The 57671-nt window shown below is 35.8% G+C and carries 60 protein-coding genes, 1 pseudogene and 1 riboswitch (2 of these 62 cut by a window edge); of the genes and pseudogenes, 20 read left to right on the top strand and 41 right to left on the bottom strand.

The genetic code is table 11. From position 1 onward, the window contains the following. The 3 genes from ABH960_RS15055 to ABH960_RS15045 all read right to left on the bottom strand — a co-directional run. Positions 1-659, bottom strand: the 5' portion of a protein-coding gene (locus ABH960_RS15055; RefSeq protein WP_002010840.1) for an amino acid ABC transporter substrate-binding protein. It extends 139 nt beyond the left edge of the window; the window shows 659 of its 798 coding nt (coding positions 1-659); it begins with the start codon at positions 657-659; the stop codon falls past the left edge of the window. 303 nt (positions 660-962) lie between these two features. Beyond that, the gene (locus ABH960_RS15050; RefSeq protein ID WP_002140515.1) at positions 963-2963 is read right to left on the bottom strand and encodes an ABC transporter ATP-binding protein; all 2001 of its coding nucleotides are present in this window, start codon (positions 2961-2963) and stop codon (positions 963-965) included. Then, positions 2960-4714, bottom strand: a complete 1755-nt coding sequence (locus ABH960_RS15045) for an ABC transporter ATP-binding protein (RefSeq protein WP_404446197.1) — start codon at positions 4712-4714, stop codon at positions 2960-2962. Before ABH960_RS15045 ends, ABH960_RS15050 begins: the two co-directional genes overlap by 4 nt. Before the next feature lie 629 nt (positions 4715-5343). On the opposite strand from ABH960_RS15045, the gene gapN reads away from it, so the two are divergent. From gapN to ABH960_RS15020, 5 genes are all read left to right on the top strand, one after another. Next, positions 5344-6783, top strand: a complete 1440-nt coding sequence (gapN, locus tag ABH960_RS15040; protein ID WP_002010835.1) for an NADP-dependent glyceraldehyde-3-phosphate dehydrogenase — start codon at positions 5344-5346, stop codon at positions 6781-6783. A 177-nt stretch (positions 6784-6960) separates the two neighbouring features. Further along, positions 6961-7142, top strand: a riboswitch (Lysine riboswitch). Between the two features lie 146 nt (positions 7143-7288). Beyond that, a complete protein-coding gene (locus tag ABH960_RS15035; RefSeq protein WP_002125494.1) occupies positions 7289-8713 on the top strand; it encodes an amino acid permease in 1425 nt (474 codons plus the stop codon). Positions 8714-8773: 60 nt separating this feature from the next. Next, complete coding sequence (locus ABH960_RS15030) at positions 8774-9973, top strand: ABC transporter permease (RefSeq protein ID WP_404446193.1); 1200 nt, start codon at positions 8774-8776, stop codon at positions 9971-9973. A gap of 282 nt (positions 9974-10255) precedes the next feature. Next, positions 10256-10771, top strand: coding sequence for a type 1 glutamine amidotransferase domain-containing protein (locus ABH960_RS15025; protein ID WP_002029999.1), 516 nt, complete (start codon positions 10256-10258; stop codon positions 10769-10771). 252 nt (positions 10772-11023) lie between these two features. Next, positions 11024-11227, top strand: coding sequence for a hypothetical protein (locus ABH960_RS15020; RefSeq protein WP_002010828.1), 204 nt, complete (start codon positions 11024-11026; stop codon positions 11225-11227). Positions 11228-11278: 51 nt separating this feature from the next. Here the strand turns inward: ABH960_RS15020 and ABH960_RS15015 are convergent, their stop codons facing one another. Next, on the bottom strand, positions 11279-12541 hold the full coding sequence (locus tag ABH960_RS15015) for an MDR family MFS transporter (RefSeq protein WP_404446188.1): 1263 nt from the start codon (positions 12539-12541) through the stop codon (positions 11279-11281). Between the two features lie 106 nt (positions 12542-12647). On the opposite strand from ABH960_RS15015, the gene ABH960_RS15010 reads away from it, so the two are divergent. After that, positions 12648-14387 (top strand): SgrR family transcriptional regulator, encoded by a 1740-nt coding sequence (locus ABH960_RS15010; RefSeq protein WP_404446185.1) that lies wholly within the window; start codon positions 12648-12650, stop codon positions 14385-14387. A 30-nt stretch (positions 14388-14417) separates the two neighbouring features. Further along, on the top strand, positions 14418-14936 hold the full coding sequence (locus ABH960_RS15005) for a general stress protein (protein ID WP_404446182.1): 519 nt from the start codon (positions 14418-14420) through the stop codon (positions 14934-14936). A 54-nt stretch (positions 14937-14990) separates the two neighbouring features. Here the strand turns inward: ABH960_RS15005 and ABH960_RS15000 are convergent, their stop codons facing one another. Then, positions 14991-15539, bottom strand: a complete 549-nt coding sequence (locus ABH960_RS15000; RefSeq protein WP_404446179.1) for an NAD(P)H-dependent oxidoreductase — start codon at positions 15537-15539, stop codon at positions 14991-14993. A 19-nt stretch (positions 15540-15558) separates the two neighbouring features. Next, positions 15559-16098, bottom strand: a complete 540-nt coding sequence (locus ABH960_RS14995; protein WP_404446176.1) for an ester cyclase — start codon at positions 16096-16098, stop codon at positions 15559-15561. Positions 16099-16267: 169 nt separating this feature from the next. On the opposite strand from ABH960_RS14995, the gene ABH960_RS14990 reads away from it, so the two are divergent. Continuing rightward, on the top strand, positions 16268-16606 hold the full coding sequence (locus ABH960_RS14990; RefSeq protein WP_002188429.1) for a winged helix-turn-helix transcriptional regulator: 339 nt from the start codon (positions 16268-16270) through the stop codon (positions 16604-16606). 53 nt (positions 16607-16659) lie between these two features. Here ABH960_RS14990 and ABH960_RS14985 read toward each other — a convergent pair whose 3' ends face one another. The 5 genes from ABH960_RS14985 to ABH960_RS14965 all read right to left on the bottom strand — a co-directional run bounded on the left by ABH960_RS14985 (position 16660) and on the right by ABH960_RS14965 (position 20316). Continuing rightward, positions 16660-17862 (bottom strand): MFS transporter, encoded by a 1203-nt coding sequence (locus ABH960_RS14985; RefSeq protein WP_002125479.1) that lies wholly within the window; start codon positions 17860-17862, stop codon positions 16660-16662. Positions 17863-18072: 210 nt separating this feature from the next. Continuing rightward, positions 18073-18651: a TetR/AcrR family transcriptional regulator gene (locus tag ABH960_RS14980; RefSeq protein ID WP_002134597.1), complete on the bottom strand. Its 579-nt coding sequence runs from the start codon at positions 18649-18651 to the stop codon at positions 18073-18075. A 138-nt stretch (positions 18652-18789) separates the two neighbouring features. Next, the gene (locus tag ABH960_RS14975) at positions 18790-19104 is read right to left on the bottom strand and encodes a DMT family transporter (RefSeq protein ID WP_000539672.1); all 315 of its coding nucleotides are present in this window, start codon (positions 19102-19104) and stop codon (positions 18790-18792) included. Between the two features lie 2 nt (positions 19105-19106). Further along, a complete protein-coding gene (locus ABH960_RS14970; RefSeq protein ID WP_002134594.1) occupies positions 19107-19463 on the bottom strand; it encodes a DMT family transporter in 357 nt (118 codons plus the stop codon). Between the two features lie 493 nt (positions 19464-19956). Beyond that, positions 19957-20316, bottom strand: a complete 360-nt coding sequence (locus ABH960_RS14965) for a MerR family transcriptional regulator (protein WP_002188427.1) — start codon at positions 20314-20316, stop codon at positions 19957-19959. 140 nt (positions 20317-20456) lie between these two features. On the opposite strand from ABH960_RS14965, the gene ABH960_RS14960 reads away from it, so the two are divergent. Continuing rightward, a complete protein-coding gene (locus tag ABH960_RS14960; RefSeq protein ID WP_404446170.1) occupies positions 20457-21227 on the top strand; it encodes an SDR family NAD(P)-dependent oxidoreductase in 771 nt (256 codons plus the stop codon). Positions 21228-21305: 78 nt separating this feature from the next. Here the strand turns inward: ABH960_RS14960 and ABH960_RS14955 are convergent, their stop codons facing one another. Both ABH960_RS14955 and ABH960_RS14950 read right to left on the bottom strand, forming a co-directional pair. Further along, on the bottom strand, positions 21306-21761 hold the full coding sequence (locus tag ABH960_RS14955; protein ID WP_242311151.1) for an N-acetyltransferase: 456 nt from the start codon (positions 21759-21761) through the stop codon (positions 21306-21308). 291 nt (positions 21762-22052) lie between these two features. After that, complete coding sequence (locus tag ABH960_RS14950) at positions 22053-22547, bottom strand: Lrp/AsnC family transcriptional regulator (RefSeq protein ID WP_404446166.1); 495 nt, start codon at positions 22545-22547, stop codon at positions 22053-22055. Between the two features lie 205 nt (positions 22548-22752). On the opposite strand from ABH960_RS14950, the gene ABH960_RS14945 reads away from it, so the two are divergent. Beyond that, positions 22753-23664 carry a DMT family transporter gene (locus tag ABH960_RS14945; RefSeq protein WP_404446163.1) on the top strand — a complete coding sequence of 304 codons (912 nt, stop codon included), beginning with the start codon at positions 22753-22755 and terminating at the stop codon, positions 23662-23664. Positions 23665-23696: 32 nt separating this feature from the next. Here ABH960_RS14945 and ABH960_RS14940 read toward each other — a convergent pair whose 3' ends face one another. From ABH960_RS14940 to ABH960_RS14895, 10 genes and pseudogenes are all read right to left on the bottom strand, one after another. Then, on the bottom strand, positions 23697-24179 hold the full coding sequence (locus tag ABH960_RS14940) for a PRK06770 family protein (RefSeq protein ID WP_404446160.1): 483 nt from the start codon (positions 24177-24179) through the stop codon (positions 23697-23699). Positions 24180-24267: 88 nt separating this feature from the next. Then, complete coding sequence (locus ABH960_RS14935) at positions 24268-24672, bottom strand: nuclear transport factor 2 family protein (protein ID WP_219374932.1); 405 nt, start codon at positions 24670-24672, stop codon at positions 24268-24270. Further along, the gene (locus tag ABH960_RS14930; RefSeq protein ID WP_044444647.1) at positions 24672-25472 is read right to left on the bottom strand and encodes an MBL fold metallo-hydrolase; all 801 of its coding nucleotides are present in this window, start codon (positions 25470-25472) and stop codon (positions 24672-24674) included. The genes ABH960_RS14935 and ABH960_RS14930 overlap by 1 nt, the downstream gene beginning before the upstream one ends. A gap of 182 nt (positions 25473-25654) precedes the next feature. Continuing rightward, the gene (locus ABH960_RS14925; RefSeq protein WP_001077751.1) at positions 25655-26059 is read right to left on the bottom strand and encodes a DoxX family protein; all 405 of its coding nucleotides are present in this window, start codon (positions 26057-26059) and stop codon (positions 25655-25657) included. 153 nt (positions 26060-26212) lie between these two features. Next, positions 26213-27286: a DUF871 domain-containing protein gene (locus ABH960_RS14920; RefSeq protein WP_404446153.1), complete on the bottom strand. Its 1074-nt coding sequence runs from the start codon at positions 27284-27286 to the stop codon at positions 26213-26215. Between the two features lie 50 nt (positions 27287-27336). Continuing rightward, entirely contained in the window at positions 27337-28701 is a 1365-nt protein-coding gene (locus tag ABH960_RS14915) for a PTS transporter subunit EIIC (protein WP_404446150.1), read from the bottom strand. Positions 28702-28724: 23 nt separating this feature from the next. Then, entirely contained in the window at positions 28725-29609 is an 885-nt protein-coding gene (gene murQ / locus ABH960_RS14910; RefSeq protein WP_002166328.1) for an N-acetylmuramic acid 6-phosphate etherase, read from the bottom strand. 155 nt (positions 29610-29764) lie between these two features. Continuing rightward, a complete protein-coding gene (locus ABH960_RS14905; protein ID WP_002010793.1) occupies positions 29765-30628 on the bottom strand; it encodes a MurR/RpiR family transcriptional regulator in 864 nt (287 codons plus the stop codon). 17 nt (positions 30629-30645) lie between these two features. After that, the gene (locus ABH960_RS14900) at positions 30646-30975 is read right to left on the bottom strand and encodes an outer surface protein (protein WP_404446147.1); all 330 of its coding nucleotides are present in this window, start codon (positions 30973-30975) and stop codon (positions 30646-30648) included. Positions 30976-31099: 124 nt separating this feature from the next. Continuing rightward, a pseudogene (locus ABH960_RS14895) lies at positions 31100-32282 on the bottom strand (cation:proton antiporter). Positions 32283-32516: 234 nt separating this feature from the next. Here ABH960_RS14895 and bcaP point away from each other — a divergent pair. Beyond that, complete coding sequence (bcaP, locus tag ABH960_RS14890) at positions 32517-33920, top strand: branched-chain amino acid transporter BcaP (RefSeq protein ID WP_404446144.1); 1404 nt, start codon at positions 32517-32519, stop codon at positions 33918-33920. A gap of 144 nt (positions 33921-34064) precedes the next feature. Here the strand turns inward: bcaP and ABH960_RS14885 are convergent, their stop codons facing one another. After that, positions 34065-34268 carry a hypothetical protein gene (locus ABH960_RS14885; protein WP_404446142.1) on the bottom strand — a complete coding sequence of 68 codons (204 nt, stop codon included), beginning with the start codon at positions 34266-34268 and terminating at the stop codon, positions 34065-34067. An 80-nt stretch (positions 34269-34348) separates the two neighbouring features. Next, positions 34349-36811, bottom strand: a complete 2463-nt coding sequence (locus ABH960_RS14880) for a LamG-like jellyroll fold domain-containing protein (RefSeq protein WP_404446139.1) — start codon at positions 36809-36811, stop codon at positions 34349-34351. Between the two features lie 471 nt (positions 36812-37282). On the opposite strand from ABH960_RS14880, the gene ABH960_RS14875 reads away from it, so the two are divergent. Further along, entirely contained in the window at positions 37283-37702 is a 420-nt protein-coding gene (locus tag ABH960_RS14875; RefSeq protein WP_404446136.1) for an S-Ena type endospore appendage, read from the top strand. 63 nt (positions 37703-37765) lie between these two features. Here ABH960_RS14875 and ABH960_RS14870 read toward each other — a convergent pair whose 3' ends face one another. The 5 genes from ABH960_RS14870 to ABH960_RS14850 form a co-directional block, all read right to left on the bottom strand. Continuing rightward, complete coding sequence (locus ABH960_RS14870) at positions 37766-38104, bottom strand: DUF3992 domain-containing protein (RefSeq protein WP_016093263.1); 339 nt, start codon at positions 38102-38104, stop codon at positions 37766-37768. Between the two features lie 20 nt (positions 38105-38124). Next, entirely contained in the window at positions 38125-38493 is a 369-nt protein-coding gene (locus ABH960_RS14865) for a DUF3992 domain-containing protein (protein WP_404446133.1), read from the bottom strand. Positions 38494-38603: 110 nt separating this feature from the next. Next, positions 38604-39209, bottom strand: coding sequence for a DedA family protein (locus ABH960_RS14860; RefSeq protein ID WP_404446130.1), 606 nt, complete (start codon positions 39207-39209; stop codon positions 38604-38606). A gap of 11 nt (positions 39210-39220) precedes the next feature. Continuing rightward, a complete protein-coding gene (locus ABH960_RS14855; protein ID WP_000733844.1) occupies positions 39221-39502 on the bottom strand; it encodes a YkvA family protein in 282 nt (93 codons plus the stop codon). A 241-nt stretch (positions 39503-39743) separates the two neighbouring features. Next, a complete protein-coding gene (locus ABH960_RS14850; protein WP_002010778.1) occupies positions 39744-40154 on the bottom strand; it encodes a VOC family protein in 411 nt (136 codons plus the stop codon). A 108-nt stretch (positions 40155-40262) separates the two neighbouring features. On the opposite strand from ABH960_RS14850, the gene ABH960_RS14845 reads away from it, so the two are divergent. The 4 genes from ABH960_RS14845 (at position 40263) to brnQ2 (ending at position 42918) form a co-directional block, all read left to right on the top strand. Beyond that, positions 40263-40478, top strand: coding sequence for a spore coat associated protein CotJA (locus tag ABH960_RS14845; protein ID WP_404446125.1), 216 nt, complete (start codon positions 40263-40265; stop codon positions 40476-40478). Positions 40479-40486: 8 nt separating this feature from the next. Beyond that, a complete protein-coding gene (locus ABH960_RS14840; protein WP_404446122.1) occupies positions 40487-40750 on the top strand; it encodes a spore coat protein CotJB in 264 nt (87 codons plus the stop codon). Positions 40751-40811: 61 nt separating this feature from the next. Next, positions 40812-41381 (top strand): spore coat protein CotJC, encoded by a 570-nt coding sequence (gene cotJC, locus ABH960_RS14835; protein ID WP_002010774.1) that lies wholly within the window; start codon positions 40812-40814, stop codon positions 41379-41381. A 220-nt stretch (positions 41382-41601) separates the two neighbouring features. After that, the gene (gene brnQ2 / locus ABH960_RS14830; RefSeq protein ID WP_404446119.1) at positions 41602-42918 is read left to right on the top strand and encodes a branched-chain amino acid transport system II carrier protein BrnQ2; all 1317 of its coding nucleotides are present in this window, start codon (positions 41602-41604) and stop codon (positions 42916-42918) included. 43 nt (positions 42919-42961) lie between these two features. Here the strand turns inward: brnQ2 and ABH960_RS14825 are convergent, their stop codons facing one another. The 3 genes from ABH960_RS14825 to ABH960_RS14815 form a co-directional block, all read right to left on the bottom strand. Continuing rightward, complete coding sequence (locus ABH960_RS14825; RefSeq protein ID WP_404446116.1) at positions 42962-43966, bottom strand: ABC transporter permease; 1005 nt, start codon at positions 43964-43966, stop codon at positions 42962-42964. Between the two features lies 1 nt (position 43967). Then, positions 43968-44834 carry an ABC transporter permease subunit gene (locus tag ABH960_RS14820; protein WP_404446113.1) on the bottom strand — a complete coding sequence of 289 codons (867 nt, stop codon included), beginning with the start codon at positions 44832-44834 and terminating at the stop codon, positions 43968-43970. Positions 44835-44924: 90 nt separating this feature from the next. Beyond that, positions 44925-45659 (bottom strand): YwaF family protein, encoded by a 735-nt coding sequence (locus ABH960_RS14815; RefSeq protein ID WP_404446110.1) that lies wholly within the window; start codon positions 45657-45659, stop codon positions 44925-44927. 212 nt (positions 45660-45871) lie between these two features. Here ABH960_RS14815 and ABH960_RS14810 point away from each other — a divergent pair, with 212 nt between their 5' ends. From ABH960_RS14810 to entC, 4 genes are all read left to right on the top strand, one after another. After that, positions 45872-46975, top strand: a complete 1104-nt coding sequence (locus tag ABH960_RS14810; protein ID WP_088038535.1) for an efflux RND transporter periplasmic adaptor subunit — start codon at positions 45872-45874, stop codon at positions 46973-46975. Further along, positions 46972-47646 carry an ABC transporter ATP-binding protein gene (locus ABH960_RS14805; protein ID WP_002087431.1) on the top strand — a complete coding sequence of 225 codons (675 nt, stop codon included), beginning with the start codon at positions 46972-46974 and terminating at the stop codon, positions 47644-47646. Before ABH960_RS14810 ends, ABH960_RS14805 begins: the two co-directional genes overlap by 4 nt. Before the next feature lie 26 nt (positions 47647-47672). Beyond that, positions 47673-48824 carry an ABC transporter permease gene (locus ABH960_RS14800; protein ID WP_002029935.1) on the top strand — a complete coding sequence of 384 codons (1152 nt, stop codon included), beginning with the start codon at positions 47673-47675 and terminating at the stop codon, positions 48822-48824. A 563-nt stretch (positions 48825-49387) separates the two neighbouring features. Beyond that, complete coding sequence (entC, locus tag ABH960_RS14795; protein ID WP_404446106.1) at positions 49388-50812, top strand: cell wall-binding protein EntC; 1425 nt, start codon at positions 49388-49390, stop codon at positions 50810-50812. Between the two features lie 53 nt (positions 50813-50865). Here entC and ABH960_RS14790 read toward each other — a convergent pair whose 3' ends face one another. The 8 genes from ABH960_RS14790 to ABH960_RS14755 all read right to left on the bottom strand — a co-directional run. Further along, positions 50866-51789, bottom strand: a complete 924-nt coding sequence (locus tag ABH960_RS14790) for a HEAT repeat domain-containing protein (protein ID WP_404446103.1) — start codon at positions 51787-51789, stop codon at positions 50866-50868. 107 nt (positions 51790-51896) lie between these two features. Then, complete coding sequence (locus ABH960_RS14785) at positions 51897-52982, bottom strand: DUF871 domain-containing protein (RefSeq protein WP_404446101.1); 1086 nt, start codon at positions 52980-52982, stop codon at positions 51897-51899. Next, on the bottom strand, positions 52972-53250 hold the full coding sequence (locus ABH960_RS14780) for a hypothetical protein (RefSeq protein WP_002087437.1): 279 nt from the start codon (positions 53248-53250) through the stop codon (positions 52972-52974). The genes ABH960_RS14785 and ABH960_RS14780 overlap by 11 nt, the downstream gene beginning before the upstream one ends. Then, a complete protein-coding gene (locus ABH960_RS14775) occupies positions 53226-54536 on the bottom strand; it encodes a PTS sugar transporter subunit IIC (RefSeq protein WP_001013048.1) in 1311 nt (436 codons plus the stop codon). Before ABH960_RS14775 ends, ABH960_RS14780 begins: the two co-directional genes overlap by 25 nt. Positions 54537-54613: 77 nt before the next feature. Continuing rightward, complete coding sequence (locus ABH960_RS14770; protein ID WP_002087440.1) at positions 54614-54919, bottom strand: PTS sugar transporter subunit IIB; 306 nt, start codon at positions 54917-54919, stop codon at positions 54614-54616. A gap of 1 nt (position 54920) precedes the next feature. Further along, a complete protein-coding gene (locus ABH960_RS14765) occupies positions 54921-55241 on the bottom strand; it encodes a PTS lactose/cellobiose transporter subunit IIA (RefSeq protein ID WP_002087442.1) in 321 nt (106 codons plus the stop codon). A 110-nt stretch (positions 55242-55351) separates the two neighbouring features. Beyond that, the gene (locus tag ABH960_RS14760; RefSeq protein WP_404446095.1) at positions 55352-57292 is read right to left on the bottom strand and encodes a BglG family transcription antiterminator; all 1941 of its coding nucleotides are present in this window, start codon (positions 57290-57292) and stop codon (positions 55352-55354) included. Positions 57293-57370: 78 nt separating this feature from the next. Next, on the bottom strand, positions 57371-57671 hold the 3' portion of the coding sequence (locus ABH960_RS14755; protein ID WP_113768969.1) for a DUF871 domain-containing protein. Its footprint extends 788 nt past the window's final position; 301 of the gene's 1089 nt are visible here — the last part of the coding sequence; the start codon falls outside the window, past its right edge; the stop codon is at positions 57371-57373.

Raw genomic sequence — 57671 nt, 5'->3', positions numbered from 1 at the left:
GCTTCTTTTTCTGTATCTACAATTTTAATTTTTGCATCTTTTTTCGTTTCTAAATAGTTTAACACTGATAATTTATCATTGATTGTGAAATCAACGCGGCCAGAACTTAATAATTCTGCTGCTTGGCTAAATCCTTCTACACCTGTGATTTCCGCACCATTTTTCTTAGCAATATCTGCGTAGTTACTTGTTAAAGATTGTGCTGCTTTTAATCCTTTTACGTCAGCAAATGTAGCAGGTTTATCTTTATCTTTCGCAACAACTAATGCTGCTGAAGAAGAAATGTATGGACTAGAGAAGTCATATTTCTTTTGGCGATCTTCACGAATACCAACTTCGTTCGCAACCATGTCGAAACGTTTTGCATCTATTCCTGCAAGTAAGCTATCCCATTGTGTTTCTTTAAATACAGGCTTTACACCTAAACGTTTTGCAACTTCTTCTGCTAATTCAACGTCAAACCCAGTTAATTTATCGTTTGTATCGTGGAACGTAAATGGTGGATATGTACCTTCTGTACCAATTACAAGCTCACCGCTTTGTTTTATCTTCTGTAATGCATCTTGATTAGCTGTATCTTTTTTCTCTTCTTTACCGCAGCCCGCTACAATCCCAATCGCTAATGTAGTTACTGCAAGCACTGAAAATAATTTTTTCATGATAGTAGTCCTCCAAGTATTCTGATAGGAATTTAAAAACTATATTGATTGTATGCAATTTCGAACAATTTTTCAATGAAAATGTTCTTATTTAGTTTAACCTTTTTCTTCATAATCAAACAAAATGGAAAAATAGCGCTACATACAAAAAATAAGTAACATTTTTTAATATAGCATTTATAAAGAAAAAGGTAAAACAATACCTACTTATTTATAAGTTTTTCCGCCGGTGAAATATATTAACTTCTAAGCGGACAATCCTCTCAAAAAAGAACTTGCGAAAATCGCAAGTTCTTCTAAAAATTAAGCACTCTGGTTTCCTTCCATTTGCGTTTTATACATATCGTAATAACGCCCGCGCTTTTTCATTAATTCATCATGGGAACCTTTTTCCAAAATCGTTCCTCTATCAAGCACAATAATTTGATCAGCGCTCTTAATTGTTGAAAGACGATGAGCGATAATAAACGTCGTTCGTCCTTTTTTCACAACTTCTAGCGCTTGTTGAATCATCGCTTCTGTTTCTGTATCAATACTGGAAGTCGCTTCATCTAAAATTAAAATAGCAGGATCAAAAGCAAGTGCCCTAGCAAACGATATAAGCTGACGTTCTCCGGTTGAAAGTGTACTTCCTTTCTCCGTAATTTTTTCATCTATATTGTTAGCAAACCTTTCCGCACCAACATCTCGTAACGCCTTTACGATGCGATCTTTTGAAATTTTTTCATTTTCTAAGCTTACATTGGATGCCACTGTCCCGCTAAATAAAAACGGATCTTGCAATACAATTCCCATATGTTCACGTGTTGCTTGTTTCGGCATCTCTGTTACATCGTGACCATCAATCGTAAGCTTCCCTTTTTGAAATTCATAAAACTGAAAGAGCACATTCATAATGGAACTTTTTCCTGATCCAGTATGACCGACAAGTGCCACTGTCTCCCCTTGTTTCGCTTCAAAAGAAATATTTTTTAACACTTCATCTTTTCCATTGTAAGAAAACGAAACATTATCAAATTTCACATTTCCGGTTAAGCGAGGCATACGTTCTTCTTCTACTGCCTCTCCCTTTTCCTCTAGCAATTCAAACACACGCTCTGATGCAACACGCGATTGCTCTAAGTTAGCAAGTTGATTCACCATGTTCGTAATTGGCGAGAATAACCTCGTTAAATAATCGACGAAAGCATACAGTATCCCTAGAGAAAGGAGGCCAGAAGCACTTAATGAAGCACCACCGAAATACCAAATTACACCTGTAAAAGCGATATTTCTTAATACAGACACTAAATTATGCGAAGTTGCTGCATTTAAATTTAAAATTTTATTTTGATATTTAAAATAATCACCGTTTAACTCTTCAAATTCCTTCTTCGTTTCATGTTCTTGACGAAATGCTTGAATAATTGGCATCCCTTGAATTGATTCATTCACTGTTCCGTTAATATCCGATAAACGCGAACGCATTTTATGATTGTATACAGACGCATACTTTCTATACATAATCGCCCAAACAATTAAAATTGGGATGATAAGTAAGCATAGCGCCGCCAGTTTTACATCAAGTAAAAATAGCGCAGCGAAAATCCCGATAATATAGATGATACTAGAGACGAATGTCGCAAGCACTGTTACATATAAATCACGAATCGCTTCTGTATCATTCGTTACACGCGATACAATTTTCCCTGCTGGTAAATGGTCAAAATAACGAATTGGCAACGTTTGAATATGGGAAAAGACGTCTTCCCTCATAATTTGAATAATTTTGTTTGCCGCCTTCTGTAAGAAGAACTGCTTTCCGTATGCAAATAATGATACGACTACTAATAAAGCGAAATATCCACCGCCAAGTAGTAATAACCTATTTATTTCTGGTTTATAAAACGCAAATACTTCTTCTTTCGTTAAGGCTTTCGATTTATAAACCTGCACTGCCTTACCACTTTGTACTGTAAGCACATCACCCTTAACAGAACGAGTTCCTTCAAGCGTTATTTTATTCGGTACAAAATAGTACTGAAAGCCAACTTGAATCACTCGGACTTCTTTCCCTTTTTGCTCACCTTGTTCAAAGCGATCACTTCGCTTATAAAAGGCGCCATTATATGAAACAGCATCCTCACTCTTTTCTGTTTCATACCAGGGTCTCTCTATTCCAACGATATGCTCATCGATCATCGTTTTTGCGACGAAAGGACCCGCGAGTTCTGCAATAACGAAAACAAATAGCATCGCCATCGCTGCAAAAATCGGCCCTTTTACTTTCATCGCGTATTGAAACAATCGTTTTGAAACACTCATATTTTCACCCCACTATCCGTACTTTCACCTTGTTGTCTTTCGAACTGCTCTGCATACCAGCCCCCATTTCGAACGAGCGCTTCATGCGAACCTTCTTCAATAACCTCACCGTTATCCATAACGAGAATCCAATCAGCATGCTGCACTGCTGACAAACGATGCGTTGTTATAATCGTCGTCTTCCCGCTTCTTTCTGTTCGTATGTTTTCAATAATTGCCGCTTCAGTACGAGCATCAACAGCTGATAAAGAATCGTCCAAAATTAAAATTTCCGGATTTTGAATAACAGCCCTCGCAATCGAAATCCTTTGCTTTTGCCCACCTGATAAAGAAACTCCTTTCTCTCCAACGAGCGTTTCTAAACCTTCCGGTAAAAACTCTAAATCCTTTTTAAACGCAGCTATTTCAATCGCTTTTTCAAGTTCTTCTTCAGTCGCTTCTCTATTTCCGAATAAAATATTTTCCTTCGCTGTTTTTGAGAACAAAATGTGTTCCTGAGGTACATACCCAATCCAGCCAAGTACGTTATCATTCGTAATTTTATCTAGCTTCACATCAGAAACCGCAATATCCCCTTCCCCAAGTGGATATTGACGAAGAAGCTGACGAACGAGCGTCGTTTTCCCGCTTCCTGTTTTCCCAACAACTCCAAGTGTCTCTCCTTGTTTTAATGAGAACGAAACATTTTTTAAATTTGTTTCAATTGATGAAGGATATGAAAAAGTAACGTTATCAAATTGAATGTAATCTGGCTCTTGTACAACCTTTGGATCTTTCGGATTCTTTACATCCGGTTCATAAGCTAACGTTTCATTTACACGGTCGAGCGACGCATTTCCTCTTTGCATAACATTAATCAATTCACCAATTGCAAACATCGGCCAAATCATCATCCCTAAATAGACGTTAAAAGAAACGAGCTCGCCAAGTGTCACCTTTGATTGGAATACGAGATATGCACCGTACACTAAACCAATTAAATAACTAAGACCGACGAGCATTTTCACAGTCGGCTGGAATAATGCATCGATTCTTGCTACTCTCATATTTTTCTCGTATACGTCATCTCCTAACTGATGAAACCTTTCTTGATCAGCTTTCTCCTGTACATACGCACGAATAACGCGTACACCCGCAATTGATTCAAGTACTTTATCGTTCATATCCCCGAATGCATCTTGCGCGACTGTAAATCTTTCATGCAACTTCTTTCCGTATCTATTCATCGCATACGCCATAATCGGAAGTGGTATAAGCGCAGCAAATGTTAACTGCCAACTAATTGAAAAGCCCATCATACAAACGATTGTAAGCATATATAGACTAGAATCAACGAGCGTTAATATACCAAAACCAGCTGTCATGGAGATTGCTTTTAAATCATTTGTCGCTCTCGCCATTAAATCGCCAGTACGATTTTTTTGATAAAACGTCGGTGTCATCTTAAGTAAATGCCCCATAAATTTTGAACGCATCGTTTTCTCAAGTACGAACGCACCGCCAAATAGTTGGTGCTGCCAAATGAAAGTAAGCACATACCCACCAATCGTTACCCCAAGTAAAATAAAAATATATTGCATAATTGCCTCATTCGTTAAGGCCCCTGTTTTAATGTTATCAATGGTAATTCCTAACACTTTCGGAGGAATTACCTCTATCACGTTTACAATTAAAAGTACCCCAATTGCGATACTATACCTTTTCCAATGCTCCCTAAAAAACCAGCTTAACTTTAGTAATACTGAAAACAATATAACCTCCCCTTTCTCGTTCCCGTTTGATTCACATTTCTTTACCCGCTATCCAAACCCATCACATTTACATTTCGTAAGCCATACAATTTCATCACATTTTTCCACCTTCCAAATTCTGATTTTTTATAGTAACAAGGAAAATAAACAAAAAAAAGCATACCGCCGCTTTGACGATATGCAATAGAATGCATAAAAGCGTACGTTACGATATACGCAACGTACGCTTCTCATAAGACAAAAAGGTCCTATATATCCGCACGGGTTGCGTAATGATATGAATGTTTTCCGCCATTTAACAGAGCTAAGCCCATTACATTTACGATTACAATCATTACGCACACCCCCTTCATTTATTTTCCATTTATAATCTTACAACTTTATTGAGTATTCTGTCAATTATTTTTTTCGCTTTAGAATAAAATAATCTTTTATCACAAAAAATAAAAGTGATGCATTCTGCTTATAATTCAGCTTGAAATAAGAGAATCTTCTGTAAGAAAGGGCATACAAAATAAAAAAATAGTAAGAAATCGTTTTCACAAACATTTCATTTGAAAAATATTATCAAACCACCTACAATCACCTTATACTCACTCTTACAAGTTGCTATTTTAGGAGGACTAATCATGACAACTAGCAATACGTACAAATTTTATTTAAACGGAGAATGGAGAGAAAGCTCTTCAGGTCAAACAATCGACATTCCATCTCCATACTTACACGAAGTAATTGGGCAAGTACAAGCAATTACTCAAGGAGAAGTAGATGAAGCAATTGCATCTGCAAAAGAAGCTCAAAAATCATGGGCTGAAGCTTCTCTACAAGATCGCGCAAAATATTTATATAAATGGGCTGATGAGCTCGTAAATATGCAAGATGAAATTGCCGATATCATTATGAAAGAAGTCGGTAAAGGCTATAAAGATGCGCAAAAAGAAGTCGTTCGTACAGCTGACTTAATTCGTTACACAGTTGACGAAGCACTTCACATGCACGGTGAAAGCATGATGGGTGATAGCTTCCCTGGTGGATCTAAATCTAAACTTGCGATTATTCAGCGCGCACCACTTGGTGTTGTATTAGCAATTGCACCATTTAACTACCCAGTAAACTTATCTGCTGCAAAACTTGCACCAGCACTTATTATGGGTAACGCCGTTATCTTCAAACCAGCAACTCAAGGTGCAATTAGCGGTGTTAAAATGGTTGAAGCACTTCATAAAGCTGGCCTTCCAAAAGGTCTTGTAAACGTAGCTACAGGACGCGGTTCTGTAATTGGTGACTACTTAGTAGAACATCCTGGCGTAAATATGGTATCGTTCACAGGTGGTACAAATACAGGTAAACATTTAGCGAAAAAAGCTGCGATGATTCCACTTGTATTAGAACTTGGTGGTAAAGATCCTGGTATCGTTTGTGAAGATGCAGACTTACAAGAAGCTGCAAAGCATATCGTAAGCGGTGCATTCTCTTACTCAGGTCAACGTTGTACAGCTATTAAGCGTGTACTTGTACATGAAAATGTAGCAGACGAACTAGCTGGCTTATTAAAAGAGCAAGTAGCTGAACTATCAGTTGGATCTCCAGAACAAAACAGCACAATCGTTCCATTAATCGACGACAAATCTGCTGACTTCGTTCAAGGTTTAATTGACGATGCTGCTGAAAAAGGTGCAACAATCGTTATCGGTAACAAACGTGAGCGCAACCTAATTTATCCAACATTAATCGACAACGTAACAGAAGAAATGAAAGTTGCTTGGGAAGAGCCATTTGGCCCAATCCTTCCAATCATCCGTGTTTCTTCTGACGAACAAGCGATTGAAATTGCTAACAAATCAGAGTTCGGTCTGCAAGCAAGTGTCTTCACAAAAGACATTAACAAAGCATTTGCAATTGCTAACAAAATCGACACTGGTTCTGTTCAAATTAACGGACGCACAGAGCGCGGCCCTGACCACTTCCCATTCATCGGTGTAAAAGGTTCAGGTATGGGCGCACAAGGTATTCGTAAGAGCCTTGAGTCTATGACTCGTCAAAAAGTAACTGTATTAAACTTAGTTTAATCTTATATGTAGCAGCTGATCTAATATTTAGGTCAGCTGCTTTTTAGTTAAAACCCTCCAGGACCTAATAACGAATTCTTCTCTATAATCTGATTATTACTATATCCATTGACGTATAAAAATACATTTGTTACTCTTAAACATGTTAATTTAATACATAAATCCTCATTCGTATCTCGGTGAGGTAGAGGTTGCAGTCATTAAGAGTATCATTTCAGGAGATGTAGTGGCATTGATGAAGAAATGAGAAAGGAATGATTGCCGAAGTAAGTCGTGTCCACCATACACGCTTGCTGGGTCTGCATTTAATAAGTGCAGAACTGTCACAAACGTTTCGTTTGTGGAGAGCTATCGAGAGGTATGTCGTGGGTTTCTTATAAGATAGAAAGCATGTAGCGGCAGATTACGTGCTTTTTTTGTTTTGTTTGGACCTTCTCTTCCTTATCAGGAAGACATACATATCTCCTCGCTTGACTTGGTTATACTAACTTTGGAGGTATTTTCTATGCAACAAAAAAAATGGGGCTTTTGGGTACTAACAGCTTTCGTTGTCGGTAACATGGTTGGCGCTGGTATTTTCATGGTGCCAAGTACGTTAGCACAAACAGCAAGCCCACTCGGTGTCACTTTAGCTTGGTTAACAACAGGGTTTGGTGTTTTAATGCTAGCTCTTGTTTTCGGTAATTTAGCAATTCGTCGTCCTGATTTAACGACAGGACCACAAAGTCATGCATATGCTTTATTCTCAACACCAAAAAGAAAGAAAATGGCTGGTTTCAGCATGGTATGGGGATATTGGGTTGCAAACTGGGCAAGTAACGTTGCCATTATTACATCTTTCGCAGGATATTTATCGCTCTTCTTCCCAATTATGAAAGATACACGACTACTATTTTCAATTGGCTCTTTCAATATAGAAGTTGGAAAACTAATTACATTTACTATTTGTTCTGTCTTACTTTGGGGAACACATTTAATTTTAACAAACGGTGTAAGCGGAGCTGGGAAGCTAAACTTCTTAGCAACAACAACGAAAGTGACTGGATTCCTTCTATTCATCGTCGTTACGTTATTTGCGTTCGAAGCTTCAAAGTTTGGACAATGGTACACACCAATGATCGATAAAGAAGGCGTATCACACGGTCTACTTTCACAAGTAAACTTAGCTGCTCTTACAACACTTTGGGCATTTATCGGGATTGAATCAGCCGTTCTTTTATCAAACCGAGCTACCTCTCCAAAAACGGTAAAACGCGCAACTGTTGCAGGATTACTTATCACAGTTGCAATTTACTTAGGAATTACAATTTTAACAATGGGTGTACTTCACGTTGATAAATTACAAGCTTCTGAACGTCCATTAGCAGATGCATTAAACGCTGCAATGGGTCATGGCGGCGGGAAACTTATGGCATTACTTGCTCTTACTTCCCTATTCGGTTCAATATTAGGCTGGATTTTATTAAGCTCAGAAGTACCTTATCAAGCAGCAAAAGAAGGTTTCTTCCCTTCCTTCTTCGCAAAAACGAATAAAAAAGGAAGTCCAATTCATTCACTACGATTAACAAACATTATGTCGCAAGTGTTCTTATTCTCAACATTATCAGGAACAATTGCGGAAGCTTATACATTCGTTATTACCGTATCAACACTGGCCTACCTCATTCCATATCTCGTTTCACCAATCTTCCAGTTAAAACTAGTCGCAACTGGTGAAACATATAAGAATGAAATGGGTTCAAGAATTATGGATGGTGTAGTTGCAGTTATCGCACTTTGCTATGCACTATGGGTTATTAAAACCGGCGCATCCGATATAAAAACATTTCTTCTCGGAATTGGTTTATTCGGAATTGGCTTTGCCTTCTATCCATTAATGAATCGTGATCAGAAAAAAAATAAAGAAAAGAAAAACGAGCAAGTTGCGTAACGCAATTTGCTCGTTTTTTACTTTATAAAACATATATAATAGAAAAAAGAGGTGAAAAACATGTCAATCGAATCACTATGGAGCTCTCGCTTTCAACAACATATTCAAAATGCCATCACATACTTTGCACGTATGATTAACGGTTTACTATATAGCTTCATCTTCGTCTCATGTGTAGGTGCATATTATTACGCTAAGTTTCTTAAAACGGATCCTTCTAAAGGAATATCTTTATTACTCATCACGATCGTACTTACACTCATTATAACGAGATGCCAAGTTCGCACATTTATTCAAAAACCGGACGCTGTCTATTTACTTGCATTAGAAGAGAAATTAACATCTTATTTTAAAAAATCTCTTCTATATAATTACATCATTCAGCTTTTCCCGCTTATATTTACGTTCCTTGTTATCGTACCGCTTGCCATGCAATCATTACAACTAACCGTACCTTTCTTATGTACAATCTTTATAATTTTAATGATTCTAAAGGGCTGGAACATATACATACATTGGATGTGGCGTGATAGTTATGAAAAAAGCATATGGTTTATCATTCGCATTGCTTGTAACGCCCTGATCATTTACATGCTATTTTATACTGCAAATGTAATTGTATTAGGTGGATTACTCTTACTTCTCGCTTTCTTACTTCTATATACGAAGAAACAGCCCACAAAGCGAATACCGTGGGAATACATAATTGAGCAAGAAGAAAAAATGGACATACGCTTTTATCAATTCGCTAGCATCTTTACCGATGTTCCGCAGCTAAAAAAACAAGTAAACGGCAGAAAATGGCTTACAAATTGGATCGAACCTTTACTACATAAAAAACGAGCTACTTTCTTCTATTTATACACACTTGCATTTTTACGTGGTAATGATTATTTCGGTATATATATTCGCTTGGGGGTAATCGGTGCTTTCATCCTATATTTTGTTCCGAATATATACGTAAAAGGTGCTACTGCTTACATCGTCCTATACATGATCTCTATGCAACTTCGTTCTCTGTGGAAATATTTTTCAGGAAATATTATTGTAGCATTATATCCGATTGCTACTGAAAAAAGAATGAATCAATTTCTCAGCTTAATTTTCACATTACTAAGTATTCAACTCATTGTATTTTCAAGTGTTATACTCATTGCTACAGGGCAATTTTCACATAGTCTTATCATTATGATTATCGGGTTAATCTGGATCAAATTTATTATTGTACCAAAAACGAAGCAACGCGTTTCTTCGCTTTAACGAAAAGAATTATCTTAAAAGCCAAGGAGAAAATAAATTACCTCCTTGGCTTTTTTATTTTTCTTCCTCAAACAAGAATCACTGAAACAACCGATATTTTATGATTTTTACATACAAAAACGATAATACATGTTTACGTCCTAATAAAAAGGGTATTTATTAAATTAACAGGGCAAAGGAACTGGAGGGAATGAAAAAATATGAATTAAGGTTTCACTTTATAAAAGGCGTTGCTCAAGGACGATTCTGGAACCGATTATATAATATAAGGAGCTGATTGCAATGAGTAAAAAAATTGCTATTTTAATAACGGATTATTTCGAGGACACAGAATACACAGAGCCAGTAGAAGCTTTTAATCAAAAGGGATACGAATTAACAACTATTGAAATGGAAAAAGGTAAAACGGTACACGGTAAACAAGGAAAAAGTGAAGTCGTAATTGATAAAAGTATTGATGATGTTTCTCCAGAGAACTTTGATGCCCTCTTTATACCAGGCGGATTTTCCCCAGATATACTTCGTGCAGATGAACGTTTTGTTCGCTTTAGCAAAGCATTTATGGATGCGAAAAAACCTGTTTTTGCTATTTGTCACGGCCCCCAATTACTCATCACTGCACAAACACTTGAAGGACGCGATGTGACTGGATATAAATCCATTGCGGTCGATTTGAAAAATGCCGGTGGAAATTTTCATGATAAAGAAGTGGTTGTATGCCAAAATCAGCTAGTAACAAGTAGACAACCAGAGGACATCCCAGTGTTTATTGAAGAATCATTGCGTATATTAGGATAGTTATTATAGGTTAACCAAAGTAGTTAAATAACTACTTTGGTTAACCTTTTTATTTGTAAAAACCAAAATTAACACCATATGAAACATTTCTTCATCTTTAATGATTTTTTGAGACAGCCTCTTTTTTTCGTCCCAAAATTTCTAATCACTTTTCATAGGCAGTTCTCATATAGTGAAAATGACTATATAATTCCTATCCATAAGTTAAATAATGATTTTACACATATAAATAAAAAAGATAGGAGCTCTATTATGAACAACAATCCACCTGCAACGCCCCAAAACAACTCAGAAGAAAATAGCCGTGACATTAAATTGCAAACATTACGTGTCATCGGACTCATCGTCCTTATTAGTGGTTATATCCTCGTCGCTCTCTCAGAAGTAGGTGAGCTGAAAACCTTATTAACAAACCCTAACGCCAATCCTGATTTAGCTGAAGTTGATCCGTTTTAAAAATTATATAAAAAGCGAGTCCCAGTATAACTGGTTCGCTTTTATATAGTTTCATCCAATCTGAGAAACATTTCCTTCATTCTGATACTTCTCTTTCCCTATCGCCTTCATAAATAATAAAATACTGCTCATACCAACGATGAAATATAGAGTGCTCATGCCCCAAGATGCAATAAATGAACCTAACATAACTCCTAATGCACCGTTCATTTTCGCCACTTGAAAGACCATTCCGTTAATCGCCATATATGAACCTCTTGCCTCATCCGGCACTATGTCCGCCATTATAGATTGACGAACTGGCACATACATCATCTCTCCTACAGTTTGGAAAAGCCCTGCGATTAATAAGATCCATAAACTATTGCTCGTTCCGAGTATTGTAAATCCAATTGTATAAATGAACAAACCTACATATAAGATTTTCAAATCATTGAATCTTTTCAGCATTTTAATAAGAAGCGCTGAACATAACACAACTAAAATTGTATTCTCTGCCGATATCCAGCTGAGCATTCGAATACCTGTTAAATCGAATGTAAAACCATTCCCAAAGAAAAAGTGCACCGTTTCAAATTCCTTCTGTAAACGTATCCCTAAATAATTATTAATTTGAAACTCTAACGATAGTGTACATATACTTGCTGCACAAAAAATTAAAAACGCTCTATCTTTCATCACGACTTTATAACTATCTGCCATATCTTTTAATACATTTTTCTTCTCCACCGTTTTTCGTGCCACATACACTTCTTCCATATATACAGCCATCACATATAAAGTAATAACTGCAACAACCGTTAATACGATAAACAATTGTAATCTATAGTTTTCAAATAGTAACCCGCCAAATATTGCTCCAATCGCAATTGACAAGTTAATAGCCCAGTAGTTAATGCTGTACATGATCTTTCGATTTTCAGGTGTACTCACATCGATTAACATCGCTTCGGTCGCTGGGTTCATAAGTCCAGATCCTAAGCTGTTCACTAGCATAAATAAAAATGTTAACCACGGTGAGTCTACATAATCTGAGTTCGCAATTCCCATACAAGCAATGGAAACGACTTGTATACTTTGGCCGATAATCATCACTTTTTTACGACCGAGTCGATCTCCAATATATCCACCGTATAAACCAATTACTAATGAAGCTATTACATTAATTAGTAGTAAAGCACCAGCCATCGCACTACCTAACTTTATTGAAAAATAAATTGCCATAAACGGAAAAATCATCGTTGATACCGCTCGTGTTAAAAATGATGTTATAATTCTAATTTTTATATTTCGATGCATACTCCAGAATCCCATCGGTTCCCCCTCCTTATGCTTATTCATTTTACTTTGAAAAAGAGGAAGAAAAAGGTTAGAATATTCTAAAGAGTTTCCCCTTTTAAATAGAAGGAAGTGCATACATATGAAGATTATGGACTATTATGTTCGTTTAAGGTTACATTCACAAGATCAGCAACTTATACGAAATAGCTTACAAGAATTAGCGGATATTTTATATTGCAGTACGAAAAACGTGAAGATTTTATTAAAGAAAATGAGCGAGGAACAATTCATTAAGTGGACACCAGGGCGTGGTCGCGGAAATAAAACAGAAATTATATTTGTACATAGTTTCGTAGAAGCAATTGAATCCTATACAGATGAACTGTTAGCCCAAGAAAAATTAAAAGATGTCTTTCTTCTTTTAAAAGAGCCCCTTCCTCTTGCACTTCAAAAAAAAATAGAAAATAAACTACATCATCATTTTGGATACGAACCTTCAAATGATATGTACGACATATTAAAGATTCCTATATCAAGAAAGATATTCCCATTAGATCCGGCTTTTGTGGCTGTAACTACGGAGAGCCATCTTACTAGTCAAATTTTTGATACATTAGTCTTTTATAACGATGTGACAGAACAAATGGAACCGCACATTGCTCATACGTGGGAATTAAGTCAGGATCAACTTACGTGGACGTTTTATTTACGAAAAGATATACATTTTCATAATGAAACTCTTTTAACTTCTAAAGATGTTCAATTTTCATTTGAAAGATTGCAGCAAGCTCAATCTCCTTACGCATGGTTAACACAGGAAATTGTCCAAATTGAAACACCATCACCACTGCAAATTCGATTCCATTTAGCAAAACCAAATTTATTTTTCTTACGTTATGTGAGTTCCATGCAACTCGCAATTTTACCGCATGATGCAGTTATTCAAAATCATCACTACATAGGTACTGGACCTTTTAAACTTACTCATTACTCTGAAGACAATATCGTACTCGAAGCGTTCACCCATTATTTTAAAGAGCGTGCGTTATTAGACCGTATTGAATTTTGGGGTATTCCTGATCATTTGCAAATAAATGCTGATTATGAACTACCAAATGAAGAGGAAAATGAAAGGCATGATATACAAATAGAAGAAATAGGTTGTATTTATGCTAGCTTCAACTTTACAAAACCTGGTCCTCATCACGACATTCACTTTCGAAAAGCTTGGAGAGAACTATATGACGTTGAAACGATACTTCATAGCATAGAAGGCAGACGAACAATTGCTGCTTCAAGCTTTTTCCCTGAAAGAAGCCGCCAAGTTCCTAAAAGGTCCTACTCTCTTGAAAAAGCGAAAGAGTATTTAAAAAAGAGCACCTATAATGGAGAGACGATTCATATTTACTTCTTCGCATTTAAAGATAGTGCAAATGATGCACATTTCCTAAAAGAACGCTGCGAACAATTAGGAGTACACGTAGAACTTCACCCATTTCTCGTTTCAGATTATATGGATCGTTCTATTGATAAACATGCGGATATTATTTTCATGGGGGAAGTATTTGCTACCGATCATGAAATTGCATTTTTAAATGTATTTAAAAATAAAAGTTGCTTCGTAAATCGATTCATGGACCCACACTATGCAAAACAAATTAATTGTTTACTTGATACCTTTTTATTAGAAGACAATAAAGAAAAACGGTATAAGCTCATGTATGAGATCGAAGAGTTTTTACAAACAGAACACATCATTTTATTTAACTATCACGTTTTAAAAAGAAAAACATACCCTTCTTCTTTAAAAAACGTAACAATTGATTCATTCGGTTGGGCGAATTTTGCGAAGTTATGGATACAGCCATCCACGTATTAAAATATGAGTTTTTATAAAAGGAGAAGAACCATGAAACGCAACCTAGAAAAAAGACTTTCCTATCTATACACAGGTGAGTTATTTTCAGTCATTACTTTTATTTTCACAAGTTACTTACTTAATTATGCTTATCCTACGTTACATTTATATTCCCTATTTTCTTTTTGGATCTCATTTCTTCTTTTAGAGTTTATCTTATTACAAGGAGCAATTTACTGGTACGTAAAGCGGAAACGACTAAAAAAAGAGAAAACATCTATTACACCTATTAGGATGATTCAATATTTAAAAGTACTTAAAAAGATAAATGTAGCATTGATTGTCACGGGATTTATTACGTTTACTATTGATTTTGTAATTTGGTATCCCCACTTACCTTTAGGCGGGGTATCATTCACTCTATTTATTTATATTTTTGCATTACTTGAGTACATTAACTATTATCATACTCAACTTTCATACGATAACATCTCTGATATTAAACATTTAATCAAATCAAAAAAACTAAAACCGTCCTGTATGAGTAAAGATTTTCAACGTATTTCATGAAAGAGAAGGTACTACATCCTTAGTAGTACCTTCTTCACATACAGATACAAACTATTATTTAATTACTCTATCTAAGTGATCTCTCAAGTTCAATAAATATTGCTCAATATAAGGATTTTTCACCACATCATAACAAGCAAAACTCTTTAACGGACTCATGCCAAGAAACTTCTGCACACGATGTAAATGACTAAGTGCTGATTCTAAACTTTCTCCTTCAAAGAACTTCGTCTTATCTCCGAATGCTTTTTCAGGTGCGTTCCAAGTTGTAGAAAACATATACTGCTTCTCTTTTAATAAACCACCTGTTCCGTATTCATCTGCACCTTTAAAGAACAAACCGTATTCATACACTTCATCCATATATGTTTTAAATAATCCCGGTACACTAAACCAGTAAATAGGTGTTTGATAAATTACAACATCAGCCCATAAAAACTTTTCTTGCTCTTCCTTAATACTGTATCCATCTTGAATCGTTGTTGTTTTCACATGATGATTTTCACTTAGTAAACTTATCATGCAATCAGCTAGCGTTTTATTTAATCGACCTTCCTTTGAACCGTATTTTTCATGCCCATTTATAATGAATATATTTTTCATAACTTTTCTCTCCCTTATTTTACTCTTCAGCTATTAACCCAAGTTGTTGTTTCAGCGTAAGATTATCTTCTAAATGCCAATCTTCCGTTACCTTTCCGTCTTTCACATGCAAAATATCAATTGCAAAAAAATTGATTTTCTTATCATTATGAGTTCCTGTAAAAGAAAGACGAGCTGTTACTTTATCACCAACCACTAATAAATCTTCAATCTCGCAATGTATATCTGGAACTACTTTACGAAAGTTTTGCGCCGCAAGCTTTAATCCTTCAGTGCCTTGTGGTCGACCTTTCGGCAGTGTGTTATCGAAAAAATTTTCAGTAACCGTCTGCGGAATAAGCTCCTCTTTACCTGTATCCCAAAATGCATAAAAACGCTGAGCTGCATGCACGATTTCTGTCGCTTCCTTTTTACTTAATGAAGAATCAATTGTCATTGCTTTTGGCTTCGGCATTTCCTTTAATAACTGAATTTCAGTTTTTTGCTCACCACTACATGCTACAAGCACAATACAAATGACAAAAAAACTAAGAAACATAAACAACTTTTTCATACCCATGGAAATCACCTCCTCCTCATACAAACCCTTTGTATTTCGTATTGCTATTGTATATGCACTAACTTCCTTTATGGAAGTAGTGATATTTTTTTCATATAGTTACCAAAAAGATAGTTTTGTGATACGATAAGGCAAATTCATTCAAAAAAATTTTATGGAGGCTATTTCCATGAGCAATATAGATCCAGTTGTATTAACGAAAGGTTTACCTGGTATACCTTGTCCTATCGCTAAAACGCTTGACGTAATTAGTACAAAATGGACGTTTTTAATCATTCGTGACCTTCTTATCGAAGGAACTTTACGATTTAGTGATTTACAAAAATCAATGGACGGGATTAGTCCGAAAACTTTATCGCTTCGCCTAAAAGAATTGGAAACACAAGGGATTATAACGCGAAAAGTATACCCAGAAGTTCCGCCTCGCGTAGAGTACACGTTAACGGATAAAGGAAAGCAATTAGAGGGGATATTTATTGAATTAAAGCGGTTTGGATTAAGTTTATAAACGAAAAGCCCCTTACCATAAAAATAGTAAGAGGCTTTTCGTTATTCACTACATTACTTCGCAAAACTTTGAGCTAGCTGTTTCTCTCTCCACATAAATGTAATGCCGAGACCAACGATTAAAACAACACCTGAAAATGCATATGGATAATTAATGTTTATATCAAATAATATTCCGCCCATCGCTGGTCCTGCGATATTTCCTAAACTCGTATACGTTGAGTTCATACCAGCAACGAATCCTTGCTCTTTTCCAGCTGCTTTTGATAAAAACGTCGTTAAAGCTGGACGAAGTAAATCAAATGCTAAGAAAATAAAACAAGTAACGAGAAGTACAATCCAATAATTAAAGACTACAGTTGAGACGAATGCTAATACTGCACCTACAATTAAACATATTTGAATTAATACTTTCTCACCGAACATGTCAACCAATTTGCCAAACATAAATACTTGCACAACTACCCCAAAGATGGAGCTAATCGTAATAATTGCAGCAATATCTTTCGGTGTAAAACCAAATTTATGATCAGAAAACAAACTAAAAACAGTTTCATATGCTGATAAACCGAATGCGAGTACAAATACAATAATAAATGCGATTGCATACATTGGATTTAATGATTTTTTTAAATCCCCGATAAAGCTTGATTCTTTCGTATTAGCAGAAATCTCTGCAAGCTCTTCTTTCGTTAACGGCTCTTTCAAAATAAAGATGGAAATTACACATGCGACAAAAGCAATCACTGCTGCCACAAAGAACGGCACACGTATACCGTATTCTGCAATAAACCCGCCGATTCCAGGCCCTATAATAAATCCGGTACTAATAGCCGCTGAAAGATATCCCATCGCCTTTGGACGTTCTTGAATAGAAGTAATATCAGCAACATATGCCGTAACACCCGGCATAATAAACGCGGCACTAATTCCGCCTAACACCCTCGCTGCATAAAGCATCCAAACATCTGTACCTAATCCAAAAAGAAGCTCTGAAACACCAAAAATAAATAATCCAATGATTATCATTTTCTTCCTACCGTAAATGTCGACCCAACGACCCGTAATAGGTGAAGTAATAAGCTGCGCCATTGCAAACACTGCAACGAGATAACCCATCGTCTTTCCTGTTAAATTCATATCATTCATAAAGGACGGCATAACCGGAATGATTAATCCAATCCCTAAAAAAGCGATAAATATATTACTCAAAAGAATGATCAATACCATCTTTTGTTCTTTTATCGGTTTCTTCAATTTTTAACACCTCTTCCCGTAGTTCCTCTCAAAAATAATGCCCAAGAAGCTTTTTCTTTATCCTGCTATTTGTGGGCTCATACTGAGTAAAGATGTCCCCACTCATTAGAATTTCACTCTATCCTTCCACACATACATAAACACAGGGTGAATGACTATCATTCAGTTTCCCGCAGAAATGAACCTACCTTTTCAGACAGGTTCATCTTACTACTTCTTTATATGTAGTGCATGTGTTAAAAAATCTAGTACTTCTGCCTTTTGTAGCTCGACTTGCTCATCATCTTTATGATCATATAAATAAACTTGTTCCGCTGCTGATTCAACAAGAGCGATAAATAACTTCGCTGTTCGCTCTGCGTGAACCGAATCACGAATTTCACCTGATTCTTTTGCCTCACTTAAAAAGTCACTTAGCCATATATAAAGAGGCTCATACACAGCTTCCCATTCTTTTATATGTTCAGTAGATGCAAGACCCGCATACATTAAAGCTTGTATTTCACGATATTCAGCTATAAAGTTAAACACTGCATCTATTACTTGCTCAACCTTACTTGAAAAAGGTGAATCGTTCTGTACTTTTTCTTTCACTGCAAGTATCATCTTCTCAACCATCACTTCTGCTATTGCAGGCATAACAGATAACTTAGAAGGAAAATATAAATAGAAAGTTCCTTGTGCAATGCCAGCCAATTTCACGATATCAGAAATCTTCGTTTTTTCAACGCCCTTTTCCTGAAACACTTCAATAGCTGCATAGACAATTTTTTCTTTTTTATTCATCATCTAAACCCTTTCACACGCGTATTGAATGACTGTCACTCATTTTATAAAATAACTAGCTGTACTGTCAATTATAGTGCACTTTTCATAATAAAAATCTCCCAACAAATCGTTAGGAGATTTAGCTTTAATATCCTTTTCTTATGAAAGAGCTTTTAACCCCGTAACTCCACATACGATAAGAGCTACACTAATCAAACGTGCCTTACTTTTCGATTCACCAAACAGAAACATATTTAATAAAACAGCTCCTGCTGTTCCAATGCCAATCCAAACCGCATAAGCTACACTTACTTGTAAGAACAAGAAAGATGTGTATAAGAATGCAAAGGAAGTTGCAAATCCACCTATATAAATCGCTCCATTTGCTAACGTCTTATCTTTACTATACATTTTAAGGCCTATCACACCGACTATTTCACTAATTGCAGCACAAAATACGAAAAACCAGCCCATTTTTAAGCAGCTCCTTTCACAATTTCTTCCGCGGTTTCTTCTTTATTATCAGCCAGTTTTAAACCGATAACGCCCGCTACAACCATCACGATAAAGAATAGTTTTCCTACACTGAAACTGCCGCCGAAAAGGAATACATCCATTAGGAAAGTACCTACCGTACCAGCTCCGGCAAACACAGCATATACAGTCCCTGTTGCAAGATGTTCGCACGCTTTCGATAGGAAGTAAAAATCAACAGCGATAACTCCTACAATAATGACCCAATGCCACCAAGTATGAGCTGTATTAAAACCAAACACCCAAAAAATTTCAAAGATACATGTTAATATGACATATAACCAAGCTTTATTTTTCATATCTCTCACTTTCTATTATTTACTGACTGACCGTCAGTCATTTTTGATTTAAAAAATATAATCTCACTCTAACTACTATTTAAAAAACCAATATCATCCTCATTTATCCTTATATTTGTTCCGTTATTAAGCTAACTACATATAAAAGTTGCTTATCTACACCCTTCCACAGAAAAAAATGACTGAATGTCATTCATAAACATTCTACATGACCAATTGATAAAGTGTCAACACCCGGATTCTATTAACCCAAAAATATTTTAAATTTCTTAAATCCACATGTATATTTCTTAATAATCTGTCAATAATGGTAGTAACATAATATTTTCTCCATTCCCCCCTTGGAGATCCCTTTGAATCGAGCAGTTGCTTTTAACTAACTGCTCTTTTTTAATTTATCGGCACATTATAATTAAATACTCATAGATAAATTCCAAAACAAAGACCTGTACTCCCTTTTCAACATGCAACAAAGAACGAAATATTTTGTACGCTATTTACTTTTCAACGAGTCTTTGTATGCAATAATTTTATTTTCGAGCATTTTCTCTGTAACTTCTAAATTTTCTCTTTGAATCTGAATAGATTTCCTATGATCTTCTAAGAGCTGTAAACGAGCTTCGGTTGTATGCTCCCCTTCTAAATATAATCTAGCATATTCTCTTATTTTCGCTATCGGCATTTGTGTTTGTTTTAATTTCATTACAAACTGCAACCACTTTATATGTGACTCTTCATACAGTCGATTTCCATTTGCATCGCGATTTGCAATTAATATGTTCTCCTTTTCATAATAACGTAATGTATGTGTGCTCACTCCTAATAATTTAGCTACCTCGCTAATTGTGTACATAACCATTCTCCCTCCGCACGCCATTTACTCTCATATATTTTACTGCCTTATCCAAATTATAAAAAACATTTGACTTAGAGTATACTCTAACAAATACAATCTAACCATGATAAATTAATTTGAATTTAGGAGGCTTTTATATGAAATATACTGTTATTACTGGTGCTAGTTCAGGAATTGGCTATGAATCCGCTTTAGCCTTTGCATCTCGCGGAAAAAATTTAATACTTGTAGCTCGAAGACAAGAAGAATTAGACGGATTAAAATTAAAAATTAACGAAATGCATCCAGAGTTGGATGTTGTCATTCGAAGAACTGATTTATCCGTCACTGAAGAAGTTTATAAATTTTATGAAAGTCTACAAAGTTTTCAAATTGAAACGTGGATTAACAACGCAGGTTTTGGTAATTTCGCCTCAATTGCTGAACAAAATTTAAACAAGATAGAAACGATGTTGCATGTAAATATAGAAGCACTAACAATACTATCTTCCCTTTTCGTTCGAGATTATTCAATGACCGAAGGAACACAGCTTATTAACGTTTCATCAGGCGGTGGATACACGATTGTTGCCAATGCTGTTACGTATTGCGCTACGAAATTTTATGTAAGTACATTTACAGAAGGACTATCTCACGAACTGAAAGAACAAGGTGCAAAATTACAAGTAAAAGTTTTAGCTCCTGGTGCAACTGAAACAGAATTTGCGAAACGTTCATTTAATATTGATGAGTTCCAATATGATGGTGTTGTACCGAAATTCCACACGGCAAAACAAATGGCACAATTTATGCTCGACCTTTATGATAGCGATAAAGTTGTAGGGCTGGTCGATGGTTCTACTTATAACTATGAGCTTAAAAATCCCATTTTTAATTTTGCAGTGAGACAAACGAATTCAAATTCTTAACAACATCTCATTTCTGATTAAAATATAGATACCCACTATTTCTTAAATAATAGTGGGCCTTTTTTCTCTCTAAAAATTTCACCCCACATACCGTATCATCGCCACCTCATCACAATAATCAACTTTTGGACAATGTCTACAATCAATCCACACTTTTTCTGGCAATGCTTCTCTATTCATAAAATCAAACCCGCACTTTTGAAAAAATTCTGTTTCATATGTTAAAGAAATTACCCTGTTCACTTTTATCTTCGCCGCCTCATTCATTACATGATTCACTAACTTACGCCCTATCCCTTTTCCTGCATATGTATGCGAAACTACTAACGATCGTACTTCTGCGAGATCCTCTCCTAACACATGCAAACCAGCAACTCCAACGACTTCCTCCCCTTCTTTCATAACATATAAACATTGTAAATATTGATAGAGAGACAAAAGAGAACGCGGCAAAACAACTCCTTCTTTTGCATACATTTCAATGAGATTATAAATTTCTTTCACATCACTTGTAACCGCATTAAAGATTTTCATATTATATCCCCTTGCCCCCAGTGTTAATATTTATAACATTATATGAATTTTAATTCATAATTTCATATAATAATACATCTCTCTTTTCTCTCCGTCAATTACTTTTCTGAATTTTATCCCGCATTAACGGGCAGTAAGACTCCCACCTCAAAATTCGGCTGAAGCAAAGAAGATAGGTGGGAGTCGGGCTGCCCCTAAACGCCCGATTGGTGAAGGCTAATAATCAGTGGTGGATGAACAAAACCCCCACTGATTAAAGTTTCACTTTACACAAACAAAAAACCAAGCAACTTAATCGATGCTCGGTTCCTCATTTCGTATCGGTAATACCGTTGAATATTTAATTTCACGAAGTGCTAAACTCGTCTGTATACGTGTAATACCAAGCTTATTCAGCTTTCTAATAAAATGCTCCAGTTCTTTACGATCACGATTCGCAACTTTTAATAAATAATCATACTCTCCTGTTAAACAGTGACATTCTAACACTTCAGGCATAGATTCTAATTCTCGTTCTAACACTTCCAGCTTTTCATACTGATGAATATTCGTACTCATAAAAATGAAACATAATAAATCAAATCCAAGCTTTTCTTGATTTAAAATTGCTACTTGCTTATCAATAAAACCTTCCCCATCTAACCTTTTTATTCGTGCATGCATCGCAGCTGGAGATAAATTAGCACGGCGTGCAAGCTCTGCATTACTTACTTGTGATTCTTTCTGCAATATATCTAAAATTTTCACATCCAAATCATCAAGCACTTTAATAACAGATGACTCCATCAAAATTCCCCCTTTTTTCTTACCGACGATTATTCGAAGAAACATCTCATAACTTATATAAAACTGAATGTTTTTCTGTAAATAAGATTTCTAACGAAACATTTTATCGAGTTTTCACCATTATACAAAATAATATATTAGATAATAAAGAAAAATGCTAAAATTATTTACAGTTCATTCTTATTTCAACAAAGGGGTTTTTAGCATGCCTTATTTTTATGTCTTTTTACTATTATTAACAAGCTTATTATGGGGAGGAAATTTCGTCGTTGGGAAATCACTCGTCGATCATGCATCTCCGATGACACTGACAAGTTTAAGATGGCTAATTGCGATCATTTGTTTATTACCAATGGTATGGTTTAAAGAGAAGAAAATCATTCCACCACGCTCTGCAATACTTCCGTTAATACTTATGGGAATTTCAGGAGTCGTTCTTTTTAACATTTTTCAATTTTTAGCACTAGAAAAAACATCCGCAACGAATGTAGGTCTTATTTCTACATTGAACGCTATTTCAATTGCATTATTTTCTGTGCTATTTCTAAAAGAAAAAGTAAATACACTTCAAATTCTTTCTATGATTCTTTCATTTTTCGGGGTTATGCTCGTCCTTTTAAAAGGAAATTTCGCTCTTTTATTTTCACTACATTTTAATAGCGGAGATTTATGGATGATGGCGGCAGTATGTATTTGGGGTATTTATTCTGTTTGTAGTAAATGGGCGACAAAAATAGTTACACCGCTAATGGCGACGTTATATTCTGGTATTTTCGGCGTCATTTTATTGCTTCCATTTAACATAGGCAACTTCACTGTTTCCAATATTAATTCTTCCTTCATAACATCACTTTTATATACAGGACTCATTTCAACAGTACTTTGTATGGTGTTTTGGAATATTGGTGTACAGAAATTAGGCGCTACTACATCGGGGATTTTTCTAAATTTCAATCCAATTTTCACAGCTATTTTAGCATTCCTTTTCCTTGGAGAAGAATTAACATGGATTCAAATTTTCGGTACAATCATCGTCGTGACAGGGTGTTATTTATTTTCTCATTTCAAAACCGTTGCTGTTCAGCCAACTAGAGCTTTAATGCGAAAACATTCTTAATCAAAAACATCGCCACCAAAGTGGCGATGTTTTTATTTACCTTTCATTTCTTTCACATACTGCTTTTCTTCTTCTGGCGATAAACGTTCTGTTGCCTTTCCGGTATCACCACCTTGAATTTCCCACAAAAAGTTATGATCCTCAACCGTTTGTGAAAAGTCCCCTTTCTCCCAACGCTCCAAAGTAGAAAGTAGCTTTGCTTTATATTTAAAATTTGTACTGCTTTCTACTGCGTTCTTCTCACTACGAATTTCCTTATTTGTCATTTCGATAAATCCCCATTTATCAGATGATTTCACTTTTTGATGTACCATCCTATGCATTGTAGAAATAATTTCATCTTCACTAAATTGTGGCTTCTCTTCCGCAACTTTCTTGTCCTGTTGGCTCATCACTTTTTGTGTTTTAAGACTCTTCTCCTCTTCCTCTATATAATTAAGAAGTTTAGTAACACCGAATACAGCTCCTATCGCAATTACAATCATTGTAATTGCCCCTATTATCCATTTTTTCATATTATGTACTCCCCATTCCCCCTAATAATTACATAAACAAATGGAATCGCCTGCACATAGTCGATTCCATTTGTTTCCTTATTTCATTTTAAGCCTTCATCGCTTCTCGTACAATGTAACTGTCCACATATTGCTTAAATTTCATGATTTTTCCATTTTCAAGCTGCCATACATGAACAAATTCCGCCTCAAATGATTTTCCCGTCTCTTTATAAACTCCTGAATAAACGCCTTCAGCAATAATCACATCTTTTCCGTTTACTTCATGGTACGTATTTACACTCGCTTTATAATCATCCCATTCTGATCCTAAACGACTAAATACATTTTCCATTATAGCTTCTGTACCTATATACGTTCCGCCGTACGGAAAACCTGCCGCCTCTGTCCACTCTACTTTTTCAGAGAGAGCTTCCGCTAAATGTTTTGCATTTGAAGAAGATGGTCCTTCATATGTGCTTCGAACAATTTCTAAATTTGTTTTTTGCTTCATTATTTTTTCACCCCAAACGCGTTTGCCGCTAAAACAAGTCCAATTTCTAACGCTTTAACGTGCGGGAATCGTTCCTTTATTGCCGTTTGAATTTCTTCACTTGAAGGATTTCCTGCAAGAACTTCATCAAATGCAACTAAATATTTACGAGTATGTTTAATCGCGTCTGCTGTATTTGGTACGTCATAATCACGATGACCCGCTACAACAATTTCAGGATGAAGATTTTCAAGTTCACTTAATGTTTCTAACCATTTATGACGAGCTTCAGCATCTGTTTCTAACGTCCATACGAAAGTATTGTTATAAACGATATCGCCTGTAACAACGGCTTTTAATGATGGAATCCATACATAACTATTATTCGGTGTATCACCTTGCAAACCACCTTTAATGATTAAATCATTTCCCTCTAAAATCAATTTCTCTTCTGTTAATTCATCTGGAACAATTGGTTGATGAGGAACATTATGCCCAATAGATGGTTTCCACTGTTCCACTTTCTTCTCAAATGTATTACGAATATCTTCAACAGTATTCCGTAACGCAACAATCTTCGCTTCTGGAAATGCTTCATGTAATACATTTAATCCAAAATAGTGATCTGGATGGAAATGAGTCACATAAATATGAGTTAAATTCTTTCCTGTTTCAATAATTTGAGCTGCTAAACGGTGCGCATCACTTAATAAAAATTGTGCATCGATAAGAATTGCATCTTTTTCTCCGTATACAATTGTGGATGTAACTTGAAATGCTTGCTCAGATCCTGTAAAAACCTCTAAATGTAATTTTGACATGTTATTTCCTCCACTTTTTATTTACTCTTTTATATTCCTTTATTCTTTAAGCTTTATTCCAGTTGTAACTAAACTAGTTACAACTGGAATAAAAAAATATACGAATCATTTTATTACTAATCGACTTGTTGTAATCATTATAGTTACACCAAGTCGTCAAGTCAACACTTAAAAAATGAAATTTACTTCGTTTTCATTACTTTCTCTTTTAAAAAACGATCTACATATCCTTCTGCTTTTACAACGAATAAATACGCACCCATTGATAATAATGCAAGATCTAATTCATATCCCGGATTCTTTCCATCTCCTAATAAGCCTGCTGCTCCATTTACCTTTACGATAGCTCCAGCCAAAATAAGAGCGAATAACAATCCTACATACCTCACGCCTAAACCGATAATCAATAATATACCACCAACTAATTCAACTGTTGCTACGCCGTATGCAAGACCACCTGGTAAACCGATGCTTGTAAACCATCCTGCTACGTTATCTATACCTGATTGAAACTTTGCTAAACCGTGTGCAAAGAATGTCACTCCTAACACGATACGAATAATTAAATTCCCAATATATTGATTCATTTTGAACTCTCCTTCTTTGTTTTGTTATGGTGAACATTTATTCACAAGACAAAACAATACGGTATTTCTTTTCATTCGTCAAATGCTTTTTTTAAAGAAAACAAAAAACATTATCCGTTTTACGAATAATGTCTTTTATAAAATAGCGCTAATTCAAGCTTTTACTCTATCACACAGAAAAAGTTGAAACTTTTTTCCAGCACCAATATAAGGCAATAACGGTACGTCCTCTTCCACAACCATTCCGACAACATTCACTTTCTCATCTACAGGTAAATCATTTACAACAACTTGCATCTCCCCAGCATATCTACCGTACAATTCATTATCAATTGTAATGCCGCCTTTCTTTCTTGAAATGGTAGACATCGGCTGTAACACGACTTTATTTTCTTCTCGTGATTCTACAGAGCGAATGACATCACGTGCTGGATCAAGCCGGTTCGTATGCACTCGTTCTAACAGTTGTACAGTGTCGCTATCATTTATAAATGATTGATATCGCACTGGAATAATTCCATTACTCGCGCTCGCTATCTCTTGTACACTTTCTACACTTCCGCTTATATCCCCGATTAACACCTTATCGACACCACAATCTTGCACAAGTTCTAAATACGCTTCAAGCGGCCGCATATAGCGGTGTTTTTCTAATGTCGGTAAACCTTCATATAATGGACCGCGTTTTTCACCATCTCCCGGAATAAATGCCATCGTTTTTATTCCGCACTCATGTAAATACTTATTTTGTTTTTGTAAAAACGACTTTGCTAGTCCTGTTTCTGGACGTGGATAAAAATTATGCCACGCTTCTAAACGATCTACTCGTATATTTTCCGCAAGTAACTCTTTCCAAAATGATTCTGTAATCGTACTCGCATTTAAAGCTACCTTCATCTTATGAGATACACGTGCGATTTCTTTTGGCGTAATACCGTAATCCATTCGTAAACCAGTAATGCCAAAGTCTAATAACTCTTCCACATTTTCATACGTCATCCCTAAATGGTTTAACGATTTTGGAGAGACATCAACCATTAATTCCATTTCATTTTCGAGAGCTTGTTTCCCAAGTATTTGAATTAACTCCTTATACGTATTCGGATCATCTTCTGGAATGTGAAGAGATGTAAAAACAGATGAAAATCCGTTTTCTTTCGCTAGTTTTAACCATGCTTCTTGTTTCTCTACTCGCTCTTTTGAAAGATAAATTGAAACTCCTATCATATAAATCTCTCCTTCTATTAATATAAAAAAAGAGAAAGGAATCCCTTTCTCTATATGTTTTCTGCCATTTCTTCTTTAAAGCCGAAGAAGTACGTAAAGATGAATCCGAAAATATATGCCACTACTAATCCAAGGAAATATAATAAATATTTATTATCAGCAATTAACGGAATTAATGATAATCCTGATACACCTATTCCGAGTGAAGCCGTTTTCATAACAGCTTGGAATGCACCACCGACAGCCGCTCCTAAACAAGCAGTAATAAACGGTTTCCCAAGTGGCAATGTAACCCCGTATAATAGCGGTTCGCCAATTCCTAAAAATCCTACTGGTAATCCACCTCTAATCACATTACGAAGGCGTTTATTTTTTGTTTTCACATAAATCGCAATTGCTGCTCCTACTTGCCCAGCGCCAGCCATTGCTAATACTGGTAATAAAGGCGTTACGTGCGTTTGATTAATAAATTCCATATGAATCGGTGTTAAACCGTGATGTAATCCGACCATTACGAGAGGTAAAAATGTTCCGGCAAGCACAGCTCCAGCAAATGCTCCGCCAACATTTAAAATTGCATTAATACCGCTTGTAATACCATCAGATAAGAAGCCTGCTACTGGCTGAATCGCTAACATCGTTACTATACTTACAGCTAATACAGTAATGAGTGGTGTCACAATAATATCAACTGCATTTGGCACAGCTTTTCGCACTCGTCTCTCAACTACAACCATAAGCCATGCTGCAAAAATAACTGCAAATAATCCGCCCCGTCCGGGTACTAGCGCTTCACCGAATAATTTTACATTTGCCATCGCCGGATTGAAAATTAAAATACCAGCAATTGCCCCAAGAACTGGTGTCCCGCCAAATTCTTTCGCTGTATTCCAACCGACTAAAATTCCTAAGAATGTAAAGATACCGCCGCCAATAAGTAGTAGCATTTGTAGCCACGTTGCATTCGGGTCAGCACCTGCGTTTTTCGCAAAGTTAGCAACCCCATTTATAATTCCTGACGCAACAAGTCCCGGAATTAGCGGAATGAAAATACTTCCTATTTTTCTTAAAAAGTTTTTCACTGGTGTATTATTTTTCTTCTTAATCTCTGACTTCATCTCTTGCCCAAGATCTTCAAGGTGGTGATCTGCCACCTCACCAATTCGCAGTCCCGTTAAATCTTCCATCTCAGCTGCTACTTTATTTACTGTCCCTGGCCCAACAACAACTTGAAGCGTTTCATCTTCAATCACTCCCATAACACCTTCAACCTTTTTTAAAAGGTCCATGTTCACTTTACTTTCATCATGAAGCGTTAATCGTAACCTCGTCATACAATGAGCAATGCCACGAATATTTTTTACTCCCCCAAGCTGCTCTGAAATTTCTTTGGCCATTCTCTCTTCTTTCTTCATAATAGAATCCCCCTCCCCAAAGTTTAAAGTGCTTTCTTCACAAATCCTTTCGCACCTTTTAATTTTTCTAGTGCTTCCCCATATTCACACTGTAGTAATATCATAACGATTGCAGCTTTCACATTTCGATCTGCTTTCTCATAACACTCTGTAGCTACTTCATAACTAGCGCCTGTCGCTTCAACAATAATTCGTTTTGAGCGTTCTACCAATTTTTCATTTGTAGATTGAACATCTACCATTAAGTTTTTATATACTTTCCCTACACCAATCATAGACGCTGTAGAAATCATATTGAGTACTAACTTTTGCGCTGTGCCAGCCTTCAACCGTGTTGAGCCTGTTAATATTTCTGCGCCTGTTTCCACTTCCACATTTAGTTTTGCATATTTACTTATTTCAGCATTTTTATTACAGGAAATACTAGCTGTACTTGCTCCCACGCTACTTGCATATTTCAATCCGCCAATTACATAGGGTGTTCTACCACTTGCTGCAATTCCAATAACCGTATCTTTCTCATTTAATCCAATACTTTTTAAATCTTCTTTTGCTAACTCTTCACGATCTTCGGCACCTTCCACCGCTTTAGTAAACGCTTTCAATCCACCTGCTATAAATCCTTGAACCATGTTATCATCTGTTCCAAATGTCGGGGGACATTCTACTGCGTCTAAAATGCCTAAACGGCCACTCGTACCAGCCCCAATATAAATTAAACGGCCTTCTTCTTCAAAAGACTTAGTAACAATTTGTACAACCTTTTCAATTTCTTCTATTTCATTTTCAACTGCTAACGCAACAGTTCGATCTTCTTCATTCATACTTTGTAACACTTCTTTTATACTCATCTCATCTAGATTCATCGTTTTCTCATTACGGTGTTCTGTCGATAAATTCTCTAACATATTGCCACCCTCTTCGAAATTATATTTCACACTTTTATTATAACTTTAAGAAACTAAAAATCAATAACTCTTTCTTATTTTATGAAATAAAATTTCACAACATGACATATTTGTGTCAAAGATAATAAAAAAGATGAGTCTCCCCATCTTTTCTTCTACTTCAATTTCCGTAACCGTAATGCTTCTTCTCTCGTCTCCATAAATTGATCTAATACTTTATTACCAATTCGATTGAAAGTAATCACATATAAAGCATCAATCATATTCAGTTGCGTCATTCTCGAAGCAATACTCGCAATGCGATGGTCTTGCTCTACATCTGGCATACAAAGGCGAATGTCTGCCGCTTTATATAACGGAGATGATTGGTCTAGCTTCGTAATCGCAATAACTGTAGCCCCTCGCTTCTTCGCATATTGCGCCATTTCGAGCACATCTTTCGTCCGCCCAGAAGTTGAAATCGCCACAAATATATCTCCCTCTTTTAAATTCGTGACGAGTGGCAACATCATATGAAAATCAGATAGCATCATCGCTGTAAATCCGAGCCTTGTAAATTTATAAGCCCCGTCCATCGCCGGAGTAGCCGATCCGCCTACTCCGTAAAATATAATTTTATCCGCATTTACAATACGATCTGCAGCTTTCTCAAGTTCCTTTTTATCTATCGCAGTAACGCTCGCCTCAATTGCAGCTTTATTCACATATGTAACTTTATTAAACAAGTCGTACGGTCCATCTTCCGTATTCATCACTGAAAAATCATTAATATTATAATCAGCAATCGTTAATTCACGAACGAGCGCGATTTTAAATGATTTAAAGCTCCCAATCCCAATCGACTTACAAAAGCGAACAACACTTGCCTCACTTGCGCCTGCATTCGTTGACACTTCTTTCGTCGTTAAGTTCGGAACAATTTCTGCATTCTCCATTATGTACATGGCAACCTTCTTTTCGGCTGGTGAAAATTGATCCATATTACTTTCAATTTTAAATAGTAATGTTGAAGCTTTCACTATTTAACCTCCACTTCTTATGGTTGCGTATATTCTCTAATATCATTTGTATCATATAGATAAAAACCATCATTGCCAGGTGGATGGTGAACAATTACAGTTCGATCCCCTTTTTTATATGACGTTATTTCACCTTCAGATTGCTGTTTTTCCCATCCATGTATCCAAATTGCAAAGTCAGGTACAAAAGCAGTGTACTTATAGTCTTTCGGATTTTCGTCTTCTACATAGGAAGAAAAAATAGAAACTGGAAAATTTTCCACTTTTGACTCTTTCCATGCAGTAAATGGTATACATAGTGCAATAAGTATGATTACACCTATAACTTTCCCCTTTGTAATCTTCACACTTCCCTCTCCTTGTCATATCACATACATAGATTTTATCATAATTACAATCCATTCATGCTACATGACCACTGCATTTTGCAATAAAAAAAGAGCTTACCTACATCAGATAAGCCCTTCCTCTCTATACAAAATACTTCTTCAAAAGCGGCGGCGTAATAATTGTCGTCAATATAACAACAATGACAATCGCTGTGAAATTTTCTTTCGCTAACAAATTCGCCGCAAGTCCATTTGCTGCGATGATAAGCGCCACTTCTCCGCGCGAAACCATTCCCGCACCGATACTAATAGAAGATTGAAGGTTGAATCCTGTCAGTCTTGCGCCTAAACCTGATCCAATTAACTTTGTGAATATCGCAATAAGAGTCATGATGATAATGAACCAAAGCTGGCTTCCGATACCTTGAAATGTAATTTCCATTCCGATACTTACGAAGAACACTGGAACAAATATTGCATAAGCAATTGGTTCAATTTTATGTTCCACTTCATGCTTATACTCTGTTTGAGAAATGGCAATTCCAGCTGCGAATGCTCCAATAATACCTGCAATCCCCATCATTTCACTGTAATACGAAAAAGAGAAACAAATAATAAGAGCTGCACTAATTAATGCTTCTGTTACGCGAAGTGGTACGAGCATTTTCATAATCCATGGAACAACTTTCCAAGAGATGAAAACAATACTTACAAAAAAGATAATTTTCTTTGCAATGACTAGCGTTACATTTACATCTTGTGTACCTAAAAAACTCATCACAAATGCTAATAAAATAACGACAATTACATCATCAAATACAGCTGCACCTAAAATCGTCGTACTTTCTCTCGTATTCATTTTCCCTAAATCTCTTAGTGTTTGAACAGAAATACTAACCGAAGTGGCACAAAGTAATAACCCTAAAAAGATCGCATGCGACTGTAACATTCCAAACGCAAGTCCTGCTAAATACCCACCAAGGAATGGGAAAATAATTCCTCCCATCGCTACTGCGAATGCAGATTTTAAATTCCGATTTAACTCTTCTAAATCTGTTTCAAGTCCCGCCATAAACATAAGTAGCAAAACACCAATTTCGCTAAGCTCATCAATAAGTTCTGAACTATTAATAATACCTAGCAAAGCCGGACCGATAATAATACCAACGATTAATTTACCGAGTACAGAAGGCTGGCCAAGTCTAACGCTAATATCACCAGCTAATTTCGTACAAAGTAAAATGACGACAAGTTCAAAATAAAATAACATAACATCTTCTCCTACTATAATAAAGTAAAACTTTGATCAGTGGATTATTCTTCATCTCTACTGATTGTTAACCTGCATCTATTTCTGCACATAGTTTCTCCTTACAACCGGCTTTTTATTTGTTAAAATTTTATTTGACAAAATATTCTGAATTATAATAAGATTAACCCAGAAATTTTAAAAAACTACATACCATAACTGTATTTTCATTCACTTACATACTCTTTTCCAATGGGCTCGTACTATATTCGCAGTTATGGAAATGAAAACTAAAGGAGGAGAGTTCAAAGTGAAGTCATTATTACGAAAAAAAGCACTTAGTACTGAATCACCAAGACAGCTAGATCGAACATTAACGGCACTTGATTTAACGTTTTTAGGAATCGGCGCCGTAATTGGGACAGGGATTTTTGTATTAACAGGTATCGTAGCGGCAAAACATTCTGGCCCTGGTATTATGCTATCATTCCTTATTGCTGCATTTACTTGTGCTTGTGTAGCCTTTTGTTATGCCGAATTTGCTTCTTCTATTCCTGTCTCAGGAAGTGTGTATACTTACGCATACATGACAGTCGGGGAAGTCGTCGCCTTTATCGTTGGTTGGTGTTTAATGCTCGAATATTTACTCGCTGTTGCAGCGGTAGCTGTTGGCTGGTCTGGATACTTACAATCATTGCTTCAAGGGTTCAATATACACCTTCCCACCATTATTTCCTCGGCCCCTGGTACAGGAAAAGGTGGTCTCATTGATTTACCAGCTGTTTGTATTTTACTTCTCATTACTGGGCTTTTAAGTTTTGGTATACGCGAAAGCGCACGCATTAATAATGTTATGGTCCTTATCAAATTAGCAGTTATTATCGCCTTTATCGTAGCAGGCGCAAAATATGTAAAGCCTGAAAATTGGACACCGTTCATTCCATTCGGGTACGACGGTATTATTACCGGAGCTGCGACTGTCTTCTTCGCCTTTTTAGGTTTTGATGCAATCGCAACCGCGGCAGAAGAAACGAAAAAACCGCAGCGTGATTTACCAATTGGCATTATAGGTTCCCTTCTTATTTGTACAGTTTTATACATGATCGTATCTTTCGTTTTAACAGGCATGGTTCCTTATACGCAATTAGACGTTTCTGATCCAGTTGCATTTGCACTACATTTCGTTGGTGAAGATACTATTGCGGGGCTACTTGCAGTTGGTGCGATGACAGGAATGACAACCGTTCTTTTAGTCGTTATGTATGGACAAGTTCGTGTTTCTTATGCAATGAGCCGAGACGGCTTACTCCCAAAAGCTTTATCACGCGTAAATAAAAAAGTAAAAATCCCTTTATTAAACACATGGATTACTGGAGTATTTGCAGCTTTATTAGCAGGACTTTTAGACCTACATTTACTAGCGAATTTAGTAAACATCGGTACGTTAACAGCCTTCACATTCGTTTGCTTTGCTGTACTTATTTTACGGAAAACTCATCCTGATTTAAAACGAGGCTTCCGCACACCACTCGTACCTGTACTACCGGTTATCGCTATTCTTTGTTGTTTATATTTAATGACTAATTTGTCCAAAACGACATGGATCAGCTTTTCATTTTGGCTTATAGTCGGTTTATGCGTATACTTCTTCTACTCTAGAAAACATAGTCATTTAGCTACTAAAAAAACAAATGATGAGAAAAAAGAAGTATAAAAAAATAGCTCGCCTATAATAAAGGCGAGCTATTTTCATTAACGATTGTAAAACGAAAAATATACCGATCAACTTTTGTATACTTATCCCGCTATTTGCCGGGCAGTAAGACTCCCACTGATTAAAGTTTCACTTTATTCTCCCTTACTTCGTCTCTTTCTTTTTCTTTCTCCACACGTTTACACTATCAAAGAAAAAGTTAATAAATAGCGTTCCTAATCCCGCTAATAAAAATGTCATTAAAAATAGAATCCATATACTTTTATCTTTTAATAAATAATATCCTACAAGGAGCACAACGGCGATCCATACATATTCAAGAATTCTTTTTAGCTTTTTCTCTTCCAAATTATTCGCTCCCTTTTTCTATACTACTTTTAGTATAACAAAAAAAAAGCCTATCATGATAAGCTTCTTTTTCTTACACCTTATTTGTTGATGCTTTTTTCAACAAGTGAAATAGCGTGCTCTAGCGTACGATTCATTGATTCCACATACTCATCTTTTACATTTTTATCTTTTAACACAGCTTCCCCAACTGTAATTTTTTGACTTAATGATTTAACAGAACCGTCTGTTACATTTCCATCTTGCGCTTTCTTTACTAAAGCTTTTGCAGATTCAATATTCACTTGTAATTTTTCTTTCGGTGTTTTTGGCTGTTCTTCTGCTACCTTTGATTGTACAAATGTTTGGTTTGCTGTTTTTAATTCATTATACGTTTGAACAATTTGTTCTCCTGTACTTGCTATATTCTCAAACACTTTCTTTGCATTGTCATAACTTCTTTGTAATTCGTTAAAAGCTGCTTGTGAATACTGACCTGGTTTTTCACCAAATTCATAAGTACCTGCCAATACTTCTTTCACTTTCGCAATCTCTTCATATAACGCATTTACTTGCTCTAATTTTGTACGATTAGAAAACTCGTTATATGCTGCTAATACTTCTGAAGAGCTCAACGCTTTACTATATAATTTTGCAAGCGCAATTTGTCCATTTAACGGAATACCACCATTTCCGTTACTATCTGGGTCTGCACCAAGTGCAAATGGCACGTTCGGGTGATATACTTTCCCTTGAGCTGGTTGACTATTTACTTTTTTACCATCTACATAAATTGCTACTTCACTACCGTTATACGTTCCTGTTAAATGATACGTTTTGTTTGCTGCTAATTGAACGCCTACACGTTTATAACTGCCACCAATATGAGCCCATAGTTCTACATATCCATTTCCTGTAGATTCAAAACCAATTCCGCCACTCTCTGTATTTTGTAAAATTCCTTGTCCACGAATTTCATTCATCGAAAATACAGTTTCTAACGTAAACGTATTCGCTACTTTTTCTTTTTGTGCTGCTGAAAATGGAAGGTACCCAAATGTATTTGCTTTTCCATTTAATTTCATTACATTTGTTTTCAGAGCTTTATCATATTCAATAAATACATTCCCTTTCACATCACCTTTCGTCCCAAACGGTGAGTTATTTTTAAATGTACCATCTAAGAAATTCACATCAAAAACGTCTGCCTTTGGTACTTTCACATTCGGATCAATATTATCTTTTTTCGTTGTGATTTCTGCAGTTAATGGTTGCTCACTTTCATTGCCAAACGAATCAATTGCAACCACTTCAAGTGTATATGATTTCCCGCCATCTAATCCAGCAAGCGTAAATGTAAGTTCTTTTGGCACTGGATCACGATAAAATTCAGAGAACGCTAATAGCTTATTTTTAATCTCACCTGTTTGTTTATCCTTTGCTTGCAAGCGATAAGAATGAACAAGAAGGTTGTCCAATGCTTGCGGGAATGTTACTGTTGCCGCATTTTCCGTTACATTTGATACAGCAAGCTTTGCATCCTTCGCAAAGTATGGCTTTTCTTTATCACGATCTTCTACATAGTTGAATCCTTCTTTTTTCGTTGGTAATTTAATTTTCCAAGGCTCACCTGTCCAAGAGTTTGTATGGAAATCACGGCGATTAATCGTTACCTCTTTGTCATCTACCTCTACTAATAAACCTTGGCTTAATGTACTAGCTCCTGGCGGGATATTCCCTTGTACTTTACCACCTTCAACTTCCATATAGCTTACAGAAGATGTTCCAACAGACGTAAAGTCTTTTTGATGAATCGATCTTGGATCATCTAACGGATAATGTGAATGACCTGAAAACGTAATTACTTGTGGGTATTCTTTTAATACCGCATTAATTTTTGCACTATCTTTCGTTCCCCATTCTTGGCTACCGTACACTGTATCTTTAATATGTTGATGTAAAAACACAAAAATCGGTTTTTCTGGATCATCTTTTTGTGCCTTTGCCATTTCTTCTTTTAACCAATTAATTTGCTTGTCCGAATAATAGCCATGCGTTGTTCCATCCTCTGGTGACATTACGATAAAGTGATACCCTTTTACTACATTATGATAATAAATCGATTCCATTCCTGTCTTTTCTAAGAAACGCTTCTGTGCTCCCTCTACAGATAAGCCGTTCCAATAATCATGATTACCTAGAGAATTCATTCGTACCGCATCTTTATTTGCATTTTCGTTATACACTTGCATAAAACGATCATATTGCTTTACTGAACCCGAATCAGTAAAATCACCTACAATGACAAACGCATCTTGCTTTGGTGCAAGCGTATTAAATTGCTCAATCGCTCTTTTCCAGCGGAACGTATCATCTGTTCCACTATCTTTAATATGCACATCACTTACAACTGGAAAAACAAGCTTCTTCTCACTTGGTGCCTTTTCTTGCTTTTTCTCTTCCGCTTTAACCGACGCACTCCACGGAAATGACACGAATGCTAATACAAAAACCATCAATAATCCAATAAGTCCTTTTACTTTTCTTAAAGCAGTTCTTTCCACGTAAATCCTCCTCATATAATAAACTATTTACAATGGTTATTGTATCGAATGCATATTAACTTAGTTTGAATTAAGAATGAAATTTATTTAAGTTTTGTAAATATACAGTCAATTTCGTGTGACATCCCACATTACTTGTATTATCTTATACAACCACCTTTTGTCTTACAGAATTTATGATGCGGGAAAGCCCACGAACCTATATGGTCTGTTGTGGGAGTGGTGATGGCACACCGCAATCTTGCACGTCAGCGATACCAGAAATGGACTTCGCCTTTGGTAGCTAGAATCCCACTGACGTTAGTCAGCTTGCCCCTTTAGGGGTGGGAGTGTCAAAGACTCTCATAACTTATTATGAGCTGTAAGCCTATTAAACATCTTTCGTGAAATTTTTCGCCCCTTTATTAACACAACTATCGTTTTACAACATTTAATAGTAATAAAAAGAAACTATGAAGGGAGGAACTATTAATGGCTTGTAAAAAAAATATCGGCTGCTATGCCCCTTTATCTATCATCTGCCCTCCCTACGATCCACCTAATCCACCTAAACCACCAAGCTGTGAACTAGTCACGAATGAATTTGCTGGTAATTTTTTTATAACAAAAGAAATCCCTCCACCTTCTGAAAATTCCACATTAGTGTTATGGGAAGGAGATGGTTTACTTAAAATATCAGGTACCATTTCTGTTTATAATAGCACTAGTAGTACTGGAGGGGTTATCGTTCAAATTATTGGGCAGGTGACAAATAATTTTACTGTCTATCCTGGCAACACAATGTCATATACAGGTCAATCATTACAATCTGTGACAATCATTAATATTCCAAATAACCCAATTCAATATATAGAGGGAAAATATTGTTGCCAATTCTCATTTTGCTTATAAAATTCTTTACCACCCTAACTTACAAACTATACAAAAAAGCATACCATTACGGTATGCTTTTCCTTATGAAATCGGATAACGCACTGTAAGGCATAATTGCCCTTGGCTCGTTGCCGTCCCTGTTGTTACAATTTGAATTGTAGTAAAATACCTTACTGTAAACGATCCACTACTTTGTGGTTGTACAGTAATTGTATTAACTACTGTCGCTCCTACTAGAAAGTTTACTGTAACTGGATTTACACCCACATCATATTTTACATATCCAGATGCGTACAAGTCTTGTGTAATATTATTCGTATATACCGTTTCAGTGACCGCACCAGTAGCAGCCCAATCTATACACACCTGATCTTGAACAAGTGTTTTACTGGAACAGCATGATAAGTTAGAATTGCACATCTTAGTCCTCTCCTTTTCTATTATGAAAGTGGATAACGTGTTGTTATACAAAACTCTCCTTGATATGTTCCAGCTGTTCCAGCAGGTAAAGTTACTTCAATTGTCTGGAAACGACGGTACGTAAAAGCTATACTCGTTCCAGGATTTAATGTTTGTGTATCAAGTGTAGCTCCTGTTGCATCCAAAACTGTCAGCGTGATTGGACCTGGCCCGACGTCATACCTAACGAACCCTGTTCCAATCATATTTTGATTAATATTGTTGTTATACAGCACATTTGTAATTGCAGTAGCAACTACAGTTCCTGACCATGGACTACACACTTTATCTTGTACAAAATTTTTATCTGGACAGCAAGTTAATGCTGACCCTGAGCACTCACAAGACATAGTTGTTTCCCCTCTCTCTTTTATATTCCCTATATGTGTATGTCCCTCAGAGTCTTTTGCCTGTACTATTCATCTATTTTCAAAAAATATGCAAATTCCATTACCAATGACTAGATAGATTCCGATTTGTTTCGTTTTTTCATAAATTTATAGATTAAAATACCACCTACAATAATAAGAACGACGGCTAATATCGGTAGCATATATTGTCCAACAACACCCGCTGCTTTTTCCCAATGCGGACCTAATTTCATTCCAAAATAAATATATAAAGTCGTTAACGGGAACATTGCTACAAATGTATATATGCTAAATTTCCATATATTCATTTTCGCCATACCACATGGAATGGAAATAAGCGTTCGAACTCCCGGGACGAAGCGTCCAACAAATGCTACAACCGGTCCATATTTCTCAAAGAAATCATCTGCTTTTTGAATTTGTTCTTCTTTAATGAAGAAATATTTACCGTATTTCACCAAGACAGGGCGCCCGCCGTAATAACCGAGCGCATATAACGTTAAAGGTCCTGTCGTTCCGCCAAGCGTTCCAGCTAATACAGCTAGCCAAAAATTCATATCTCCCTCATATACCCAATACCCAACCATGGGCAAAACTACTTCTGCTGGAATAAATTCAAACGTTAATGCTAACACAACTCCAAAATAAGAAAACTGCTTTAAAAACTCGATTATATCTAAAATAATTTGCTCCATATTTTCAACTCCTATCCTACGTTTACGTTATGCTTTTCTTGTAATTGAACTGGCGCCATCTTTACAATTCGGTTCAAAATAAATAACACAATTCCAATATCATCTAAAATACCAATGAACGGTAGGAAGTCTGGAATTAAATCGAGCGGCATCGCTACATAACCAACTAAAAAAGCAATAGATAAAATTTTCTTCTTTATTGAAACCTCTTTTGAAGTAAAAAAGTCAAATAGGAATGGAACAAAACGGCGGACATGAAATACAACTCTTAATCTACTTATAAGTTTTTTCATTTTTATTTCTCCTCTCTTTGTATACAAAAAGGACCCTACCAAATATGGTAAGGGTCCTAAAAAAGACAAGAAGGGGCCTTTACCATTGCTGGTAAAGGTCTCACTAACAACGAAACGTTGCCAATAAAGCCGAGGGTTTCTCCCTGTAATGACGACTTTACTGTAATAAGTTACTCCCCTTTATATACACAGTTTTATACAATCACATTAAAATATTTACCTAAGCTTGTCAATATTTTTTTCATTCACCATTCAGATTATTACATTGTAAAAGACTCTCTTCCATGTTCTCTATTGAAATAAATTGGAGTGTATAACCATCTGGATCATGAATTATTATTCTAACTTCTTCACCGCGGCGCTTTTCTACAAATGATATTTGATAAAACGCTAACTTTTTCTTTAACCGCTCGATATTTGTAGTTTTTAACAATAGGTCCTTCACTGATGATATAACAGTCTCTCTATGTTCTCCCAGCCCCCTGTTTACAACAAAACAAATTCTCGTTGAACCGATATCATACCACACACCTGTTACACGTATTTGTGGCCTCTCCTTGCTCGGTTTAAATCCTAGAATTCCTTCATAAAAATATAATGTTTCCTTTAAGTTTTTAGATTCTAATACAATACATGTTGTAACACTTTCCATCCGCACTCCCCCTGCCCCTTTTAGTTTTCTATATGAGTCATAATTTGCAATTATGTACGAATATAATACGTAGTGATGAATATTTCATTTATAAAGGAGGCGTGTAACATGGATAAATTCATGAAATCCTACATACCTTATCATGGTCCAAACGATCCTTGTCCTCCAATTGGAAAGAAATATTATTCAACTCCCCCTCACTTATATATGGGTTTTCAACCAACTAATTTACCCCAATTCACACCAAAAGAAGCTTTAAGAAAAGGGACTTTATGGCCTGCTTTTTATGATTTTTATGAAAATCCTCACAAAAAAGGACGGTGAATAAAAACGTGACACAAACATTGCCTGATGAATATTACAAATGGATTGAAGAACTACAAGAACTAGACTTTGTATTAGTTGAACTTACCCTCTATTTAGATACGCACCCCGACGATACTACAGCTATAAATCAATTCAATGATTTCTCCTATAAACGAAGAGTATTACAACAAAAAATTGAAGAAAAATACGGGCCACTTCAGCAGTTCGGAAATAGTTATTCTAACGCTCCATGGCAATGGAGCCAAGGACCGTGGCCATGGCAAATATAAAATGAAACTTTAATCAAGTGGAGTTTACGGGCAGCAAATAGCGGGATAAAGGAGAGAAACTATGTGGATTTATGAAAAAAAATTACAATATCCAGTTAAAGTGAGTACTTGTAATCCAGCACTCGCCAAATTATTAGTTGAACAATATGGCGGTGCGGACGGCGAACTGGCTGCTGCTCTTCGCTACTTAAATCAACGTTATACAATTCCTGATAAAGTCGTTGGCTTACTAACCGATATTGGTACAGAAGAGTTCGCCCATTTAGAAATGATTGCTACAATGATTTATAAATTAACAAAAGATGCAACACCTGAACAAATGAAAGCTGCCGGATTAGACGCGCATTATGCGAATCATGATAGCGCCTTGTTTTACCATAATGCAGGTGGTGTTCCTTTTACTGCCACTTACATTCAAGCGAAAGGAGATCCTATCGCAGATTTATACGAGGATATTGCAGCTGAAGAAAAAGCACGAGCGACTTATCAATGGCTAATTGATTTATCAGACGATCCCGATATAAATGATAGCTTACGCTTTTTACGCGAACGAGAAATTGTCCATTCTCAACGTTTCCGAGAGGCTGTAGAAATTTTAAAAGAAGAACGTGATAGGCAAATTTATTTTTAATACACATATCCTAGCGATATGTGTTTTTTTACGTTAAAAGTGAAATTCTTCCTGCATTAACATATAAATAGTATATTTATTCAATTTTACGCATTATTTTAAAATATTTTTAAAATTCCCTCTTGCTTTCTAGTCATCAGACCTTTAAAATAATAACAGTCAATCGACAAATTATTTGAATTTTCGACAAAAAAACGCTCATTAGGAGGCTTTTCTTTATATGCGTACAACTTTAAAACCAGCGCAAATACTTTCGATTAGTTTATTACTATTCGCAGTTTTCTTCGGTGCTGGTAATATGATTTTCCCGCCTCTTCTCGGTCTTTCTTCCGGAGAAAATATGTGGGTTTCCATTACAGGATTTATTATTACAGATGTCGGTTTATCTTTACTAGCTATCGTCGCTGTTGCCCTTGCTGGTGGTAGTTTTAATACTTTAGCGAGCCGTGTTCACCCAAAATTCGCAGCAGTATTCGCTATCATTATTTATCTTTCCATCGGCCCACTATTTGTTATTCCACGAACTGGAACTGTATCTTATGAAATTGGGATTGCACCACTTTTCCCAGATCAATGGTACTCTATGTTAGTTTTTAGTGCGATTTTCTTTATAGTCGTCTACTTCTTATCGTTAAATCCATCCAAATTAGTAGATCATATCGGAAAAATATTAACGCCAATTTTGCTTGGAATTATTGCAATTATGGCAACAAAAGCGATTCTTTCACCAGGATCATTTGCAGAACCTGTTGGTGACTATAAAGAAATTCCATTTTTCAAAGGATTTCTTGAAGGCTTTTTAACATTAGATGCAATCGGAGCACTCGTATTATCAACGATTGTTGTAAATGCAATTCGCCAAAACGGTATACAAGATAAGAAATCCATTGCGAAATATACAATTATTTGCGGAAGCATTGCGGCTCTTTTCTTAACAATTGTTTACTTCTTACTAGGTTATATCGGCGCTTCAAACGGAAACTTAGGACAATTTGAAAATGGCGGTCAACTATTAGCAACTATTATGTATCAATTTTTTGGGACAAGCGGTAATGTTTTATTAAGTATCGCAATTATCTTTGCTTGTTTAACGACTGCAATCGGTGTTGTAAGTGCATTCGCCAACTATTTCACAACAGTATTAACAAATGTTTCATACAAGAAGCTTGTACTATACGTTTGTATTTTTAGCTTCGTTATTTCAAACTTAGGATTAAGTTTATTAATCAAAATTACATTACCCGTATTGATTATTTTATATCCAATTACAATCATTTTAATTTTCGTATCATTTATCGATAAATATACGAAACGTAAACCTTCTGTCTATATCGGAGCGATGATCGCAGCATTCATTATTAGCTGTATTCATGCACTTGATAATGTGGGAATGATACCAAGTTTTATCGCTAATATCGTACACACAATTCCTTTTTATAACTTAGGAATCGGCTGGATCGTTCCAGCAATAATCGGTGGTATAATCGGATACTGTACTCCACAAACAGAAGCTGCAGGTGAAGTTTCTACAAAATAAAGAAAAGAAGCAAGCATTGATTATGCTTGCTTCTTCTTTATTTTCAAATCGTATGCTTAAACGTAAACAGCTCTTCTTTTGACTGCACAGCAGGTTGTTCCTTTTCTACATCTGTCTTCATTCTCACTCCGCCTAACCTTACTTTCATCATCGCCTCTTCTATACTTTTTACAATCATATTTCCTGAAAAAATAGTAAGTCCAAAAAATGTGATGGGAACGAGCGGAATCCACGGATTCACTGTTAATGATCTAAAATAGACTCCAATTAAACCTGACCATTCATGCGTGTAAGATTCTATTTCTTCTATCGGTCCTAAAAACTGAACTGTTCCACCAAAGAATATTTCCAGTAATCCTAAGTGCAGTAAAATAGTAAGAGTTTGCGTAAACTGCTGAAAAAATACAAGTATAAACGTCATATAGAGATGCGGGAAAATATGCTTTATAACAATGTGCCTTCTCGATCCACCCAATATGCACGCAGCTTCAATAAATTCTTCGGTTCTCAATTTACGTACTTCCTTCGCAACATACAGTGCAATAACTGGCATCACAAGCATTACAAGTAATAAAACTTGAAACGAAGCTCTTTCAAAAAAGGTTGTTGTTTCCTCCCCACTCCCAAATGCATTTGCAAGGTGAAGAAAAAAATACGCAATCATAACTGTTGGAATAACTGTAAAACTATCAAAAAAAGCCTCGATTTTTGAAAACCCTCTTTTTACATATGTTCCAAGCACAACACCAAAAAACACACCTATCACCATTCTAAGTGCCGCAATTAAAATAGATATACCAATCGTCCACTTCGCACCTTCAATGACTAAATGTAACAGGTCGTATCCTTTCCGGTCTGTCCCAAGTAAAAATTGTAATGAAGGTGAAAACGGTGGCACTTGTGGATTTTCATCCGCATCATATTGCAATGTAACTTGTCTAATATGTCCATCATTCCATATCGTATTTCCGATGCTCAAAAGAACTAATATGAGAAGAAACCCAATGCTTATCCAAAATCTTTTCTCGCGTTTTATATACGTCCACATATTATAGTCTCTCCTTCATCGCAGTTGGAATGAGATAATGAAACAATTTAAACAAAATAAAAATCGGAATATAAATAAGCAGCACACTAACGATGAAAACCTCAACCCTAATACTCTCATACGATTTCAAAAACATAAAAATACCACCCGTACTAAAAATCCATTCTATAATATATAAATTAGATAACATAAAAAAGATATTCGTTTTCGCAAAGAAAAGTGTACTAAGCAACACATTTCGTAAAACATGACGATTTAAAATATGAAAACGATTCAGCCCTTTCGCCTTAGCAAATAGTACATAATCTTTTTCTAGCTCATTTTCAAAACGAAGCACTAACATTTTTACAAACAGAATCGTAGTCGGTATACTCAAACAAAATATCGGCAATCCTCTAATCGACTCGCCTCCAATTGACGCAATTTGAAAAGGTAAAAAGCCTGTTCTTTTAAAAAACCATATAACTAAAATTTGTGATACTAAAATAAGTAGAATGTCTGGAATAGATTCTAGGAAGATGAGAAATGATTTAATGCGATGCTGTATACGCGGTGAACTATTCATAATGACATAAACAATACAAAATGCTACAAATAATGAAATGAAAAAAGCCGCCAAAAAAATCACAATCGTTTCTTTATAATGGACGAACAACTGCGGAAATAAAAATTTACCTCTCACATATTGAAAATTGGAGATATCCATTAAGTTCACAAACACTTCTTTTAAACTCTGTATGTACTTTGATGCATGCAACTCAAATCCGTAAAATAATTTCGGTAATGCCCCTAAACAAATAATACCCAAAATCGAAATAATAAATTGAACCGTCACTTCCATCCCATTCAGAAAAACTTTTTTGACCACGTTTTCCCTTCTCTCTCTATATAATTTCCCTTTTAATTTTATTCTTAATTTTCTGAATTGTAAATATTTATACATAAAAAAATCACTAGGTTATGATTCTAGTGATTCTTTATGCGCATGCCCTTCTCTTTTCGCAAACGGCATATACAAAATAAAACATCCAATAAGTGCAGCTATTTCTAATGAAATAATATAGTAAGGGTGTGGCCCTAACATATCGAGTAATGAAGCAGTTTCTGGCTTACGAGCTAAAAACATATAATTGCCACCTGTTTTGTAGTTCACAAAAGAAACGATTGGAATTATTATGTTTAAAAATATCATCGTACGCTTAATTGATTGCAAGGTCGGTCTATATCCTTCTACCCACGTCATAAAGAGTGGTGCCCAAATGAGTAATACATGTGCAACGAAGAATTCTATAAAGCGAAAATGCGGAAAAGCATATTGCACGTTCGGCGTTAAAATAGCTTGTGATGCACCGATAATTCCTGTAAAAAATACAATCTCATATATGCGATAACTTTTCGTTACAATCATAATCGATGCTAACAATAAACTAATCGTACATAACTCGAATGGTAATGAAGTGCCTAGTTCAAAAATCCCCGATTTCCATTCCCACATATGGAGCCCAATTTCACTCCCAATAAATAAAAATGCAATCGCATATCGAACCGCTATATTCCACTCACTTTGCCGTAATATATCTTGGTATTGATACAGAAAAAATATCCCCACCAACATAATAAATAATATAAGGACGTGTTGCCTTGAGTATGGAATAAATGGTTTTAATGGATGCGCACTAAAATAAGCTTCCATCTTCCTTCCTCCTCTCCTTCATACAATATTATTGTTAGAAAGAAACAAGGAGTCAATTCATCTGCTTAAACCATGTACAACCTCTACATTACATTTACATATCGATACCTTACAAAACTGTAAGGTTATTGTAAGCTAAAACGATTTGTCAGATTCTTCACCTCTTCTATACTTAATGTAGATACTAAAACGAACGAAAAGGTGATAAATAGATGAAGAAGAAAAATAAAGTGTTAATTACTAGTGTAGTAGCGATCGGAATTGCAGCTGGATCATATTTTGCATTTGCTGGCGGTGGTTCAGAAGTAGCAATGGCATATAGCGGTTATAAAATTACGGAAAAACAAATTGAAAATGCACAAAAATTTGGCGGCGAAGTTATTCCAAATGGTATTGAAACAATTTCATTCGATCCAACAAAAGGTACGTATGAATTAGCTGTTAAAAAAGGTGATGAAGTGAAAAAAGGTCAGCTTCTGTTTAAATATAATGACCCTACTGCTAAACAAGGTGTAACGGAAGCAGAAATGCAAAAGAAAATCGCACAAAAAGAAGTAACATTGTTCCAAAAACAAATTGATGCAGCGAAACAAAAATTACAAAAAGATAAAAATGCAGGCCTTCCCGCTGAAGCATTAAAAGCATCCGAAATTGAAGTTGGGCAATTAGAATCACAACTTGAAATGAAGAAGTTTGAAGTAGAAAAAGCTGATGAAATGATTAAAGTAGCAAAAGAGAAAGTAAACACACTTTCTGTAACGAGTCCAGCCGACGGTGTAATTGATGATATCGTAAAAACTGCTGATGAAAAAACAGGTATGAGTGGCATTACACTTCGTCACGCTGGTCAATTTAAAGTAAAAGGTCAACTTTCTGAATATGAACTTGCTAGTATGAAAGTTGGGCAAGAAGTAACTGTTTCATCAAAAACTGTCGCTGGTAAGACTTGGACAGGAAAAGTAACAGAAATCGGTTCTACACCATTAAAGAGCATGGACGAAAACAAAACTGTTTCTAATTATCAATTCACTGTCACATTAGATAATAGTGAAGAATTACAAAACGGCTTCCATGTTTACGTAACGAGTAAATCTGGCGAAGCAACTGGTACGATTGTTCCGAAAAGCAGCATTGTGAAAAAAGGTGACAAAAATGTTGTCTTCGTTGTAAAAGACGGTAAAGCGAAAGAACAAGCAGTTACTGTTGAATTCGAGACAGATAGCGAAGCAAAAGTTTCTGGAGTGAAAAAAGGAGAGGAAATTATCTCTAAACCTGAAAAAGACTTAAAAGACGGTATGGAGGTTGTCACTCAATGATTAACTTAAAAGGCATCACGAAATCTTTCCAAAATGGTGCAGAGTCCGTTCAAATATTACACGGAATTGATGTAACACTAAACCAAGGAGAATTCACTTCTATTATGGGACCATCTGGTTCTGGTAAATCAACATTAATGAACATTATCGGTTGCTTAGATAAGCCAACGACAGGTGCGTACGAACTAGCTGGTCAAAACATTTCAAACATGTCTGAAACAGAACTTGCACATGTTCGTAATAAAGAGATCGGATTCATATTCCAAAACTTTATGTTATTACCGAGACTTACAGCACTTCAAAATGTAGAACTACCTCTTATTTACGCTGGAGTCGATAAAAAAGAAAGACGTGAGCGCTCATTAGCAGCTTTAACAAAAGTCAGTTTAGCTGATCGTGCTACTCACTTACCAAATGAATTGTCAGGTGGACAAAAGCAGCGTGTCGCAGTCGCACGTGCAATCGTAAATAACCCGAAATTTCTCTTAGCAGATGAACCGACGGGTGCACTTGATACGAAAACAAGTACACAAATTATGGATCTCTTTTACGAATTAAACAAACAAGGCTCAACAATCATTATGATTACCCACGATCGTGAAATTGGGGAAGCGGCCGCACGTCAAATTGTAATTCGTGACGGAAATATCGTCCAAGATTGGAGAGGTTAATTTTGAACACGAGTGAAAATATACGCATGGCCCTTTCCTCTATCTTTGCTCATAAAATGCGTTCTATATTAACAATGCTAGGTATTATTATCGGTATTAGCGCCATTATTACTATCATTTCAATGGGTGATGGTACAAATGCAAAGTTTAAAAAAGAGTTAGGCCAAGGAAAAGATACTGAAGTAACGATTTACTACAACAACCCTGATTATGGAACTGATAGTGCCAAAATCACACCTGATATGCTAAAACGTCTTCAAACTGTACCAGGCGTTAAAGATGTTTATCCAGATGTAAGTATGAAAGTAAAAGCATCTTCTGGTTCAAAAGATGTCTCTCTTGATTTAAAAGGTGGAACAGGCGCCTTTATGACAGATTCGAAAATAAAATTAGTTCACGGTCGTGAATTAAACGACAGCGAATTAAACCAAGCAATTCCTGCTGTTATATTAAATGAAGAAGCTTTCAACAAATTATTTAGTGGTTGGGAATCAAATCTATACACAGATGTAAAAGGAAAGCCGTATAAAATAGTCGGTGTATACGAAACGAAAAACGAATTTGGAATGGCTATGCCTGAAGGTTATACATCTCTTGAAAACGCGCCTGTCATTTCAGGAGTAAATGAGTATGACTCTGTAAAATTAACAATGACCTCTCCAACAGAACGCAAAAGTGTAGAAAAACAAGCTGTTTCTGTTTTAAACGACATGAAAGCTCCTAAATTCGAGCACAAATTCGAAGCACAGGACTTAGGTGAATTTACGAAGCAATTAGACGAATCCATCGGTATGATGAAAATGGTATTCGGTGGCATTGCCGCTATCTCCTTACTTGTTGGTGGTATCGGTGTAATGAACATCATGCTTGTATCTGTAACAGAACGTACACGTGAGATCGGTATTCGTAAAGCACTTGGTGCAACGCGCGGTAAAGTATTAACACAATTCTTAATTGAATCTTGTATTTTAACAGGACTCGGTGGTTTCATCGGATTCATGCTCGGTATTTTCTTCGCTTGGATCGTCTCAATCTTTGCCGGATGGCCACTCGTTATCTCAAAAGAACTTGGACTTCTTTCAGTAGGTATCTCAATGCTAATCGGTATTGCATTCGGTTTACTACCAGCAAACAAAGCTGCTAAACTTGATCCAATTGAATGTTTACGATATGAGTAAATAAAAAACGTAGGAGTTTACACTCCTACGTTTTTTATTTTGTTGAAGGCAAATTCAATTTTATCGCTGTTTTATTAAAAATCTGCGTCTCTAACTTCTACTATATAACTCTGAAGCAATTCGCGAACTAATTCATAACAATATCGTCCCTTTAAATCATGTTTCTTCTATTATATATGTTTCATGTTGCGATTACCTTTTTATCCTTGCAGCTTCCATTTCACATTACAACTATCCTGCAATCCTATTATTGTAAAAATACTATGTAATAACACAAATTCAAGGCGTAATTTTTTCCATACTACAACTTGTTTTGTAACAATTATATCTCTATTTCATTAAAATCACCCCTATATATACGACTTCACACACAAGAAGATTATATTTTCATAACTACATTACGATTCAAATAGTTAAATATCTCTTTTTTGTAACGTTACAGAAACATTCACGTAACACCACCGATACAATTTTAATCTATTAGCAATTAAAATTGTATTGATTTTATGATTCTTATGTTCTAATCCCCTAAAAAACGCAAAGAAAACGCTATCAGGATATTAATGGAATTATTACAGAATATTAATGCCTCGTTACGAATGCTTTGTAGTTTTGTGTTTTCCGCAAATAAGAAAATAATGGTTGCTATAATGAGGTCAACGAAAACAAATGCAATGGAGGCTATTATGAAAAAATTTATGGGTATAGCAACAGCAGCGGTTTTTGGTCTTGGGATTTTCACAACATCTGCTAAAGCAGAAACAATCGTAACGACTGATGTACTAAATGTACGAGAAAACCCAACTACTGAATCACAAGTTGTCGGAAAGTTATTAGATGGATATAAAGTTAACGTTTTACATACAGAAAACGGCTGGTCAAAAGTTAAATTAAATAGTGGTAAAGAGGCTTTCATAAGCGCTGACTACACAAAAGATACTTACTACGTAACAGCAAACGTATTAAACGTACGTGCTGGAGCGAATACAGATTCAGCGATTCTTGGTAAATTGAAAAAAGATGATGTAATCGAAACAACACACCAAGTACAAAATGATTGGATCCAATTTGAATATAACGGCCAAACAGCTTATGTACACATTCCTTACTTAACAGGAAAAGCACCAGTTAAAGTTCAGCCAGTAGTTAAAGCTGAAAAAGTAACTAACGCTCAAGATACAGCTAAAGTTCGTGAAGCAGTTAAAGCTCAAGAGGCAGCTGAAGCTCAAGCAAAAACTAAAGCTCAAGAAGCGGCTAAAGCTCGTGAAGTAGTTAAAGCTCAAGAGGCAGCTGAAGCTCAAGCAACAGCTAAAGCCGGGGAAGTAGCTAAAGCTCAAGAGGCAGCTAAAGCTCAAGAAGCGGCTGAAGCTCAAGCAGCAGCTAAAGCTCAAGAAGTGGCTAAAGCTCGTGAAGCAGCTAAAGCTCAAGAAGTGGCTGAAGCTCAAGCAGCAGCTAAAGTTCAAGAGGCAGCTAAAGCTCGTGAAGCAGCTGAAGCTCAAGCAGCTAAGGCTCAAGAGGCGGCTGAAGCTCGTGAAGCAGCTAAAGCTCAAGAGGCAGCTGAAGCTCGTGAGGCAGCTAAGGCTCAAGAGGCAGCTAAAGCTCGTGAAGCGGCTAAAGCTCAAAAACCAGCTACACAACAACCTGTTGCGAAAGAAACTGAAACAAGTGCACCATCTTCTTCTCGTGAATTAAGAGTTGTAGCAACAGCTTACACAGCAGATCCACTTGAAAATGGTTACAAAGCCGGAGATCAAGTAAAATCAGCTATGGGCCATAACTTAACAGCTAATCCAAACATGAAACTAATTGCAGTTGATCCAAGTGTAATTCCATTAGGTTCAAAAGTATGGGTTGAAGGTTACGGAGTAGCAATCGCTGGTGATACTGGTGGAGCTATTAAAGGAAATAAAATTGATGTTTTAATGCCAGATAAAGGTACATCAAGTAACTGGGGACGCCAAACAGTTACAGTGAAAATTTTAAACTAATTATAAAAAAAGAGTTAGTCTCATTATTGAGGCTAACTCTTTTTTAATGATTCTTACATTCTTTCTTTCTCTTGAAAGTAACTAATATTATCCCGAAGCCATTTTCTCTCTGACATAAACAAGCTCCCTCGTTTTTTATATACTTTATCAAACGTCTTTAAAACTTCTTCATGATCAGCAAACTTATGTAAGAAACGAAGAGCAATAACAATCTCTGATTCATCGGTAGGTACTACTTCATTTTTACGTCTTCTAGAAACAATCTTATTCACACGTTCACAAATTGGCTTAATCGTCCTTTCGTCTCCATATGCATAAAGAGCTCGAACAGCCTCGTATTTCACCATTATATTTCTATCCTTTAAAGCTTCAATATAAACTATTTGTAAGTCCGCTCCCCCTATTTTTGCTAACACTTCAATAACGGTTGAACGAACATAAGCACTATCCCTATATAAAAGCTTTGTTAATGGAAGAATCGATTGATTTGTTCCAATCTCAAGCAACGTATAACAAATATTTGTAATCTCATCTTTATTTTCTTCAGTATCCAGCAACTTTAGCAACGCACGTTCCGCTTCTAACGATTTATATAACTTTAAGGAAGAAACTGCCCAAAAACGAACACTATCGTTTTTATGATAAATATAAGGAATAATTTTATTTGTACTACTTACTTCTGGTAACGGATAAATATTACTAAGTAATTCACTTAACAGAGTCGGGCTCTCTTCATATTCCAAACGATCTATAAGGTAATCAGCAATACAGATTTCTTTCGTATTTATAGCGAGTTTCGTCATTAAATAATAAATATCTTTCTTCATAGATATCTTTTTTGCTTTTATTAACTTCTCCTGTAAATAAGGAAAAGTTAATAGGTCATATAGCTCTTTTGCTTCATCATATGCACGATGCCATATATCTGTCTCTTCATCGGCCATTCGCCTTAATAAATCATCTATATACTCTTCCATCTCCTTCTCTCCCGTCCAAATTAAATCTATCTCTTTGCATTCTATATACGATAGATTACTATTTCAACAGAAAAAAGAGGATGCCATAGCATCCTCTCCTCCCTTCCCTATTCCACACAAGTAAACTGTGTCCAAGCCCCAACATAATCTAGTAAAAACAGTTCTTCTTCCGCAATTGTACCGACAATATTTTTCCGTTCATCTATCGGCATTTCTTTCAAGATGATTTGTAGTTCACCTTTATACTTTCCGAATAGGTTATTACCAATTACAACTTGCCCTCTTTTCTGTCGTATACTTTCGCGCACTGGGAAATCATAGTCTTTGTACTTTTTACGCACTTCTGTAGAACGTACCATATACTCTGTTATGTCACCGCGTCTTACGTGTAATTCTTGCAGTGTCGCTCTCTTCTCTACTTCAGTCGCTTCGTCTACAAATTGTACCTTTAGCTGTAACATGTAACGATTTAAGTTTCCTAGTTTCTCTAACTCTTCTTCACTCGCATAAGCATTTCCGATAATAACATCATCAATAAGCCCTGTTGCCCATAAATGTTTCGCTTGTACTTCAATTGGTAAGTTACGATGTTGTTCTAACGTACATAATCCGTCATTAATATCCCATGGACCAATTTCAGCTGCATGTGACGTAATAAATGCTGCCGTGCGAATACCATGCTTTTTAAAGCGTTCACTACAGCGAATGAAATAATCATACGGAAGACCAGTAAATTTTTGCGGATAAAAATTGTGACAACCAATTAAAGCTGATTTATTCGCTTGATGCGAAAGGATATTTTCTAAATAGGCAATATCATTACTTACATTCAGCTCAATTTTTAAGCCATATGGATTATTCGTCATTTTCGCTTCTGTTAACCCGTCAAACCCTACATCTAAACGAATTCCATCTGCACCTAACTCTGCAAAGAATGATAGATCACTATAACTAATACCAAGTTGATCGAATACAGCCGGAGCTACATCTAAAATAACTTCCATATTATACTCTTTTGCATGCCCAATAATTTCTTTAAATTCAGCTACAATTTCCTCTTTTGGACGATTAACAGACAGTAAACATGTGAATATTCTTGAGAAACCGTGGCGTGCCGCTGCCGAAATGTATGCCATATCTTGTTCTTTCGTTGAATGCTCTGGATAAAGTGAAATTCCTAATTTACGCTCCATGCTTTTGCATCTCCTTCACACGTTGTATTAATGCCATGCTCGTAAATCTATATTTTGCAGATAAACATGTTGCACATAAAATCGTTGGTACGATGATAAAGTACGGTGATTCTAAACTAAATGCCACATAAGCTCCCATTGAACATCCAATAAATAATATCGACACAAGTAGTAAAACTAATAGCGATTTACTTTGTACCCACTTTGAATAATGTGCAATACACTGCCCCGCCACGAATGTAATTAAGATGATAATTGCTCCGAGCATTCTGTTTTCTCCTCTCCTGCTAATTGTTGTTTCTCATACATTTTGAAGAATGGATAGTAAATAACGAATGAGATAACAAAGTTAACAAGTACAAGTACACCGGCCATAATTGTCCAGTCCGTACTAATAATCGCTGCAATTGGCGCTAACATCGTAAATGGCAGCTTCGCCATCATGAGCGGAATCATACCTGAAACAACTGCGAAATATGATACCGTCGTTGTAACTAACGGTGTAATAACGAACGGAATAATTAAGATTGGATTCATTACAATTGGTGCCCCGAAAATAATTGGCTCGTTAATATTGAATAATCCTGGTACGAATGATAATCTACCTAACTCTTTTAAGAACTTAGATTTAGAGAACATAAACATAATAACTAAAGCTAACGTTGAGCCTGATCCACCGATCCATACGAACCATTGAATAAATTGCTCTGTAAATAAGTTTGGTAACTGATGTGCATTTCCTGTAGCCGTAAATACTTCCATATTTTCAAGAATTGCTGAATCCCACATCGGACGAATGATTGGTCCTAAAATCGCTGGGCCATGTATACCGAACGACCAGAAGAATACAATTAGGAATACTGTTAATAAACCACCGAATAAATTATTTCCTACTAATACTGATTTTAATGGTGCGATTAAATATGTGATTGTTGTGTTTACATCAAATTTCAAACCGTAACGAATACCCCAGAATAAAAGAATAACTACTAAAGTTGGAATTAATGCTGCAAACGAGTTTGCAACTGCTGGTGGTACACTATCTGGTAATTTAATCGAAATATTATGCTTAATCATAAAGTGATAAATTTCTACTGCAATTAATGCTGTAACAATTGCTCCGAATAAAGAAGTTGCACTTAATGTTCCTACTGAAATATATCTACCTGCATCAATAACACCTGGTACAGCTTTTGTTATTTGAATTGGTTCAACTGATGCTAGTAAAAAGGCGAGTACAGATAATAATCCTGCACTTAATTGATTGAGCTGATAAAAGTTCGCGAGTGAAGCCCCTACCCCAAATGCTGCGTATAATGCCATTAATCCTACTGTAAATCGGAATGGAATATCTAAAATATGGCGAAACGGTGCAATCCACTCCATATATGCATCAATTGGTAAGTTTAAAAAGATAACGAAAAATGACCCGACAATCGTTAACGGTAATGTAGAAATAACTCCATTTCGAATTGCTAATAAATGTCGTTGCCCCGCAATCTTTTGCGTTGTCGGCATAATCTTCTGTTCCATAAAACTCATAAAACCATTCATCGATAACCCTCCCTATGTTCAATGTGGCGAAATTTAAAAGTTATAACATTATAATGTTTATATTTAAAAAAATATAATTACGCTAAAACTAATTGTTCAGCTTGCTTAAGTACTTTCAAACCATCACACATGCCATAATCTCGTTGTTCTATAATTGCAACTGGTATATCGTATGATTTCGCAAGAAACTCTACTGCTGGAAACAAATACTTCACCTGTGGTCCAATTAAAACAACATCAGCATTTTTTATTTCCAGTTTCACAAGTTCTGAATCAACTGCTTTAATTTTATAATCCTTCCCTTGTTTCTTTGCCTCTTCTTGCATTTTTCTTACAACCATACTCGTTGACATACCTGCCGCGCAACATAATAAAATGTACATCTTATACTGTCACTTTCTCTTCCACTCGTTTATGAAGAGTAATAAATTCTTCAGCAAGTTCTTTCACTGTAATGGCATTCATTAAATGATCTTGTGCATGCACTAATAATAAACTTATTTCTGCATGATTTCCTCTTGCTTCTTCTTGAATTAAATCCGTTTGAATACGATGAGCGGATGATATTTCCTCACTAGCAAGTGTCATCTTTTCACTCGCATTCTCAAAATCTCCTTGTCTTGCAAAAGCAATTGCTTCAAGCGCCGCGCTTCTCGCGTTGCCACCATGTAAAATTAACGCAAATGGAGTTTGCATATCAGTCATTTAAAATTCCCCCAAGTTATGTTTTTTCTATATTTTTATCTTATTATGAAAACGCATACAATTAAACATAAAAAACTTCCGTTGTGTAACGGAAGTTTTAATATACTTTTTCATAATGATAGTAAGATTTCTTGAAAATCATCAACAGCTTGAGCCTGATGCAATTTTTCTATTATAGTTTGACTAGACATAATATCAAATAAAAAATCATAAAGCTTTTGTAAATCTTCATTATTATTGCGCTTCACACTAAATATAATAATAACTTGTACTTTTTTATCTCCCCAGTCAATCGCCTTATCGAGTGTACAAAACATCAAAAATGTCGTATCGCTTAATAATTGCATCGGATGCGGAATTGCCACTAAGTTTCCAACCGCTGTAGGAGATGTGTTCTCTCTCTCCATAATAGAAGCATAAAAGTTTGCGGGTACATAGTTTTTCTCAGCAGCTTTCTCACATAAAAACTGGATAACCTCTTCTTTCGTAGAAGCACTACGATTTAAGAAGATCAAATCTTCCTTAATATATTGCTGGATACTATCATTCACATGTGTAAATAACTGCTTACCAATTGATTTAATCTCTTTATCATCAAATATTGAGTTTACCTTTATAACCGGAACAGGCAAACCACTCGGTATATGAATCGTACTAATAATACAATCTATTTTATCTTTATAAAGATCTTCCACTTTCAATTGATAGTACCCTGTAATACCTACAATCTCTAGTTTATCTCGGAAATGTGATAGAATTTTATATTTCAGTAGTTGTGCACTCCCTTGACCAGTTGCACAAACTAATAAACATCTTTTCTTTTGGTTATTTTCCTGCAAGCGGCTCATCGCCCCACCAAAGTGAATGGCAATATAACCAATCTCACTCTCTGGAATGGATTCACCCGTATATTCACCAATTATATCTCCAACGAGAACTGCAATTTCAAAAGCATATGGATAATTTTTTTTCACTTCTGCCAAAAGAGGATTTCGCGTATTTAACTTATATTTCAAACGATTTAATAACGTTTTTAAATGAACACCAAAACCAAATAATAATTCTTCATCGTAATAAAAAGTAAGATTCCGTTCTTCCGCTACTTTGAAAAGAATATGCTGCATGAATGCATATACGTCTTTCCCTAATAGCTCTTCCACATTTTCATAGCGATCTCTCGCTGTAACAGCAGTACTTAATAAATGCATCGTCACATATAAAATTTCTTCTTCTGGAAATTGAAGTTTTAGCTCTTCCCCTAAATTCCCTAAAATCTGTTTCGCAATTTTATATTCTTTCTTTATTATAAGTTCAGATTCCTCTACATGCAGTGCTTGAATGTAATGATCATCCCTGCATCTCTTTAAAGCAATCGCAATATGAATTGATAAATTATCAATTTCTATATCTGATAAATATATCGTTCCTCCCTCGATATACTTTAGTATAACTGAGCGGATGAGAGAAATATGGGGTAACGATAAATATGTGTCCGTCTGCTCATAGTTCTCATGAAACGGAGTATGGTCATAACGCGGCAAACCATATTGTGATAAACAAGAACGAATATTAAATTCTTCTCCTACAATACGTATACCATAATATGGTCTTTTTTCAATTTGTAACTCATAGCGACTACAAATATCTGTAACATCTTTCATAATTAAATTTACAGTAGATTTACTCACATAAATCTCTTCCGCTAGCTGTGAAAGCTTCACATACCCATCTGTCGTTAAAATACGGTGTAAAATATAAGCTACTCTTTCTTCATAAGAAGTTGGAATCTTTTCTGTCTGTTTTTGAAATACATTTACGCAAAAATCTTCAAACTTCTTAGTTTGTATAATTTCTAGTTCGTACCCATTCCCTCTTTGTGATTCAATTTTCGCTCCGTGTTCTTCCAATATATCATTTAATAATTTTATATCCTTTTGAATCGTCTTCGTTGATACGTGTAAACGGCTCGCTAAAAAAGCTCGATTTAGCATCGATTTCTCTTCTAAAAACTCCTCTAAAATGGAAATTAATCGCTGATGCACTTTTGTCATAGCTCTTCCTCTCGCTCTTTATATAAAAGGGAAAAAGCCACTGAAATCAGTAGTTTTTTCCCTTTTATCCCGCGTTCATTATTTCTTTAGCGTAAATCCAAACTTATCCCAAGCTTGTAAATAATCTAATAAGAAGATTTCTTCCTCTATAATTCGGCCGACTACATTTGTTTTTCCTGTATTCACCATATCTTTTAAAGCAATTTGCAATTCACCTTTATATTGGCCATATTTCTCATTATCAATTAAAAGATCGCCACGCTTAATTTCACGCGTATTATGCGGTTTAAACTCTTCTTTTTTATATTTCACACGACTTTGTGTAGAACGAATCATATATTCAGATACATCCCCGCGATAAAAATGAGGTTCTTCTAAT

Source organism: Bacillus sp. RC252, from assembly GCF_044909215.1.
Classification (GTDB): Bacteria; Bacillota; Bacilli; order Bacillales; family Bacillaceae_G; genus Bacillus_A; species Bacillus_A mycoides.
This window is presented reverse-complemented; position numbering and strand designations above follow the sequence as displayed.

Excerpts from the sequence above, each read along its gene's own strand:
- ABH960_RS14955 (WP_242311151.1), bottom strand. The coding sequence starts at position 21,761 with ATGAAAATCTTTAATGCGGTTACAAGTGATGTGAAAGAAATTTATAAT.
- ABH960_RS15030 (WP_404446193.1), top strand. The coding sequence starts at position 8,774 with ATGTCAATCGAATCACTATGGAGCTCTCGCTTTCAACAACATATTCAA.
- ABH960_RS14790 (WP_404446103.1), bottom strand. The coding sequence starts at position 51,789 with ATGGAAGAGTATATAGATGATTTATTAAGGCGAATGGCCGATGAAGAG.
- ABH960_RS14865 (WP_404446133.1), bottom strand. The coding sequence starts at position 38,493 with ATGTCTTGTGAGTGCTCAGGGTCAGCATTAACTTGCTGTCCAGATAAA.
- ABH960_RS14935 (WP_219374932.1), bottom strand. The coding sequence starts at position 24,672 with ATGAAGCAAAAAACAAATTTAGAAATTGTTCGAAGCACATATGAAGGA.
- ABH960_RS14975 (WP_000539672.1), bottom strand. The coding sequence starts at position 19,104 with ATGGGCTGGTTTTTCGTATTTTGTGCTGCAATTAGTGAAATAGTCGGT.
- ABH960_RS14770 (WP_002087440.1), bottom strand. The coding sequence starts at position 54,919 with ATGTACATTTTATTATGTTGCGCGGCAGGTATGTCAACGAGTATGGTT.
- ABH960_RS14945 (WP_404446163.1), top strand. The coding sequence starts at position 22,753 with ATGCCTTATTTTTATGTCTTTTTACTATTATTAACAAGCTTATTATGG.
- ABH960_RS14815 (WP_404446110.1), bottom strand. The coding sequence starts at position 45,659 with ATGGAAGCTTATTTTAGTGCGCATCCATTAAAACCATTTATTCCATAC.
- ABH960_RS14950 (WP_404446166.1), bottom strand. The coding sequence starts at position 22,547 with ATGGAGTCATCTGTTATTAAAGTGCTTGATGATTTGGATGTGAAAATT.
- ABH960_RS14990 (WP_002188429.1), top strand. The coding sequence starts at position 16,268 with ATGAGCAATATAGATCCAGTTGTATTAACGAAAGGTTTACCTGGTATA.
- ABH960_RS14825 (WP_404446116.1), bottom strand. The coding sequence starts at position 43,966 with ATGTGGACGTATATAAAACGCGAGAAAAGATTTTGGATAAGCATTGGG.
- ABH960_RS14980 (WP_002134597.1), bottom strand. The coding sequence starts at position 18,651 with ATGATGAATAAAAAAGAAAAAATTGTCTATGCAGCTATTGAAGTGTTT.
- ABH960_RS14845 (WP_404446125.1), top strand. The coding sequence starts at position 40,263 with ATGGATAAATTCATGAAATCCTACATACCTTATCATGGTCCAAACGAT.
- ABH960_RS15005 (WP_404446182.1), top strand. The coding sequence starts at position 14,418 with ATGAAACGCAACCTAGAAAAAAGACTTTCCTATCTATACACAGGTGAG.
- ABH960_RS14850 (WP_002010778.1), bottom strand. The coding sequence starts at position 40,154 with ATGGAAAGTGTTACAACATGTATTGTATTAGAATCTAAAAACTTAAAG.
- ABH960_RS14920 (WP_404446153.1), bottom strand. The coding sequence starts at position 27,286 with ATGATAGGAGTTTCAATTTATCTTTCAAAAGAGCGAGTAGAGAAACAA.
- ABH960_RS14785 (WP_404446101.1), bottom strand. The coding sequence starts at position 52,982 with ATGGAGCGTAAATTAGGAATTTCACTTTATCCAGAGCATTCAACGAAA.
- cotJC (WP_002010774.1), top strand. The coding sequence starts at position 40,812 with ATGTGGATTTATGAAAAAAAATTACAATATCCAGTTAAAGTGAGTACT.
- ABH960_RS14760 (WP_404446095.1), bottom strand. The coding sequence starts at position 57,292 with ATGACAAAAGTGCATCAGCGATTAATTTCCATTTTAGAGGAGTTTTTA.
- ABH960_RS14930 (WP_044444647.1), bottom strand. The coding sequence starts at position 25,472 with ATGTCAAAATTACATTTAGAGGTTTTTACAGGATCTGAGCAAGCATTT.
- ABH960_RS14780 (WP_002087437.1), bottom strand. The coding sequence starts at position 53,250 with ATGCTCGGAGCAATTATCATCTTAATTACATTCGTGGCGGGGCAGTGT.
- ABH960_RS14970 (WP_002134594.1), bottom strand. The coding sequence starts at position 19,463 with ATGAAAAATAAAGCTTGGTTATATGTCATATTAACATGTATCTTTGAA.
- ABH960_RS14860 (WP_404446130.1), bottom strand. The coding sequence starts at position 39,209 with ATGGAGCAAATTATTTTAGATATAATCGAGTTTTTAAAGCAGTTTTCT.
- ABH960_RS15025 (WP_002029999.1), top strand. The coding sequence starts at position 10,256 with ATGAGTAAAAAAATTGCTATTTTAATAACGGATTATTTCGAGGACACA.
- ABH960_RS14915 (WP_404446150.1), bottom strand. The coding sequence starts at position 28,701 with ATGAAGAAAGAAGAGAGAATGGCCAAAGAAATTTCAGAGCAGCTTGGG.
- ABH960_RS15035 (WP_002125494.1), top strand. The coding sequence starts at position 7,289 with ATGCAACAAAAAAAATGGGGCTTTTGGGTACTAACAGCTTTCGTTGTC.
- ABH960_RS14810 (WP_088038535.1), top strand. The coding sequence starts at position 45,872 with ATGAAGAAGAAAAATAAAGTGTTAATTACTAGTGTAGTAGCGATCGGA.
- ABH960_RS14965 (WP_002188427.1), bottom strand. The coding sequence starts at position 20,316 with ATGTACACAATTAGCGAGGTAGCTAAATTATTAGGAGTGAGCACACAT.
- entC (WP_404446106.1), top strand. The coding sequence starts at position 49,388 with ATGGAATTATTACAGAATATTAATGCCTCGTTACGAATGCTTTGTAGT.
- ABH960_RS14940 (WP_404446160.1), bottom strand. The coding sequence starts at position 24,179 with ATGAAAAAATGGATAATAGGGGCAATTACAATGATTGTAATTGCGATA.
- ABH960_RS14925 (WP_001077751.1), bottom strand. The coding sequence starts at position 26,059 with ATGAATCAATATATTGGGAATTTAATTATTCGTATCGTGTTAGGAGTG.
- ABH960_RS15020 (WP_002010828.1), top strand. The coding sequence starts at position 11,024 with ATGAACAACAATCCACCTGCAACGCCCCAAAACAACTCAGAAGAAAAT.
- murQ (WP_002166328.1), bottom strand. The coding sequence starts at position 29,609 with ATGTTAGAGAATTTATCGACAGAACACCGTAATGAGAAAACGATGAAT.
- ABH960_RS14960 (WP_404446170.1), top strand. The coding sequence starts at position 20,457 with ATGAAATATACTGTTATTACTGGTGCTAGTTCAGGAATTGGCTATGAA.
- ABH960_RS14855 (WP_000733844.1), bottom strand. The coding sequence starts at position 39,502 with ATGAAAAAACTTATAAGTAGATTAAGAGTTGTATTTCATGTCCGCCGT.
- brnQ2 (WP_404446119.1), top strand. The coding sequence starts at position 41,602 with ATGCGTACAACTTTAAAACCAGCGCAAATACTTTCGATTAGTTTATTA.
- ABH960_RS14765 (WP_002087442.1), bottom strand. The coding sequence starts at position 55,241 with ATGACTGATATGCAAACTCCATTTGCGTTAATTTTACATGGTGGCAAC.
- ABH960_RS14775 (WP_001013048.1), bottom strand. The coding sequence starts at position 54,536 with ATGAATGGTTTTATGAGTTTTATGGAACAGAAGATTATGCCGACAACG.
- ABH960_RS15015 (WP_404446188.1), bottom strand. The coding sequence starts at position 12,541 with ATGGGATTCTGGAGTATGCATCGAAATATAAAAATTAGAATTATAACA.
- gapN (WP_002010835.1), top strand. The coding sequence starts at position 5,344 with ATGACAACTAGCAATACGTACAAATTTTATTTAAACGGAGAATGGAGA.
- ABH960_RS14995 (WP_404446176.1), bottom strand. The coding sequence starts at position 16,098 with ATGGGTATGAAAAAGTTGTTTATGTTTCTTAGTTTTTTTGTCATTTGT.
- ABH960_RS14805 (WP_002087431.1), top strand. The coding sequence starts at position 46,972 with ATGATTAACTTAAAAGGCATCACGAAATCTTTCCAAAATGGTGCAGAG.
- ABH960_RS14800 (WP_002029935.1), top strand. The coding sequence starts at position 47,673 with ATGGCCCTTTCCTCTATCTTTGCTCATAAAATGCGTTCTATATTAACA.
- ABH960_RS15050 (WP_002140515.1), bottom strand. The coding sequence starts at position 2,963 with ATGAGTGTTTCAAAACGATTGTTTCAATACGCGATGAAAGTAAAAGGG.
- ABH960_RS15010 (WP_404446185.1), top strand. The coding sequence starts at position 12,648 with ATGAAGATTATGGACTATTATGTTCGTTTAAGGTTACATTCACAAGAT.
- ABH960_RS14875 (WP_404446136.1), top strand. The coding sequence starts at position 37,283 with ATGGCTTGTAAAAAAAATATCGGCTGCTATGCCCCTTTATCTATCATC.
- ABH960_RS14870 (WP_016093263.1), bottom strand. The coding sequence starts at position 38,104 with ATGTGCAATTCTAACTTATCATGCTGTTCCAGTAAAACACTTGTTCAA.
- ABH960_RS15000 (WP_404446179.1), bottom strand. The coding sequence starts at position 15,539 with ATGAAAAATATATTCATTATAAATGGGCATGAAAAATACGGTTCAAAG.